This window comes from Bhargavaea massiliensis (assembly GCF_018390575.1).
Classification (GTDB): domain Bacteria; phylum Bacillota; class Bacilli; order Bacillales_A; family Planococcaceae; genus Bhargavaea; species Bhargavaea massiliensis.
The window spans coordinates 230,687-278,006 of sequence record NZ_JAHBCJ010000005.1 but is presented as its reverse complement, the minus strand read 5'-3'; the positions used below and the strand labels follow the sequence as shown (position 1 = coordinate 278,006).

Sequence of the window (47,320 nt, the reverse complement as noted above, 5' to 3'; positions counted from 1 at the left end):
ATGGACAACCCTTCGCGGGAAGGCAAAAATGTCCATGCAGGCGATGCTTACTTTTCCTGCTCTGAATCTGAAGAGATTGGCCTGCTGGACGTGGGAGTCACCGGAACCGGCCTGACGGCCGGTCGCTCTAGGTCGATTTAAAGTGCAAAGCACTTGCCAAATCCTATAAAGATAACAAATCGGACCCAGAAAGATTTCTTCTGGGTCCGATTTGTCTACAGTCTGAGATGCCGTCCGGGCATCTCCTTTTTACTTTACTTCGGTTTCATCATTCATTGTCCCGATTTGATCATTCGACCTCCGCCCGGATTTGAATGTCAGAACTTTCCTGACCAATGATGAAAATAGACGAATAACGAAATCAAACGGTCATAGGGACGATAATTCCAGAAAAAAACTGCAGACAAGGCACTGTCTGCAGTGAGAGGAGATACTACTGGCACATTTGATTTCAATCCCAGAGTAAGTCTACTCCAGGTCTTCCGGTGAACCCCCCATTTCATCTTCCGGTCCGCCTGCAAGGCCAGCAGCGAGGTCCGGGCGGTCCGTGATGATGCCCTGGGCTCCGGCTGCGATCAGCCGCTCCATGGCCGGACGGTCATTGATCGTCCAATAATGGACGGGGATATTGAGGCGCCCGAGAAAACGGATGAATGGAGGGAGGTCAAGAGGGAACATGCCGGACCGGACCGGAATCTGGAATACATCGGCCCTTGGCTGATATAGGTGACCGAAGCCGCTCGCAAACGCGAGATAAGCGCGCCTGACTTCCTGTTCGCCGGCACCGAGGGCAATCTGATTTCTGGCATATAGATTGAACCGGTCAATCTGGCTGTCATGGAAACTGGTTACGACCACCCTGTGGCGTGCGTCCGCTTCCTCGATGACCCGCCAGAGCTTTGAAGGCAGCAAGCCCCCTTCGTATGTATCAGGAGCATCTTTCATGTCAATATTGACCAGCATATGAGGGAAATCTTCAAGAAGTCTCCGGAGAGAAACGGCCCCGCCGGCCTTTCCCCTGAACGGGTATGAACCGTCTTGGCCCGCATGGCGAAAACCAAAATCCGCTTCCATCAGTTCGGCCAGCGTATAGTCACCCGGACGGCCGGTGAGATTGGTTGTCCGTTCAAGCGTCTCATCATGGAAAACAATCACTTCTTCATCTTTGGAGAGGTGGACATCGATTTCAAACCCGTGCACACCGAGGCCGGCTGCATGCTCAAAGGCGGCCATCGTATTTTCAGGTGCAAGCCCGGCTCCGCCGCGGTGAGCGAGAATGATCGGTACGTCATAATCCAGTGCAGGGACGAATGTCCGGCCTTCGGGCTTTGATAAGATTTTTGAACCGGCCCATGCGGCGGCACCGGCCGCTGCAACCGTAAGGGCAACTTTTCTTTTCTTTGTCATGCGGACCCCTCCCTGTATACGAGAAAACTAAGTTCAGTATAAAAGAAACCGGCTGCCGTGTCATTCTTCGTCCGGTTGCCGTGTTTTTCCGGCTTATGGTATTCTGTATGGTAGGAAAGTAGGGATGATCATGATTGAGCGGCGCGGAATCGTCGTCCACCTTCACCATCTGAAGCAGGTGAAGGCGCTCAGGAAATATGGGCATGTCCAATATATTTCCAAGCGGATGAAGTATGCCGTACTTTACTGCGATCTTGAGGATGCAGAAGAAACGGCAAAAAAACTTGAGAAACTCCAATACGTTCGTTCGGTCCAGCTCTCGATGAAGCCGTTCATCAAAACGGAATTCGAGAACGCAAAGCCTGATAAAGCCAAGGAGTATGACTACAAGGGCGGCCTCTGATTTATCGGAGCGGCGGAATCAGATGATTGAGCCGAAGGATGCCGGTGATGTGCCGGTAGTACTGATCGCGGTCGGAAAAGTCTTTGGAAGGGCGCACTTCCACTGTGACGGGAGTAGCGCCGGCTTCTGCTGCGGCTTCCCTGAAGCGGGCGACACGGGCGCTTTCTTGGCCGCCGCTCCGGATGCCTTCCCGGGAGATGTAGATCGGCATGAAGCTGCCCTCTCCGGCGGGGTCAAGAGCCACGGCCAAAGACAGGACACCGCTTTCCCCGGCCGTGAAGATGAACGCCCGGTGAATGCGGCCGGAATTTGTTCGGATCAGTTCGCACAGTTCAAAAACATCACCGAGTCCTTCGCCCAGTTCGATAAAGCGTTGTGTATTCATGCGGCTCCTCCTTTCTCTGCTCATCCTATCATACCGGCAGGGCGGGGAATAGCGCAAAACAGGAAGGTGAAAAGATGAGAATCATTTCCGGAGAACGCAGGGGCCTGCAGCTTAAATCGGCATCCGGGACGGATACGAGGCCGACATCGGATAAGGTCAAAGAATCCGTGTTTAATATGATCGGACCGTACTTTGATGGCGGCCGCGTGCTGGACCTGTTCGCGGGAAGCGGCGGGCTGGCACTTGAGGCGCTCAGCCGGGGGATGGAATATGCGGTCCTGGTCGAAAAGGACCGGCGGGCCCAGTCGGCAATCATTGAGAATATTGGCAAGTGCCGGTATGATGACAGGGTGGAACTGATCCGTGCGGACGCCCGGCAGGCTGTCCGCCGCATCATCTCCAAAGGTGAGCCATTTGATATGGTCTTCCTGGATCCGCCATATGCGCGGGATACATATTACAAGCTGGCCGGGGACCTGGCGGGGGCGGGCCTCATCAGCAGCGTGGGCATGATCGTCTGCGAACATGATCGGTCGGTGCCTCTGCCGGACAGCTTCGGGGAATTCAGGAAAGATAAAGAATCTGTATATGGCGGCACGGTAATTTCAATTTATCGGCAAGCTGCCGGCGAGGGGGAGACAAATGGGTAAAATGGGGGTAGTGCCGGGAAGCTTCGATCCGGTAACCAACGGCCACCTGGACATTATCAGGCGCGCGTCGCGTGTCTTTGGGGAAATCCGGGTGTGTGTGCTGAATAACTCATCCAAAAATCCTCTGTTTACGGTGGAAGAACGGATTGAGCTCATCCGCAGGGCGACCGCGGACATCGATAATGTAAAAGTCGAGTCGTATTCCGGCCTGCTGGTCGATTATGCGAAAGGGATCGGCGCCACCGCCATAGTCCGGGGCCTTCGTGCAATTTCTGACTTTGAATACGAAATGCAGATCACCTCGATGAACCGGGTGCTTGAAGAAGAGATCGAGACCTTTTTCATGATGACGAATAACCAGTATTCATTTCTCAGTTCCAGCATCGTCAAGGAAGTGGCCAAATACGGGGCGGATACCTCGGATCTTGTACCGCCCGTTGTCGAGCAGGCACTCAGGGAAAAATACAATATCAAAGAAATCCGGCAATGAGGGGATATTGCCAAAAAAGCGTCCGGGAAGCCCAATAGGCTTTCCGACGCTTTTTCGGTTAAGTCAAGAATGATAGAAGCAGCATGAATACCGGGGGGACGATGATCATGTGCGCCAGACGTGCTGCGGCATACCAACGCATCGGGATACCTGCTCCTCTGGCGATGACTGCGACCTGAAGATGGATGCTGAGCCCGTTCATGGACAGGATAAGTGCAGTCAGCGCTGCATGAAGTTCCATCCCGGAGAACAGATCATACGCCGTCTGAAGGCCCGCAGTCATTTCAAACAGCGGAAAGACCGCCATGCCTGCTGTTTGTGCATCCAGCGGGCTCAGTCTGGACAGCAGGTCTGCCGCCACGGTCCCGACGGCGGAAAAGAAGACGACGGTTGTCGCGACAAGGACAATGGTCTGGGAACTGTCCTTCAGGCTTTCGGTGAGCGGGGAGCCGGTTTTCCTTTTCGGTATGTCTGACGAAACCGGCGGACGTTCCGGATGAATGGACGAACGGACTGAAAGAATCAGGAGAAAAATAAGGTTGAGCCCGTGGATAACTGCCATTAGCAGCCAGCCTACCGAGGCGCGCCCGAACAGCTCATTGCCTACATAGCCGATCAGCAGCATGGAACTGGGGGCGTGGCAGATCGCTGTCAGCAAAGCGCCTTCCCGCTTTGTCAGGCGCCCGTCCCTAACTTGGTGGGATACGGAAACCGCCCCTACAGGAAAGCCGCCGAACGCTCCCAGCAAGTATGTTTTCCAGTAGGTGCCTGTCCGTCTTTTCGGCTCTTTTCCGGGCAGGCGGAGCAGCCATTGTGTCAGGATCAGGTAAGGAAGCAGATAGGGAAGCAGCGCTTCCGAAAACAGTTCAATGCCGAATACGGCCCCTTCCCGCGCAAGGCCCGGCTGGAGGAGAAACAGTGCGATGAGGCACCAGATGATGACGGTATACACGAAAATAATCGACTCCCTCGTTTTTGAATGCGCCCATCGCCGGTGCTACACTATGTATATGCCGGCATGAACGGGGCTATTTTGGAGGGATCGGTTTTGAACAATATAAAAAGGATTGCGCTTACGGCTGTGCTGCTGATTTTCGCGGCAGCAGCGCTCCTGCCGCTGGATATGTACATCCAGAAGCCGGGCGGCGCGTATGAACTGTCGCCTCTCGTGGAAGTGAAGGGCGGCGATTTGGATGATGAAGGTTCCTTGAGTCTGATGACAATTGCCCTCTCAAAGGCGACCCCGCTCACCTATGCGTTTTCCAGCTTGATGGACAGCCGTAAAATCATGAAAGCCGGACAGGTCCGAAGGGACGGAGAGACCGAGGAAGAATATAACCTCCGTCAAATGCAGTTGATGGAGGATTCACAGATTAATGCAATCTACGTGGCCTACAACCGGGCAGGCAAGCCCGTGTCGCTGGAGACCGCAGGAGTGCTCGTCCTGGACGTAGTGGAAGGAAGTTCGGCAGACGGCGTCCTGGAGGCGGGCGACCTGATCACCAGGATGGGGGAACAACCGGTTGATTCGGCGGAAGCCTTTGCAGAAACAGTTGCCTCACTGCCAGAAGGTGACACGGTCCGCCTCACAGTGGTCCGGGATGAAGAAGAGATCACCAAAGAAATCTCCCTCGGCACCATTCCGGGTGCCGGGGGAAGGAAAGGGCTCGGCGTGAGCTATGCCGCCAAGCGCACCATCGAAACCGATCCGGGAGTCGAGATCGAAACGGAGGATATCGGCGGCCCTTCCGCAGGGCTCATGTTCACGCTTGAGATTATGAATCAGCTGTTGGATGAGGATCTCACCAGAGGTTACCGGATCGCCGGTACAGGAGAGATCAATGAAGACGGCACGGTCGGCCGGATCGGCGGCATCGATTTCAAGGTGATGGCTGCCGACCGGGAAGGGATTGAAATCTTTTTCGCGCCGGATGATGAAATTACTGCAGAAATGAAAGAACGCATTCCCGGGATCCGGTCGAATTACGAAATCGCCGCAAAAACGGCAGAAAAAATCGGCACGGATATGAAAATCGTGCCGGTAAAGACGATTGATGATGCCCTTGATTATTTGGAGGAGGTGGACCCGAAGCCTGACTGACTCCTAATCGGCCATGATGGGCGGTGTTCGGAAGTCCTTTCCGGGCCTGTCCCCGGTGCCGACTGCATATAGGTCGGCTGCCCGGATATCCATTTTGAGCATTGGATCATCCAATGAAGCGGCCCGGGATACCAGCGGAATTCCGAATTCATCTCTGTATCGGTTCAGATACGTGCGGCCGGCTGCCGTCATCCCGAGAAGCCTGAGATAGCGGGGGTGGCGGAGCCGGCCGAAATCGTTTTTGTCCATCCCGCAAAGTACATGGGTAAGCGTTCTCTGGATCCGTGTCCATGTGTACCGTTTCGTCTTGACCGTCTCCATGAATTCCGTGAAAGCAGAAGCTTCAAGTGCAGCCCGGGCAATCCGGTGCTCAAGCCCTTCTGTCATCTCCGCGATCTCCTTTAGCCGTAAGGCACCGTCACGGAGGATGAGAGGGCGGAGAACTGGCCAGAAGCGGTCCCAGCCGCCGAACCCGCCATACGCCTCTCTGAACCGCTCAAGGGCGTCTGCAGTGTGGACCGGGATGGCGCGCCGAACTTCACCGGTGATTCCTTCCGTCCTGACCGCTTTCCTGATGGCCGTTGCGCTCATGATCCCGCTGTCCGGATCGGCCCCAAGATCATGATAGCCGGTTCCCGTCCTCCCGATGGTGAAAGCGGCCATTTCCGGATTGATCGAGCGGGCGGCTTTCATATAATGGAAGCCGAGAATGTTGTTCGGTTTCGTGAGGTCCGCAAGCGGGCCGGTGTCTGCCGAAGCATCTGCAACGGTCCGGTAAGCGCTGCTTAAAGCCGCCGGATAGCTGATCCCTGTCTTCATGAGCCTGCGGACTTCCCCCTCGTAGCCCGTCTCCCCGTCCTCCAGCAGGCGCAGTGTATTTAAAAAAGGTTCAATCCGCCCGTCTTCCGACCCGAAGCAAAACATGCGGCAGCGGGCAGCCGCCAAAATGCCGATTGCGCCTTCGGCAAACTCAGACGCCTGTGCCACGGCGAACCGGTACGGAAGCTCAAACACAATGTCGGCCCCTGAGCGGAGAGCCAGTTCCGCCCGGGACCACTTATCGATAAAAGCCGGCTCTCCCCGCTGGAGAAAGTTGCCGCTCATGACGGCGATGACGACATCGGCTCCTGTGAGCCTGCGGGTTTCCTTCAGGTGGTGGATATGCCCGTTATGAAGCGGGTTATATTCGACGACGACGCCTGCGGCTTTCATCCTGCTCACTCCTCTGATACAATCGGATTAACGACATTATAGCGTGGCCGGGATGAAAAATATAGGCGGCAAGGGCATCCGCGGGTGACAAGAAATAATCTTGACATCACGTTTTGGACATACTATAATCAATTCTGTTGTCTTGAGGTGATTCCTGATGAAATGGACCATCCGGCAATTAAATCAATTCCGGCAAGATTCCATGCCGGTGGACGGCACCACTGACCTTTCCGGTGTCCTGAAGCGCGACCCGGAAATCCGGGCAATCGGACCGGTCCGTGTGACGGGCACATGCTCCGTCGGCAACGGCCATATGACTTGCCGCTTCAAGCTGGAGGGAACGATGACGCTCCCCGAGGCAAGGACCTGGGATGATATCGAATACCCGTTTGAAATCGTGACAGATGAACAATTTGTCTGGGAAGGCTATGCCGACCCGGACGATGACGCCGTTCACGAGGTGACGGGAGAAGTGGTGGACCCGACGCCGGTCTTCGAAGAGCTGGTCCTGCTCGAAATCCCGATCCAAGTGATCGGGGAGGAAGCGGCACCTTCACGGGAAGGAAAAGGATGGGCCTTCTCATCCGAAGAGGAATTCGCCGCCAAGCGTGAAGAAGAAAAGCCGAAAGTGGATCCAAGACTTGCCGGGCTGGCCAAGCTTTTCGACCAGCAGGGCAAGGATTCAAAGGACGAATAGAACCGTAAGGAGGTGCCCCGCATGGCAGTACCTAAGAGAAGAACTTCCAAAGCTGTAAAGCGTCAGCGCCGCACGCACTTCAAGCTCCAAGTGCCAGGCATGGTCGCTTGCGATAACTGCGGCGAGATGAAACTCGCTCACCGTGTTTGCAAAAATTGCGGTGAATACAAAGGTAAACAAGTCATCTCCGAGTAATCAGAGACGAGCGCGACGGCCGGAACCCGATTCCGGTCTTTTTTTTATTGCAAAAATTGTTCCATGGCCGTTCGGAGCGGAAATCTGCTTGAGTGGAAAAAATACGCAATAGGGAACTACGGAGTGATAGGCTTAAGAAAGTATGCAATTTAAAGGAGGATTCGGGAATGGCTTACAGGTTTGAGAAAAGGGGAAGTGGAGCGGTCTTCACGATTGACCGCCCGGAAAAGAGAAACGCAATCAATGAAAAGGTGATGGACGGATTGTCGGCAGCGGTCGAGGCTGCCAGGGAGGATGAATCTCTCCGGTATTTCATCATCACGGGTGAGGGGCAATCGGCCTTCTGTTCGGGCGGTGACCTGTCGGAGTTCCACAAGCTCCGTACGGAAGAGGATGCTGCACCGATGCTCGGTAAGATGGCGGAGATCCTGCTCCGGATGGCTTTGTTGCCCGTCCCGGTCATCGCGCTGATCGACGGCCATGCCGTCGGAGGCGGCTGCGAAATCGCCACCGCCTGTGATTTCAGGCTTGTCCGTGAAGAAGTGAAGTGCGGATTTATTCAGGGGACACTTGCGATTACGACCGGGTGGGGCGGGGCGTCCCACCTGCTCCACAAGTCAGGGGGGCACGACAAGGCGCTCAGGATGCTGACGGAAGCCAGGCTGAAGGAAGCCCAAGAACTGCTTGAGTCCGGCTGGGCTACCGAACTGTTCACAGGGGATAAATTTGAGGCGGTGGACCGCTTCACGGATCCGATGGAACGCGTGCATCCATCGGTCCACCGCGCCTACAAACAAGCGGCTGTTCGGCGCCTCCTTGCAGCAGGGCTTCCGGAGCAGATCCGGGAAGAAGTCGCCTTATGCGCCAAGTTGTGGGCTGCGGATGTCCATCATGAAGCTGTCGACCGTTTCCTCAACAAGAAAAAATGAAGTCTATTTTTTCTCTCCACCGCATATAGTTTCCCAAACGGGGGTGGTAGAGGTGAAGGAAAATACAAGAAAAGACCGGTGGACACCGGAAGATGACCGCATCCTCGCCGATACGGTGATCGATGCAGTGAAAAATGGCGGAACACAGCTGGGGGCATTTGCCGATGCGGCCGAGAAGCTTGGCCGGACCAAGCAGGCTTGCGGATTCAGATGGAACAAGACACTCCGCAAAATCCATTCGGCTGAGCTTGAAGCCGCTCAAAAAAAGCCCGAGCATCATCTGAAGTCTCATCTGAAACAGGCGATGAGCGGGTTCGATGAATTATCCGAGTCCTACATGCGGTTGAAAAAAGAGCATGAAGCGCTTGCCCGCGAGCATCACAAGCTCCTGGCCTGGCTTTCCAAAGGAGTCACGTTCATTGAGAAACAGGAAAGATGACCGCAGGACCGCCAACCGGTTCTGCTTTTCTTTTTGCAAGTTTTTCTAATTAGACTTGAAAACGGTTTCAGCTTTCATATAGACTGATAATGAAGGGGTTTAAAATAGTTTGTCAATTCAATAGGGGGGATCCGCATGGAAAAGATTCTTATCGCGAACCGGGGGGAAATCGCGTCACGTATCATCAGGACCTGCCGGAAGCTCGGCATCCGCACCATTGCCGTCCATTCAGAGGCTGATTCCGGTCTGCCTTTTGTACAGGAAGCGGATGAGTCATTTGAAATCGGGCCTGGCCCTGTTCCCCAGTCTTACCTGAAGGGCGATGAAATCATCGCCCTTGCCAAGAGGGAAGGCGCGGATGCCGTCCATCCCGGTTACGGTCTGCTGTCGGAAAATGCATCGTTCGCAAGAAAAGTGCAGGCGGCAGGTCTGTCGTTTATCGGCCCTGCGGCTGGTGTGATCGAGAAAATGGGGGATAAGATCGAAGCCAGACGCGCCATGATTCATGCGGGCGTTCCGGTCGTGCCGGGAACCGAGGAAGGCGTTGCGACGCTGGAAGAAGCGCTGCAAGCGGCGGATCAAATTGGCTACCCGGTCATGATGAAAGCGAGTGCCGGCGGCGGCGGAATCGGTATGGTCCGCTGTGAAAATGAGCAAGCGCTCAGTCGAAATTTCGAAGGAGTAAAAAAACGCGCCATGTCCTACTTCGGGGATGACCGGGTATTTATCGAGAAGTTCATCGATGATGCCCGACATATCGAGGTGCAGATTTTCGGCGACAGCCACGGCAATGTCGTTCATCTGTTTGAACGCAACTGCTCTGTACAGCGCCGCAATCAGAAAGTCATTGAAGAGTCTCCGTCACCCGCATTCCCCGAACAGGCGAAAGCGCGGATGCTCAGTGCGGCGGTGGAAGCGGGGAAAGCAGTAGGCTATACGAATGCCGGCACAGTCGAGTTCATCGTCGGGCCGGATCATGAGTTTTATTTCCTTGAAATGAATACACGGCTTCAGGTGGAACATCCGGTGACGGAAGCGGTAACCGGATTTGACCTGGTCGAGTGGCAGATTGAGGTGGCTTCCGGCAGGGAACTGCCTGTGAAGGACCAGGAAAAGATTAAATCCGCCGGCCATGCGATTGAATACCGGATCTATGCGGAGGACCCGGAAAAGTTTCTTCCGTCACCGGGCAAGATCACACAGCTTGTCTTGCCGGAGGGAGAAGGAGTGCGGATCGACCGTGGATATACGGAGGGCGATACGGTCACGCCGTTCTATGACCCGATGATTGCAAAGGTGATCATCAGCGGCAGTTCGCGCGAAGAAGCGATCCGCCGGTCGGAGCAATTTTTCGGCGAGGCGCATGCCGCGGGTGTCCGGACGAACATTCCGCTTTTCGCATCTTTTGCCGGGTCCGAAGAATTTGCGGAAGGCAACTATACAACCCAGGTGCTTGCCGGTTGGCAAGCCAGGAAAAAGGAGGAAGTCTAATATGAATGAACTGAAATCAACAATGGCAGGTACGGTTTTTACCGTTGATGTAAATGCGGGGGATGAAGTGACGGCAGGACAGACGGTCGTCGTGCTCGAATCGATGAAGATGGAGATCCCGGTCGAAGCCGAAAAGGGCGGCAAGGTCAAGGAAGTTCGCGTCAGCATCGGTGATTTCATCAATGAAGGGGACACCATCCTCACATTTGAATAATCGGCTGTCTTGCAGCCAAGGGAGGGGGAAGTGGTATGACAGTGAAAACAAACGATCACGAACGTCTTGAAAAGTCACTGGAGCAGATTTTTGCAGGGGGACATCCGAAGTATCATGAGAAGCTGAAGGAGCAGGGCAAACTCTTTGTGAGGGACCGTCTCAAGCTGCTTTTTGACGAAGGGGAGTACACGGAAGATGCCCGGTTTGCGAACATTGAGGCCGGCGACCTGCCGGCGGACGGAGTCGTGACTGCCACAGGAAAGGTCGGGGGGAAGACCGTCTGTGTCATGGCCAACGACTCGACGGTGAAGGCCGGTTCGTGGGGGGCGCGTACGGTAGAAAAGATCATCCGCATCCAGGAAACGGCGGAACAGCTGAAGGTTCCGCTGCTTTATCTTGTCGACTCGGCAGGAGCGCGGATCACGGACCAGTTGGACATGTTCCCGAACCGCAGGGGGGCGGGGCGGATCTTCCACAACCAGGTTCGCCTATCCGGTGTCATTCCGCAGGTCTGCATTCTGTTCGGGCCGTCTGCAGCAGGCGGTGCCTATATTCCTGCTTTCTGTGATATCGTCATCATGGTGGATGGGAATGCCTCGATGTATCTCGGTTCCCCAAGGATGGCTGCGGAAGTGATCGGGGAAAAGGTGTCGCTGGAGGAGATGGGCGGGGCGCGCATGCACTGTACGGTAAGCGGATGCGGTGACTGGCTTGCGGCGGATGAACAGGAAGCGATCCAGGCCGCTAAAGCTTATCTGGACTTTTTCCCGTCCAACTACTCGGAAAAACCAGAAATCAAATCACCTGTGCCAGCCTCCGAAGGACGGCCGCTCGGGGAAATCATCCCTGAAAACCAGAACGCCCCGTTCGATATGTATGAGGCGATCGACAGACTGATCGATGAAGACAGCTTCTTCGAGATCAAGAAATTGTTCGCACCGGAGCTGATCACCGGGCTAGCGCGCATTGAAGGCCGGCCGGTCGGCATCATTGCCAACCAGCCGAAAGTAAAGGGCGGCGTGCTGTTTGTCGACTCGGCAGACAAAGGTGCGAAGTTCATCTCGCTCTGTGACGCATTCTCGATCCCGCTTTTGTTCCTGGCTGACGTACCGGGCTTCATGATCGGAACAAAAGTTGAGCGTGCGGGCATCATCCGGCACGGTGCCAAGCTCATCTCCGCGATGAGTTCCGCGACGGTGCCGAAGATTTCCGTCATCGTCCGAAAGGCGTACGGCGCCGGACTGTATGCAATGGCCGGCCCTGCTTTTGAGCCGGATGCCTGCATCGCGCTGCCGTCGGCACAAATTGCCGTCATGGGTCCTGAGGCCGCGGTCAATGCCGTCTACTCGAATAAGATCCAAGCCATCGAGGATCCGAAAGAGCGGATCCAGTTCATTCAGGAAAAACGCGAGGAGTACAAGGAACAGATCGATATCTATAAGCTGGCATCCGAGATGATCATCGATGATATTGTTTCTCCTGAAAGCCTCCGTTCGGAACTGGCATCCAGGTACAGCATTTATGCCACGAAAGAAGTCGTGCCGCCTCTTCGCAAGCACCCGGTCAATCCGGTATAATAGGACTGCAACAAGGCCTGCCCTATCGGCGGGCCTTTTCATTGGGGGAAGGAGATTGGCGATGAAGATCAATGTAGCTGGAGCCGGAGCGATCGGGATGCTGGTTGGCGCCCGTCTGGCTGAAGCCGGGTTTGACGTCCGGATGGTCACGAGGACTGCAGAGCAGGCGGATGCTATCCGGGATGGTGGCATCTTGCTGTCAGCGGCGTGTGAACAGAAAGTCTTCAGGGTAAGGGCTACGGCAAATTCCGATGCCGCCGCAGAGGGCGGCATGACCATATTGGCCATGAAGTCATATGACCTGGAGGCATTTCTGGAGGAACTCACCGGAAAACCTGGGGAAGCACCGCTGTTATTTCTCCAGAACGGCGTGTCGCATTTGTCTTTGTCCTCCCGCTTCAGGGATAGGCCGGTTGCATTCGGAACGGTCGAGCATGGTTCCAGGAAAACCGGTCTCCGTTCGGTTGAGCATACCGGGACGGGTCCACTCCGGATTTCGCCTGCTGCCGGTGACTTCACCCCTTTTCAGCCGCTTCTTGGCGCCCATTCTTCGACTTTCCCTATTATCCGTGCAGAAGAGGGGCCGGAGCATCTTCTCATGATAAAGGCATTGAAAAACTGTCTGATTAACCCGGTGACGGCTGTTGCCGGTGTCAGAAACGGGGTGTTAACGGAAGACCCCGACCTTCGCGCACTGCTTGGCCGGCTGCATGAGGAACTTGCTGGGGCATTTCCGGAGATTGCAGGCGAGGTCACGCTGGAGGAGGCGTTCGCTCTCTGCCGGAAAACAGCGGACAACACCTCTTCGATGCTGGCCGATCTTATGGCGGGCAGAAAGACGGAAGCCGATTCAATCATGGGCGGTGTGATTGCTCTTGCCCGAGAGCGCTGTGCGTCCCTTCCGATATTGGCCGCACTGAATGACCTCGTCCGTTCACTGGAAAGGAGGGGAGTCAGACATGGCTGACTTCTTCTTTGCTGCGGCGGGATTTCTGATTGCGTTCCCTGCTGCTGCATTCATAGTATTGTTCACAGTGTTCACCCGGCTGTATCGGGATCCGTCAAAAGGTTTCAGCAGGGCCGCAGATTGCACGACCTTTCTGCTCTTGCCCGCCGTGCCGGCAGTGGTGGCAGCTTTTACCGGTTATCAGACGGGATTCTACCTGGCCATGGCGGTGATCGTGTTTGCGCTTTACATGACCTATCGGGAACGTATGAGCGGGCGTGATTTCGAGATCGGCCCGCTGCTGCGGAAAATCTGGCGTCTGCTTTTTCTGATTCTCTCGGCAGCCTACCTGGCGGCATCGGTTATCGGGACCGGGGTCATGATTGCCGATTATATTGGAAGATGAGCTGAATTTTTCATTCGGCAGAAAGGGAATGCTATAATCGGATTCGATTATTGAATACAAATGGGGTTTTCGACATGGAATTTGAACGACTGGACATCCGGCCGGCGGGGAAAGTTATGGACGCCTATTTAAACGATCCGGATTTTATCCATACATATTTTGACTATCCGACGGATTACGCCGGTTATTTGAACAGGCTTCAGGAATTGCAAAACCGGCCTTTTGACCGGGCAGGGCTTACCCGGGTGATCCGAAAATTCATGGGAAACACCGCCGGGCTGTCAGAGAAAGCGGAAACTCATCTGCGCGAACTTGAAGAAGGGGCGCCCGCAGTTGTAGGGGGACAGCAGGCGGGGCTTCTGACCGGCCCGCTGTACTCGGTAAACAAGGCACTGTCCGTCGTCGTGGAGGCGCGCCGGCTCCGCGAGAAGCTAGGCACGCCTGTTGTTCCGGTTTTCTGGATTGCCGGTGAAGACCATGACTTGCTGGAGATCAACCATGTCTATGCAATATCGGACGAACGTCCGGTAAAACGGCAATTCCCGGTCCCGTTCGGAGCAAAGACAATGGCATCCGAGACAGTATTTAACACCGCTGACATGGAAATGTATATCCGCGGCGTGTTCCGTGATTATGGGGAGACAGCACATACAGAAAGCCTGCTTGGAACAGTCCTTGGCTGCCTTGAGGGCAACTCGACCTATACCTCTTTTTTTGCGGCGCTTATGTCCCGGTTGTTCAGTGATGAGGGGCTGTTGCTGCTCGACGCGGCCGATCCGGAGCTAAGACGGCTTGAGGCACCGCATTTCGAGACCATGGTCCGCCAATCTCCGGCCATTGCGGCCGGGGTGACAGAAACGGAAGAACGCTTCGGACGTGACGGTTTTAACCGTCCGCTCGGTGCGGAAGAGCAGGATGCCCATCTGTTTTACGTGGATTCCGGAGAACGGTTCCTCCTCAGGCGCGAAGACGGGCGATTTGTCAACGGGCCGGCGGGATTCTCATTTTCAGAAGATGAACTGGCAGCAATTGCCCTCACGCATCCTGAGCGGCTAAGCAATAATGTCGTGACCCGGCCGGTCATGCAAGACTTGGTCATTCCCGTGTTGGCATTTGTCGGAGGTCCCGGAGAAATCGCCTATTGGTCACTGTTGCGCCCGGCGTTCCGGGAAATGGGCATCTTGATGCCGGTCGTCGTTCCGCGGCAGTCGCTGACATTCATCAGCCGCCTGGCCGCAAGCTTCCTTGAGGAAACCGGCCTGAATGCCGGAGACGTACTGGCCGGCATGGCAGAGGTGGAAAAGCAGTCGTACATCGAGCGGGTGAGCGACAGGGAAGCGGCCGGTCAGATCGACCGAATGGAAGAACAGCTGAATGCCGGATACCGGGAACTTTCTTCTTCCTCGGTATCCGGGGGCCGGGACATCCAGGAACTGATCATAAAAAACATGGGGTTCCATGAGCGCCAGTTCAACTACCTGCGGGAGAAAATTCACGAATCGGTTCTTCTCAAACATGAAACGGCGATTCGCCGATACGACCGGCTTCAAGCGGAATTGTTGCCGGAAGGCGGGTTTCAGGAGCGGAAATACTCTCCTTTCCAGTACATGAACGAATACGGCCCTGATTTCATCTCCGACCTTGCAGCAAAAATGAGCGTACAACCGGGAGACCATTACCTGGTCCGCCTCTGACACTTTCCAGATGAACCACTTCGCACCGTTCTTAATGGCTGTGTGTAGATAAATCGGACCCGGAAGAAATTGAACCGAACCATACACTCTACAGTCTGGCACCGCCCTAAATGGGCGGTGTTTTTGTTTGTCCGGTATATAACAAAGACCGGAACGGACAAACTGCTTTTTAAAGGGAGTGGGAGAGAGGAAGAAGCACATTGGACAGGAGAGGCGAGTTGGGGAGGGCCAAAAGTTCGAAAGTGTGGTTTTTGTCCGGCATTACAGGCGTTGCCACCTGGAAATCGGGACAGGAAGACCCACAGTTTCCGTTACCAAATTGTAATATAAGAGATTTGCAAAAACGGGTGGAGGAAAGTGGGGGGATGTGGTACATTAAGTTTACGATGTGGGGTGAAGACACATGTTCATGGGCGAATATCAGCATACGGTTGATACAAAAGGCCGGCTGATCATTCCGGCGAAGTTCCGCGATGATCTGGACGGCGGATTCGTCGTCACCCGCGGATTGGATAAATGCCTGTTCGCTTACACCATGGACGAGTGGAAACGTCTTGAAGAAAAGCTTAAAGCGTTGCCGGTCACCAAAAAAGATGCCCGCGCATTCACCCGCTTCTTCTTCTCCGGGGCAACCGAGGTGGAACTTGATAAGCAGGGACGCGTCAATTTACCTGCGAACCTTTTGAGTTATGCCGGCCTCGAGAAGGATTGCGTCGTACTCGGGGTTTCCAGCCGGATTGAAATCTGGGCCAGGGAAGCCTGGGAAGGCTATTTCGAGGAATCGGAAGACTCCTTTAACGAAATTGCTGAAAACCTCATTGACTTTGATATTTAAACCAACCGATGAAAGAAGGGAACGGACATGTTCGATCATGTGACCGTGCTGCTGAAAGAGACAGTCGACGGACTGAATGTCCGGCCGGACGGCCTCTATGTCGACTGCACACTCGGCGGCGGCGGCCATAGTGAATATCTTGTGCAGCAACTTGGGGAGGGCGGTCGACTCATCTGTTTTGATCAGGATGAAACCGCCATCCGACATGCGCGTGAGCGCCTGGCGGATCACTTGGACAAGATTACATTCGTCAGATCGAACTTCCGGTACCTGGAGGAAGAACTCGGAAAGTTGGGCATCACCGGTGTTGACGGTGTGCTCTATGATCTGGGCGTTTCCTCACCCCAATTCGATACGCCGGAACGGGGCTTCAGCTACCGCTATGACGCACCGCTTGACATGAGAATGGACCAAAGCGCTTCGCTCAGTGCCTTTGAAATCGTCAACGAATGGGCATACGGGGACCTGGTCCGCATTTTCTATCGCTACGGCGAAGAGAAATTTTCCAAGCAGATTGCCAGGAAAATCGAAGAAGCAAGGAAGGAACGTCCGATCCGGACAACCTTCGAACTTGTGGAACTGATCAAGGCGGGCATCCCTGCTGCAGCAAGGAGAAAAGGCGGGCATCCCGCCAAGCGGATTTTCCAGGCCATCCGGATTGCCGTCAACGATGAACTTGGGGCGGCGGAAGAATCGCTGCAGGATGCAATCCGGCTTTTGAAAAAGGACGGCCGGATCAGTGTCATCACATTCCACTCGCTGGAGGACCGGCTCGTCAAGACAATGTTCAAGGAAGCCTCTTCACTTCCTGAACTGCCTCCAAACTTGCCGGTGATTCCCGAAGGCATGGAACCTGAACTGAAACTGATTACCAGAAAGCCGATCCTGCCTTCCGAAGAGGAGCTGGAGAACAATAATCGTTCCCACTCGGCAAAACTCAGAATCGCAGAAAAACAGAGATAATACTCGTATACAGAAAACGAGAAAAAACAATTCTAGGGGGACTAGTAAATGGCGCTTGAAGCACGCAAGTTTGACCATGCATACATACAGGAACCCGAGATCACCCGTGTACCGGCACCCGCGCAGGAGCCGGAGAAACAACCGAAACACAGAAAAAAATGGTTCACAAAAGGCGAGAAAACGCTATTCGTGGCGTTTGTTGCTGCTGTGGCCATGTTCGCGGTTATCCTTCTCCAGGCGCAGTCGTCCCTCAACGAGGTGAACAAGGAAATCCAGCTGATCCAGTCCGATATTACGGAAACGGCCAAGCAAAATCATGATTTGTCCATACAAGTGAGCGAAAAATCGACCTACGAGCGCATCTGGGGCAAAGCCCGCGAGCTCGGCCTGTCGCTCAATGAGAAAAACGTGAAGGTCGTGCCTGGGCAATGAAAAAGAAGTTTCGTTTCCAATGGGGAGCCTTCCTGATGTTTTGCGTCTATGGAGGGCTCTTTTTCCTTTTATTCTCAAGATTCCTTTACATTCAGGTGACCGGCGAAGCTGAAGGCCAGCCGCTCCGGGCAATGGCCCATGCAAAGTATGAACGGGAACAGGTTCTGAGTGCCGACCGCGGCAAGATTGTCGACCGCTCGGGAGATCCCATCGCAGAGGATACCGTGAGCTATAAGCTGATTGCGGTCCTCTCCGAGAAAGCCAGCAAAGACGTCAAGAATGATAAATGGCTCCATGTTGTCGACCGGGAAAAGACAGCACGAGCCCTTGCCGAACATATCGAGATGTCAGAGGAAGAAATCCTGGATCGGCTGAATCGCCAGGATGATCCCGATGTCTTCCAGGTGGAATTTGGTCCGGCGGGACGTGATTTAAGCCACGACAAGATGAAAAAGATTGAAGCACTCGAACTCCCGGGCATCCAGTTCGTAAAGGACAAAAAGCGTTTTTATCCGAATGGCCGGTTTGCGTCTCACCTGATCGGCTTCGCCCAGAAGATGGAGCAAAAAGACGGTACTGTGAAGACAGTCGGCCAAATGGGACTTGAGAAGACGTTTGATGACCTGCTCACAGGCAAGGACGGGAAGATGGCCTATGAAAGTGATACATGGGGGTACTTGCTGCCTGGTGCCGAAAAGCAGGTAACCCCTCCCGAAGACGGGGCCGACATCAAGCTGACCCTGGACAAGACAATTCAAAACTTTGTCGAAGATTCCATGAATCAGGTGGAGAAAGAGTACTCTCCCGAGCGGATGTCGGTCATTGTAGCCAATCCTGAGACAGGCGAGATCCTTGCGATGAGCCAGCGGCCGACATTCGATCCCGAGACGAGGGAAGGGCTGTCGTCCAACTGGCTGAACGAGGCGGTCCAGTACACGGTAGAACCGGGATCGACGATGAAAATATTCACTCTCGCTGCTGCAATCGAGGAAGGCGTCTGGAAGCCGGACGATTACTTTAAGTCAGGCAGCTACTCGATCTACGACACGACCATTTATGACCATAATAAAAACGGCTGGGGTTGGATCTCCTTCAGGGAGGGCTTCCAGCGTTCTTCAAACGTATCGATGGCTTATCTCCTTGAACGGATGGGCGGGGAAGCGATGATGAAACATTATCGGGACTTCGGTTTCGGCCAAAAGACCGGCATCGACCTTCCCGGTGAAGCCACCGGCAGCCTGAATGATGTCGGTCCGGTCGAGCGGCTTACGACATCATACGGGCAAGGAATGACCGTCACGCCGATTCAGATGGTGCAGGCCGCTTCAGCGATCGCGAACGGCGGAACGATGATGAAGCCCTATATGATCCAGGAAATCAAAGATCCGAACACAGGAAAAGTGCTTCGCGAAGGTCAGCCGGAGGAAAAGTCCAGTCCGATTTCCGCCGAAACAGCGGAAGCCGTACTGGAAATGATGGAGTCGACTGTCACATCAGAGAATGGCACAGGGAAAATCTTCCGGCTGAATGATTATTCGGTTGCCGGAAAGACGGCGACCGCCCAGATTCCGAGCGGCAAGGGCGGTTACCTGAAGGGGCCAAACAATCTGATGTACGGTTTCCTTGGCATGGCGCCTGCGGATGACCCTCAACTGATTGTATACGTGAATGTCCACAGGCCGAAGATTCCTGCTGGAGAGTACGGTGCGGTTCCGGTTTCAAAAATCTTTAAGCCGGTCATGGAAAATAGCCTGAAGCACCTGAACATCCGTCCGGACGTGGAGCAGGAGACGGGCAAAGCATACAGCCTTCCTGATTTTTCAGGTCAGACTGCCGAATCTGCCTCCAAAGAGCTTGAGGAAAATGGCATCCGGGCCGTGATAGCGGGGAGCGGCGGGGAAGTCACCGCCCAGTTCCCCGTTAAAGAGGCTCCAGTCCTTCCGGATAGCATCGTCCTGCTCCAGACAGGAGGCGAGCCGGTCATTCCGGACTTTACCGGCTGGCCGAAGCGGACGATACTGGCCTATGCATCCATGACCGGAGCCACTGTTGAGCTGAGCGGTGAAGGGTATGCCGTGTCACAGAGCGTCTCGCCGGATTCACCCGTTGATTCTGCGACTCCGGTGGTCATCCAGCTGGTGACCCCGGAACAAGAAGTCATCACGTCCGAAAAAGAAGAGATTCCGGAGGAAGAGCAACTGCCGCTGGACTAGGCAGCTGAATAGCGCCGGCAGGCCTGTCATACGTTGTAAGAAAAACGTAAGGTGGGGAAAATGTGCGACGCTTTATCGAAGCCCGGATGAGAAAACGGCTCCGGCTGGCCTTTCTTGTCCTCGCCGTCCTGTTTGCCGCATTACTCGCAAAACTCTTCCACGTCCAGATTGTCCGCAACGCCGAACTGACCGAGAAGGCGATGGAAAACTGGGACCGGGAGCTTCCGTTTGCCGGAAAGAGAGGAGAGATCCTTGACCGGAACGGCAAACGCATCATCGGCAACCGCATTGCGCCCACGCTTTACTTCATGCCATCCCAGAACCGGGATATCGCCGGCGCAGCAAAAGAACTTGCCCCTCTGATCGATGCGGACCCGAAGAAATTGGAAGAGCAAATGTCGAAAAGAGCGTCTATCATTAAACTCGCACCGGAAGGCAAAAACATCCCGTATGAAACAGCTGTCAAGATCGGGAAAATGGGGATCCCGGGCCTCTATACCGGCGTCGACTATGTGCGGGATTATCCATATGGCGATATGCTATCCCGGCTTGTCGGTTTCACCGGCTATGACAACCAGGGACTTGCGGGAATAGAGTATGCCTATGAAAGCACACTGACGGGTAAGGGTGAGAAAGTACGGCTGTTTACCGATGCCAAAGGCAATCCGTTGCCCCATGTCGGTGACGGATGGGTAGAAGGTGCTGGTGGTGCCGATGTAGAGCTGACGATCGATGTCCGCATCCAGGAAATCGTGGAGCGGGAACTTGAACAGGCCATGCTCAAGTATGATGCCGCACAGGCACTCTCGATCGTCATGGATCCGGACACGGGCGAGATTCTCGCCCTTGCGTCCACACCGAACTTTGATCCGTCAGATTACTCCTCGGTAGAACCATCCATCTTTAACCGGAATCTGCCGGTGTGGATGACGTTCGAGCCGGGTTCGACATTCAAGATCATCACCCTGGCAGCGGCGCTTGAAGAGGGGAAAGTGGACCTAGAGGAAGATCATTTCCATGATCCGGGCTACGCCCTCGTGGAAGGGGCCCGCCTCCGATGCTGGAAGCGCGAGGGACATGGTTCCCAGACATTCCTTGAAGTCGTTGAGAACTCCTGCAACCCGGGGTTCATCGAACTCGGCCAGCGGGTGGGGAAAGAAAAGCTCATGCAATACATCCGGGACTTCGGTTTTGGCGCCACCACCGGATCCGGCATTGCCGGCGAGGCTTCCGGGATCCTGTTTTCAGAAGAAGCATTTGGGCCGGTGGAACATGCGACGACCTCATTCGGCCAGGGAATCTCCGTCACGCCGATCCAGCAGGTACAGGCGGTAGCGGCAACCATCAACGGCGGGCGGATCATGAAACCCTACGTCGTCAGCCGTGTGCTGGATCCCGAAACGGGCAAGGCAATCAAAGAGATCGGACCGGAGGAAAAACGGCGGGTAATCAGCGAAGAAACGTCCAAGCAAGTGCGTGAATCACTGGAATCAGTCGTCGCCAACGGGTCCGGACGGAACGCGTTCGTCGACGGACTGCGGGTCGCAGGGAAAACAGGCACTGCACAAAAAGTGGAGGATGGCCGGTACAAGGAGGGCGATTACATCGTATCCTTTATCGGTTTTGCTCCGGCGGACGACCCGGATGTAATCGTCTATGTAGCAGTGGACAGCCCGAAAAACGAAGTCCAGTTCGGCGGCACGATATCGGCGCCGATCGTCGGCAGAATCATCGGCGATGTAGCGGCCGTACGTGGTATCGGGCCGAGAAAAGGGCAGCTGGAGCGGGAATACCGCTGGGGCGACCCTGTCCAGCTCCGTGTTCCTGATCTGACCGGAAAAACATATGACGAAATCAGGCAGATGCTGTACACTGTGAAACTGGAATGGCACGGAGCAGAAGGCGGAACCGTCGTCCGGCAGCTGCCGGAGCCGGGGACGCTCATGGAGGAATCGGGCACGCTACACCTTTATGCCGCGCCGGACGAAAAAGATTAACGATAAGAGGTGCCTGAACAGGTACCGCCGTTTTTAAAAGGAGAACGAGAATACATGACACTCGCCACGACCATCACGATCATTGCGATCGCCTTTATCATATCTGCGCTTCTAGCGCTGCCGCTGATCCCGATGCTCAGAAGGCTGAAGTTCGGCCAGAGCATCCGGGAGGAAGGCCCGCAGGCGCACCAGAAAAAAGCCGGAACTCCGACAATGGGGGGGATCATTTTTATCCTCTCCATCGTCACGACCGCAGTCGCTCTCGGCTGGATGAATGGCCTGCTGACCACTCAGACAGTCGTCCTGCTGCTCGTGCTTGCTGGGTTCGGACTGATCGGCTTCCTGGATGACTTTATTAAGGTCGTCCTGAAGCGCAACCTTGGGCTGACATCTCTGCAGAAGCTGATCGGCCAAATCGTCATCGCTGTTGTCTCTTACCTTTTGCTCCGTCTTGGGCCGTTTGAGACAACAGTCGGTCTGCCGTTTACTTCTCTCGAAATTGACCTGGGACCGTTTTATGTCCTGTTCCTCATCTTCTGGCTGGTCGGGTTTTCAAATGCGGTCAATCTGACGGACGGCCTCGACGGACTTGTGGCAGGCACCTCTTCGATCGCTTTTGCGGCATTCGGGGTGCTGGGGCTGGTTTATGGCCAGGAAGACTTGTCGCTGGTCGCATTTTCCGTGACAGGAGCGCTTCTCGGATTCCTTCTATTTAATGCCAATCCGGCAAAGATTTTCATGGGGGATACCGGCTCATTGGCCCTTGGCGGCATCTTGGCCATGCTGTCTGTCCTGATGAAACAGGAACTTCTTTTACTTCTTGTAGGAATCGTTTTTGTCATTGAGACGCTGTCCGTCATTTTGCAGGTGATTTCGTTCAAGACGACCGGAAAGCGAATCTTTAAGATGAGCCCGATCCATCACCACTTCGAATTGTCGGGATGGTCTGAATGGAAAGTCGTCATCGTGTTCTGGACTGCAGCACTTGCCGCTGCACTGATCGCGGTATTGCCGGAGGTGATCTGATATGAAACCGATACACCAATTTGAAGGCCGCCGCGTACTTGTGCTGGGGCTTGCCAAAAGTGGTTCGGCCGCTGCACGGCTCCTGAGCCGGCTTGGCGCCGATGTGACAGTGAATGATGCCAGAAGAGAAGATCCGGAGGCTGCCCCTCTCCGTGAGTTGGGCGTCGAGGTGATTCTCGGCGGTCACCCGGAGAACCTCCTTGACAGGGGATTTGACTATGTCGTCAAAAACCCGGGTATCCGATATGACCATCCGGTCGTCTCGCAGGCGGTGGAGGCAGGTATCCCGGTCTGGACCGAAGTGGAGCTGGCGTATCTGATCAGCGAAGCACCGCTGCTCGGCGTCACCGGATCCAATGGAAAGACGACCACCACCACGCTCCTTTATCACATGCTTAACATCGGCGGCAAGGATCCGCTGATCGCAGGGAACATCGGCACGCCGTCATGCCTGGTTGCTGCAGAGGCGGGGCCGGATCAGGCCATCGTCATCGAACTGTCTTCGTTCCAGCTGATGGGTACGGACCGGTTCCGGCCCAAAATCGCAATATGGACGAACCTCTACGAGGCACATATCGATTACCACGGGACTTTCGGAGAATATGGCGAAGCGAAATTCAATATTACCCGCAACCAGATGCCGGAAGACGTACTGATTTATAATGCTGACCAGAAGGCTGTGACGGACTACGCCAAAAGATCACACGCAAGGAAAATCCCGTTTACGCTTGCCGGCCGCACGGATGAGGGCATCAGCGCAGACGGGGAAGCGGTATACTGGTACGGCGAGAAGTTGCTTGAACGTTCCGCTATATTGCTGCCGGGGCGCCATAATCTGGAGAACATCCTGTCGGCGACGGCTGCAGCCCTTACATACGGCAGCCCGCTGGAAGCAGTGAAAGACGTTCTCTCCTCCTTCTCGGGGGTCCGGCACAGAACACAGTTTATCCGGGAATGGAAAAAACGCAGATTCTACAATGACTCAAAGGCGACCAACACCCTTGCGACAAAAAGCGCGCTTGAAGCATTTGGCGGTCCTGTCGTCCTTCTTGCCGGGGGACTGGACCGGGGTCACTCGTTCGAGGAGCTGCGCCCGTTCATGGATCGTGTCCGAGACATTGTCATTTTTGGGGAAACGGCCGGCCGGCTCCGTGAATTCGCCGAATCGTGTGGTGTCGCGGGCATCCATGATGCTACCGACATCGAGCAGGCGACTGAAATAGCAGCCCGCGCATCAAGGGAAGGGGATACGATCCTGCTGTCGCCGGCCTGCGCGAGCTGGGACCAATACGAAAGCTTTGAGGTCCGGGGTGACCGCTTCATCGAGGCTGTCCGGAAGCTTTAGCACCCGGCGAGGTTAGCCGATCCATAACAAGGAAGGATGCATGCACTGGAAAAGAAGCTCCTGATCCTGTTTGCCTCCGCTGCTGCAGCGCTCAGTCTTCTGGGAATCTTATTTGTCCACTCTGCGGGATCTTACTGGGGGGAAATCCACTATGAAGGTTCCCTCCCTTTCGCCCTTAAGCAGACGGTTTATCTTGCTGTGGCACTGGCCGCGGCTGCATTTATCCTGCGATTCAGAGGAATTGGGAACAAAAAGTTCTGGAATGCCGTCTACATTCTGTCTATTATTCTTCTGGTGGGCGTGCTGATACCGGGAATCGGAGCGGTGCGCAATGGTTCACAAAGCTGGATCGCGCTGGGGCCGATCAGCCTTCAGCCAGCAGAATTTACGAAGATTGCCGTGATCGGCAAGCTTGCCTCCATGCTGGGTGAGCAGCGGGGCCGTAAAGTGTTCAGGCTCTCCCATCTTGCGGTGATCCTGCTGCCGGCAGGGCTGATCATGCTTCAGCCGGACTTCGGCTCGATGATGATCATGACGGTCTCTGCATTCTGTGTGCTTCTGATTGCCGGCTATCCGCTGAAATTCTTTTTCGGGCTTGGAGCAGCCGGAGCGGCCGGCATCGCGGCGCTCATTGCGGCAGCCCCGTACCGGCTTGACCGGATCAAAGCTTTCCTTGATCCGTGGAGCGACCCGCTGGGAAGCGGATTCCAGGGCATCCAATCCCTTCTCGCGGTGGGGCCTGCCGGTTTGCTCGGTTACGGCTACGGCCAGAGCAGGCAAAAATACCTTTACCTGCCGGAGCCCCAGAACGATTTCATCTTTGCCATCATCGCAGAGGAAATAGGATTTATCGGTGCCTCTGCAGTGATTCTACTCTTCCTGTTGCTGACCGCCGCGGCATTCGGGCTCGCTGCCCGCCAGCGGGATCCGTTTTCGCTTCAGATGGTGTCCGGGATGGCGGCCATGCTCGGTTTCCAGTCTTTCCTCAATATCGGAGTCGTGACGGGACTTTTGCCCGTGACAGGCGTCACCCTGCCGTTCATCAGCTACGGCGGATCATCTTTGCTTGCCGCCTGGATTGCGGCTGCCCTCATTCTGAGATTCGGATCTGGTGGGGGAAAAGGCTGAAAGGAGGCCTTCCGTTTGGATAAAGTAATCGATATCGAAGACCGCATCCCATCCCTCAAAGAAAAGAGGAGACGAAGGACGAACAGGAACTTCCTGTTTCTGCTCGTCCTGTTCCTCCTGCTTCTGGCGGTTCTGCTTTATTTCCAGTCGCCGCTGAGCAAAGTCAGGGAAATCCGGGTGGAAGGTGCGGGCCTCCAAAGCGAAGAGGAATACATCCGGGCCTCCGGAATCCGGTCAGGGGACGCACTTTGGGGATTTAGCGCAGGAGAAGTTGAGCAGTCGGTAACAGGCCTGGAAGGCGTTGAACAAGCAGAAGTCATCAGAAAAGACTTTCGTGATGTGGTCATACGGGTGGACGAGTTTGAAACCGTGGCTATCATTCAGCGGGATTCTGGTTTCCAGCCCGTACTGGCAGATGGATCGGTCTTCGCCCAGTTGTCCGGTGCACCGCCGTCCGCCCCGATTCTTGCGGAATTCGACGAGGCCGGGCAGTTGAGGAAGATGGTGAAAGAGCTGGAAAAGCTTCCCGTGTCCATCACCTCCCTCATCTCGGAATTAAAATACTCCGGTGACGGTTCCATCACGGCTTTCATGACAGACGGTTATGAAGTCCGGGGCGTCATTTCCGGATTTGCTGAAAAAATGGAGTACTACCCGTCGATTGTCGCACAGCTTACAGAAGAGGGAAAAGGCGTCATCGACCTGGAGGCAGGGGTATTCTTTACAAGCTATGAAAAAATCTATGGAGATGGAGAAAAACAGAGTGATGACGAAGAGGGAGAAACTGCAGAAGGGGAACCGGATGAACAGGAAATCAATATTCCATGATTTTCCGGAAGCCGCCAACTGTTAGGGTCCATCACTTGCAATAAGTTGCTAGAACATCCCTTTTGCGTTTAAAGTATAGAGGGAGCGGGAATTGAAGGATTTTCAACATAATTCACGAATATACTTAACATTGACTTGAGAATGAAATAGAATGATTGTTAAGAGGATCAGAAGGAGGTGCCATCCGTGAGTCAGGCCGATATGTATGTTTCACTCGACATCGGTTCCTCCTCCGTTAAAGTGCTGATCGGGGAAATGACGGATCGTTCGCTGCACGTAATCGGAGTCGGAAATGTAAAATCGGAAGGCATCCGGAAGGGTGCCATTGTAGATATAGATGCAACTGTCCAGTCCATCCGGAAGGCAGTTGAACAGGCCGAGCGGATGATCGGGATGTCGATCCGGGAGGTTGTTCTGGGAATCCCGGCCAATCAGGTCATGCTTCAGCAGGTGAAGGGCGTCGTGGCGGTGAACAGCGAAAACCGCGAAATTACGGACGATGACCTCGACCGGGTCATGAGATCCGCGGAAGTGATGATTCCGGCGGAGCGGGAGCTCATCAACATCATCCCGCAGCAGTTCATCGTCGATGACCTCGATGAGATCAAGGATCCGCGCGGCATGATCGGTGTCCGTCTTGAGATGGACGCAACGCTCGTGACGACGTCACGAACGCTTCTCCACAATATTCTCCGCTGTGTTGAGCGGGCCGGCCTCCAGATCCGGGAGATTTATCTGCAGCCGCTCGCGGCCGGATACTTTGCCCTGTCAGAGGATGAAAAAAACCACGGGACCGCCTATGTCGATATCGGCGGCGGTTCGACAACGGTTGCTGTATTCGGTGACGGCCGCCTCGTTTCGGCGGGCGTCATCCCTGTGGGCGGCGACCATGTGACAAAAGACCTGTCGATCGTTCTGAAAACGACGACCGAGCAGGCGGAGCAGATCAAGCACCAGTACGGCCACGCCTATTATGATGATGCTTCCGAGGATGAATTGTTCGAAGTGCCTGTTGCAGGCATGGAGACAAAAGACCAATACAGCCAGAAGTATATTTCCGAAATCATCGGCGTCCGTCTCGAGGAGTTGTTCGAGATGGTGCTGGACGAGCTGTACCGGATGGACATCCGGGACTTGCCGGGCGGGATCGTCCTGACCGGCGGCACGGCAAAGCTTGAAGGTCTTCCGCAGCTTGCAAGGGAAGTTCTCCAGACCCGTGTCCGGACCTACGTGCCGGAGTTTATCGGTGTCCGTGAGCCAAGGTACTCCACTGCGGTCGGCCTCATCCGCTATGCCCGCATGGAAGACGAATTCTTCGGCCAGCGGGGGGAATCCCCGTTCGGCGAAGCGATGGAGACGGCAGCACCGGCTCCCGCAAAGAAGAAAGAGCCGCGCGGCAAAGACGGCCAGGAAAAAGTCGTCAGCCGGATGAAAAAAATATTTGATAAGTTCTTTGATTGACCGGAAGTCACCCGTACATCCATAGGAGGAGAAACCATGCTGGAATTTGATACTAATATTGATGCGCTCGCCGTCATCAAAGTCATCGGCGTAGGCGGCGGCGGCAATAACGCAGTTAACCGGATGATTGAACACGGCGTACAGGGCGTGGAATTCATCGCAGTCAACACGGACGCCCAGGCACTCAAGCTGTCCCAGGCGGAAGTGACGCTCCAGATCGGTGAAAAGCTGACACGCGGACTTGGTGCAGGCGCAAATCCCGAAGTGGGGAAAAAAGCCGCTGAAGAAAGTAAAGAACAGATCGAGGAAGCACTCCGCGGAGCAGATATGGTGTTCGTCACCGCAGGAATGGGAGGCGGCACCGGTACGGGGGCAGCACCTGTTATCGCCCAGGTGGCCAAAGACCTCGGCGCACTGACGGTGGGCGTTGTGACCCGTCCGTTCACATTCGAAGGCCGCAAACGTGCAACGCAGGCCATCGGCGGCATCGCGGCCATGAAGGAATCAGTTGATACACTGATCGTCATCCCGAACGATCGCCTGCTTGAAATCGTTGACAAAAACACACCGATGCTTGAGGCGTTCCGGGAGGCGGACAATGTCCTGAGGCAGGGTGTTTCGGGCATTTCCGACCTGATTGCAGTACCGGGCCTCATCAACCTCGACTTCGCTGACGTGAAGACAATCATGCAGAACAAAGGCTCTGCATTGATGGGGATCGGGGTTTCATCGGGTGAAAACCGGGCATCCGAGGCTGCCAAGAAGGCCATCTCCAGCCCGCTGCTTGAAACTTCGATTGATGGTGCCAAAGGTGTTCTGATGAATATCACAGGCGGCTCGAACCTTAGCCTGTTTGAAGTTCAGGAAGCAGCCGATATCGTTGCCAGCGCTTCCGATGAAGAAGTCAATATGATTTTCGGCTCCGTCATCAACGACAATCTGAAGGACGAGATTATCGTGACGGTCATCGCAACCGGATTTACAGAAGAGCAGCTGAACCAGCGCACCACTCGGGCGGGCGGCTTCAGTGCCGGCCGCGCCCAGCAGCCAGTCCGGCAAGACCGTCCTCAGCAGCCAGCGCCTTCCAGGAACGACTACCGTGACCGGGAAGAACAGGGCGGCCACTTCCAGCAGGAAGCTCCGCAGCGTCAGAGCCAGCAACACCAGGAAGAAACATTGGATGTCCCGACATTCCTGCGCAACCGCAGGAGAAGATAATACGGAAAACGACAATATCCTAAAGCCCTTTTCGCAGAGATGCGAAAAGGGCTTTTTTGCATGTCTTCGGTTGCAGATTCCCCAGCAGTGGAACTCCCCCTGATTCTGTCGGGTCCTGTCCGAATTTTCAGGTGTGACCCTCCGGATTCCGACAGTGCCTGCAGACGGGGCGTGATACGGTATGGACAAGGGAGGGGGAGCCATGTACGGAGAAGTGGCGATTGCGGTGAATTCGGCATTCAATTATCTCATACTTTCATTTGCGGACAAGGTATGCCGGCGGCCGGCCGGCAAGTGGCGGCTTCTGGGTGCCGCGGTTGCGGGAGCGTGTCCGGTCGTATTATTCGGCGGGGCTATCGTTCCGACGGCAGCGGCTTTTCTGGCGATGATCCTGATCGCTTTCGGCCTACATCGGAATGCAGCACTAAAAGGGGCGGGTGCGACACTGACGGCAGCCCTGTTCGCCGGAGGCCTTCTGACGGTCGTCAATCCGTCGGAGTTCGGACTCGGAGGGACTGCAGCTGTCTTTACGTCATGTCTGTTTGCCTCCGGAGGCCTCCATATGCTTGCCGTGAGATGGCGGGGCGCCGAAGAAGATTCTGCCGCGGCGGATTACCGGGTGGAAACTGAGCTTGAAGTGTTCGGCAGCAGAATCCCGATTTCGGCATTTGCGGATTCCGGCAACGCCTGCACGGAGCCCCTGTCCGGTGCTCCGGTCCATTTTATTGCTTACCGGTCTGTAAAAGAACACCTGCCGAAAGAAATCCGCACGGCAGTGGAAAACCTGCCGCGAGAAGGCGTCCCGGATTTGTCCGTTTTTCCGCCGGAAGTCCGGGGCCAAATCCGTCCGATCCGGCTCAGGACGGTCGGCGGAAGCACGTGGGCTATCGGATTCAGAGCCGGCAGTTGGACCATTGGCGGTACGGAAAATGCCCGGATCAGCGGATACTTCGTACTTACCGAGAACGATGCCGAGTATCCTCTTGGTGCCGATGCCATCCTCCACCGCTCCTCCCTCATACATCTTAAGGAAAGGGGATCGACAGATGCTGACAGGTCTTAAGAAATGGATTGCGGTACTTCTCCAGACCATCAAGAAAGATGGGACATACTATATCGGAGGCCATGAATCCCTTCCGGTTCCGCTCACTAAGGAAGAAGAACAAGAAACGCTGCGGAGGTTCATGGAAGGCGACCGGGAAGCCCGTGACCGGCTGATCGAAAAGAATCTGAGGCTCGTTGTGTACATCGCCCGCCGTTTCGAGAATACAAACACACATATAGAAGATCTGATCAGCATCGGCGCCATCGGCCTGATCAAAGCAATTGAAACCTTTGACACGGAGAAAAAAATCAAGCTCGCGACTTACGCGTCACGCTGCATCGAGAACGAAATACTCATGCACCTCAGGAAGACAAGCCGCATGAAGTCGGAAGTTTCGTTTGATGAGCCGCTGAATTCGGATGCGGACGGCAATGAACTGCTTTTATCCGATATTCTTGGGACAGATGAGGACATCATCACCGATGACGTCGAGCGGAAAATTGAACGCCAGCATGTTGTCGAGGCCATTTCCCGGCTAAATGACCGGGAGCGCTATATCATGGAATGCCGCTTTGCGCTGGGTGGCAAAGAAGAAATGACACAAAAGGAAGTCGCGGACCACCTGGGCATTTCCCAGTCTTATATTTCAAGGCTTGAAAAGAAGATTATCAGTGATCTGAGGGGACTCTTGAACCACCCGGTCAGCTGATGGATGAAATTGGCGAGGGTCCTCATGGAATAGGACACCGGCCTCCGGACAGACTGTAGGGAAACAGAGAAAAGTCAAATGTCCGGAGGATGATGAGATGTCCAACATGAAAGTGGAGATTTGCGGAATCGACACATCGAAGCTCCCTCTCCTGTCCCATGAAGACATGCGTGAAACATTCAAACGGATGCAGGCGGGTGACCAGTCTGCCAAAGATGAACTGGTGATCTGTAATCTACGGCTCGTCCTGAGCATCGTACAGCGATTCGCCTACAGAGGAGAGCAGGCGGATGATCTGTTCCAGGTAGGCTGCATCGGTCTCCTGAAATCCATTGATAATTTTGACCTTAAGCATAACGTACGCTTTTCCACCTATGCAGTTCCGATGATTATCGGAGAAATCCGGAGACATCTCCGGGACCACCATCCGGTGCGGGTGTCGCGTTCGCTCCGCGACATCGCCTACAAAGCAATGAAAGCGAAAGAGCAGTTTGTTCATGAACAGCTGAAAGAGCCGACCCTTGAGGATCTTGCTAAGATGACAGAGATTCCTTCAGAAGATATCCTGTTCGCTTTGGATGCCATTCAGGATCCGTTGTCTCTGCATGAGCCGATTCACCATGACGGCGGCGATCCGGTGACGATGATGGACCAGCTTCAGGACACACTCGTGAACGAAGACCGCTGGCTAAATTATGTCTCGGTCAAGGAGACAGTCCGGAAGATGGACGCACGACAGCAGAAAATACTTTCCAAGCGCTTCTACTATGGCGAGACCCAGACAGAGATCGCAAAGGAACTCGGAATTTCACAGGCACAAATCTCGCGTCTTGAGAAACATGCCATCGGAATCATCCGTGAAACCCTGGACCAGGAAAAGGACAAGGAAAAGAAGAAAAGGTAAGCGACGGGTAATACGGCATTCCAGGAAAATTCCGGTTTTGTTCAGTATGGACGGAACCGGGATTTTTTTACGTTTGTCTTTAACATTACTTATCGCCTGCCGTTCGTTCAAAAGCTGCTGTCTTTTCCCGGGAAATGGACAACCGGCCCTTCGCGAGCGGAGAGTGGGCTCATTTCACGGTTCACTTTGCATAAGATGTACGGGAGGGGTCTGCCTTGAAATTTTCCGATTTGCAGAAAAAAGAGTTTATTGAGGCCGGAAGGGGCCGTCAGCTCGGCTATGCGGTCGATGCAACAATCTCCACTGAAGATGGGACAATCGAGAATTTTCATGTGGGCGGGATGGAAAAGATGCGCCTTTTCGGAAACGGGGAGGCGCCAGTAAAAATACCGCTCCGACGGGTGATGGTGATTGGCAAGGATGTTGTCCTCGTCGATGACGCGGCCAAAGAATAGGAATGGGGAAGTCATTGAAAAAGCAACCCCGCCTTGATACAATGTAGAAAGCAACGTAGAGAAAAGTGGGAATTGAATTGTTGACTGTAGCAGAACGTTTAAACGATATACAACAACAAATCATGGAAGCATGCAGGCGTGCAGAGAGAAACCCGGAAGATGTCACAATCGTTGCCGTGACAAAGTCGGTCGGGCCGGAGCGTGCCCGCGAAGTGATCGAATCCGGAATCCGCCACCTGGGCGAAAACCGTGTGGAAGGCCTTGATTTGAAGCAGCCTGAAATCGGTTCCGATGGCTGCTGGCATTTTATCGGTTCTCTCCAGAGCCGGAAGGTCAGGGATGTCATCAACCGGATTGATTTTCTTCATTCGCTGGATCGCGCCAGCCTTGCAAAAGAGATCCAGAAGCGGGCAGAACATCCGGTCGACTGCTTTGTCCAGGTGAATGTATCTGGTGAAACTTCCAAATCGGGGATCACACCTGAGGAAGCGGCCGATTTCATCCGAATGCTCGGTGCCTACGATAAAATCCGCGTTATCGGCCTGATGACGATGGCACCGAATACGGAGGATGAATCAGTCATCCGCAGCACATTCCGCGACCTGCGGGAATTGCGTGATGAAGTTTCATCGCTCGGCCTCCCGCATGCGCCATGCACAGAACTGTCAATGGGCATGTCAAATGATTTCGGCATAGCGGTCGAGGAAGGGGCGACATTCGTCCGGATCGGCACCGCCATTGTCGGCTATGAAAGCGGGGAACGCTCATGAGCTTCAAGGACAAGTTCAAGAACTTCTTCTATCTTGAGGAGGAAGAGGAAATGCAGGAAAAAAGACAGCCGGCTCCCGCGCAGACGCCGCGACCGGAGCCGCCTCGGCAGGCTGAGCAGGACTGGAGGCAGAAAGACCGCCGCAAACCGGCACCGGAACGACCGCAGGAAGGCCCGAATGTAGTGAGCCTGCAGAGCATCAAGAAATCTTCCAAAATGATCCTCTCGGAGCCACGTGTGTACGCTGAGGCCCAGGATATCGCGGAGCACCTGAAAAACAAACGCACGGTTGTCGTCAATCTGCAGCGCATCGATCACGGATCGGGCACTCGGATCATCGATTTCCTGAGCGGCACAGTCTATGCGCTCGGCGGAGACATCACTCGCATTGGCCATGACATCTTCCTCTGCATTCCGGAAAATGTGGAACTGTCCGGGGAAATCTCCGAATATCTGTACGACGAATTTGAATGATGGGATGAGATAAAGTCTTATGTGGGCAATTATCAATCTGTTGGCCAACGCAGCACAGATCTATTCAATCCTGCTGGTCATCTACGTACTCATGTCCTGGGTGCCGAGCACGAGGGAAACTTCCATCGGCCGGCTCCTCGCCAAAATCTGTGAGCCTTACCTGGATATATTCCGGAAGATCATCCCGCCAATCGGTATGATCGACATTTCGCCGATTGTTGCACTGATTGCACTGAATCTGATTGTCCGGGGACTCTATACTGTTTTTGGTATGATCGCGTGACCGGTTCCCTGGTTTGGGTTCCGCTCTTCAGAAATAGGATACCGGGAGCCTTCCCGGATCCCCGGCCGCTATGCGGAGGGATTCGGTGAGGCTTTTTTTTATGAGCTTCAGTTTCAAGACGGTTGGCCATACTGGCTGCAGGACACTCGCTTTTTATTACTTTCCACTTCAATAGAAAGGATGGTACCGGACAATGAACGAGATCTTTCAGCACTTCAGAAAGGACGAACAGCCATTTATCGAGCAGGCAAGTGGTTGGGCGACCGAGGTAGAAGACCGGTATGCGCCGAAACTGACCGGGTTTCTGGACCCGAGGCAAAGACACATCGTCCGGGCGGTGGCCGGGTCGGATGATCTGGTCATCACAGAATTTGGCGGTCTTCCGGAGGCGGAGCGGCAACGCATGATGATCGCTCCATCTTATTTTGATGCCCAGCCGGTGGATTATGAGATATCGGTGATGGAAATCCGCTATCCGTCCAAGTTCATCGAAATCGGACACCGTGATGTGCTTGGATCGCTCACCGGCCTCGGCATTGACAGGGCCAGGTTCGGCGATATCCGGACCGGTGACGATATTGTCCAGTTTGCGGCCGACCGTTCACTCGCTGATTACCTTTCCGTTAATCTTCAGGCAGTCGGAAAGGCGAAGGTGCGTATTTCGGAAGTGGGCTCCTCAGAATCATTTTTGCCGCAGACCGAGCATTATGAGGAGGAGTCAATTACAGTCTCATCCCTCCGGCTGGATACCGTCCTTGCCGGCGCACTTAATCTGTCAAGACAAAAAGCCGCTTCGCTGATCCAATCCGGCCGGGTCAAGGTCAACCATGCAGTCCGTGAATCCGTTTCGTTTGAACTGTCTGACTCGGATCTTCTTTCGGTCCGCGGATATGGCCGGATCCGTATTGAAGAGATTGCAGGCCGCACGAAAAAAGAACGGATCCGCCTGATCATCGGCACTCTAAAATAATCGGCAGCGGATTTCGGCAGAAAGCGTGGTTTCCCGCCAAAATTTTCGGATTTGCCGTGTCACGGATGCCGGGTACATGTATAATAGGTCACAACGGAGTTTGAAAAAGGGGAGATGCAACACAATGGCATTGACACCGCTTGATATACATAACAAGGAATTCGGACGCTCATTCCGAGGGTACGATGAAGACGAGGTTAACGAATTCCTCGAACAGATCATGAAAGACTATGAGGCCGTTCTCCAAAAAAACAAACAGCTGGAAGAACAGCTCGACATGACGAACGAACGGGTCACACACTTTACGACGATTGAGAACACGCTTCAATCCTCCATCCTCATCGCGCAGGAGGCGGCAGAGGAAGTGCGCCGCAACTCCCAGAAGGAAGCGAAACTCATCGTCAAAGAAGCCGAGAAAAACGCAGACCGCATCGTAAATGATGCCCTGACCAAGGCACGCAGGATTGCGGGCGAGATCGAAGAGCTGAAAAAGCAGTCCAAAGTATTCCGGAACCGCTTCCGGATGCTCGCGGAGGCACAGCTGGAGATGATCAACACCGATGACTGGGACCTTCTGATGGACTACGAAGTCGACACGGCAGGACTGGAAAAGCTGGAGGCCGAGGAAGAGTAAGTTGTCTTGACCGGCGGAATCTGATTCTTTATAATGACGACAAGCAAACTGAACAATCCAATATAAAGGCGAAGATGGAGACAGTAGGGACAGCGGATGCAAAAGCGAGCCGGGGACAGTGGGAGCCCGGTGCGGAAGCTGCCAACGAATATCACTCCGGAGCCGGACCGCGGAAATGCAGTACGCGGTCCCGCCACACCCCGTTACGGTGTCCGAGAGGCGGTACGCATGCGTGCTGCAATGAGGGTGGTAACGCGGGCAGAGGCTCCGTCCCTTTTTGGGGACGGGGCTTTTTTATTTTTTTGGATGGATGCCGCTTGTGCAGGGTTCAATAAGAGGAGGAAACAGGATGGACTACAAAAGTACATTGCTCATGCCAAAGACAGATTTCCCGATGCGCGGAAACCTGCCGAAAAATGAGCCGAAGATGCAGGAAAAATGGGATGAGATGGACATCTATGAAAAGGTGCAGAAACGGACTGAAGGCCGTCCGTTTTTCGTTCTTCACGACGGCCCGCCGTACGCCAACGGTGACCTCCATATGGGGCATGCACTCAACAAGGTATTGAAAGACATTGTCGTCCGGCACCGTTCCATGGCCGGCTACCACGCTCCTTACGTGCCGGGATGGGATACACACGGCCTGCCGATCGAACAGGCGCTTGTCAACAAAGGGGTCAACCGGAAGGAAATGACGGTGGCCGAATTCCGTGAGCTCTGCAAGGAATACGCGCTTGAGCAGATCGACCGTCAACGCACACAGTTTAAGCGGATCGGTGTCCGCGGAAACTGGGAAAATCCGTACATCACATTGAACCCCGAGTTTGAGGCTCGCCAGATCGGTGTCTTCGGAGACATGGCCAAAAAGGGCTATATCTACAAGGGCAAAAAGCCGGTCTACTGGTCGCCGTCTAGCGAATCCGCACTTGCGGAAGCGGAGATTGAGTACAAGGACAAAAAGTCGCCTTCAATCTATGTCGCATTCCCGGTCAAGGACGGCAAGGGTGTTCTGGATACAGACGTGAACTTCCTGATCTGGACGACGACCCCTTGGACGATCCCGGCCAACCTCGGAATCTCGGTCCATCCGGACTTCGACTATTCCGTCGTCGAAGCGGACGGCAAAAAGTATATCCTGGCCAAGGACCTTCTTGAAGATGTTGCCTCCAATGTCGGTTGGGAAAATGTTGAGACGCTGGGAGAACTGAAGGGCAGGGAACTTGAACATCTTACTGCCGGACATCCGCTTTACGGCAGGGATTCACTGATCATACTTGGGGACCATGTCACGATCGATGCCGGTACCGGCTGTGTCCATACTGCGCCGGGTCACGGGGAAGACGACTTCCACGTCGGCAAGGCGAACGGCCTCGACGTGCTGTGCCCGGTGGATGACCGCGGCTACATGACTGACGAGGCACCGGGCTTCGAAGGCCTCTTCTATGACCAGGCAAACAAGCCGATCACGGATGCATTGAAAGAAAAGGGAGCCCTCGTGCATCTTGAATTCATGACTCACTCCTACCCGCACGATTGGCGCACCAAAAAGCCGGTCATCTTCCGCGCCACTGCCCAGTGGTTTGCTTCGATCGAGAAGTTCAGAGAGGAGCTGCTGCAGGCGATCCGTAACACATCGTTCACGCCGGCGTGGGGGGAAACCCGTCTCTATAACATGGTCCGCGACCGCGGAGACTGGTGCATCTCCCGCCAGAGGGCATGGGGCGTGCCGATTCCGGTCTTCTACGCGGAAAACGGGGAGCCCATCATCACCGACGAAACGATCACATATGTACAAAAACTGTTCCGCGAGCACGGATCGAATGTCTGGTTCGAGCGCGAAGCAAAGGACCTGCTGCCGGAAGGCTTCACACATCCGGGCAGCCCGAACGGCAAGTTCACGAAAGAGACGGATATCATGGATGTCTGGTTCGACTCCGGATCGACTCACCAGGGCGTCCTCGTCGAGCGTGATGACCTCGTCTATCCGGCCGATCTTTACCTTGAGGGATCTGACCAGTACCGCGGCTGGTTCAACTCGTCCTTGACGACCTCTGTGGCCATCAACGGCATCGCGCCATACAAAGGCATTCTGAGCCATGGTTTCACGCTGGACGGCGAGGGCCGCAAGATGAGCAAGTCGCTCGGCAACGTCATCGTACCTGCAAAAGTCATGGACCAGATGGGTGCGGACATCCTGCGCCTGTGGGTTTCGTCCACGGACTACACGGCGGATGTGCATGTGTCAGACGCCATTTTCAAGCAGGTGTCGGAAGTGTACCGGAAAATCCGCAACACGCTTCGCTTCCTGCACGGGAACTTGGCAGACTTTGATCCGGCAAAGGACCGTGTCGCACACGTTGACCTCCGTCCGGTCGATAAGTACATGGAGCTTAAGCTCCAGCGCCTGATCCGTACAGTCCGGGAGGCTTATGACCGCTACGAGTTCATGACGGTCTATACATCCGTCAACAATTTCGTGACGGTCGACCTCAGCTCGTTCTATCTCGATATTGCAAAAGACGTGGTTTACATCGAGGCGGCCGATCATCCGCATCGCCGTGCGATGCAGACAGTCATGTATGACACGCTGATCGCACTCCTCAAGCTCATGTCGCCGATCATCCCGCACACAACCGATGAAATGTGGGATTACCTCGTACATGAAGAAGAGGTGAGTGTTCAGCTGACCGATATGCCGGATGCCCGCGAAGAAACAGATGAAGACTTTGCCCTCATGGCCCGCTTCTCCGAGCTGATGGAGATCCGTGACGATGTTCTGAAGGCCCTGGAAGAAGCCCGGAACGGGAAAGTCATCGGCAAATCGCTCGAAGCGGCTGTAACCGTCTATGTTCCGGAAGATCTCAAAGTGCTCCTGACTTCGGAAGACATCGACTTCGCACAGTTCTTTATCGTTTCCGGCTTCCGCATTGGCGGCAATCTGGAAAATTCCCCTGCAGACGCGACGGGCTCCCGGGTCCGTGTTGTCGTTGAAAAGGCGGAAGGCGAGAAATGTGCGCGTTGCTGGTCCGTACCGGGCACAGTTGGAGAAAACCCGAAACATCCGGAACTCTGCGTACGCTGCGCCGACGTCGTCATCAGTCACTATGAAGCATAAGCAACAGCTGCTCCCTTCATGGGGGCATAGACAGAATCGGACCCAGAATAATCTTTCTGGGTTCGATTTGTCATGGATGGCCCTAATTTTGCGCTTTAGTGATCTATCGAGTATTGGTTAAAGATCCGGACAACAATTGTTTGCTTTTTGACTGCAGTCTGTTAGTCAATATGTCTTTAGGCATCTCCACATCCAGGCGCACGATTCCGGCAACGTATGGTAAAATAAACAGGATTCAACCGGATGGAGGAAAAGACGTGTTATTCTACTACGCCATCGCGGCGGCCCTTGTCATCATCGACCAGTGGACAAAGTGGCTCGTCGTGAAATATATGGAAGTCGGAGAGCGGGTTACCGTGCTGGATCCGTATTTCGCCATTTTGTCACACCGCAACCGCGGAGCGGCATGGGGAATGCTGCAAGGCCAGATGTGGCTGTTCTACATTGTGACAGTGGTGGTCGTCGCGGGAATCCTGTATTATTTCCACAAGCACGGAAAAGAAGGCGGGAAAGGCTTCCGGGTGAGCCTCATGATGCTTCTCGGCGGTGCGCTCGGCAATTTCATCGACCGGCTCCGGATGGGCGAAGTCGTCGACTTTGCCGATGTCCTGATCCCGGTCATCAACTATGACTTCCCGATCTTCAACGTCGCTGATGCCGCTCTGACCATCGGGGTCATCCTGCTCATCGTGCACATGCTTCTTGAAGAATTGAAAGAAAAGCGGAACAAAAAGGAGCCATGATGGAAAAACAAACGATTGACATCACTTCGGAACACAGCGGCAACCGCATCGACAAAGGCCTGTCCGCATTCGACCCTGAATGGACGCGCTCGAAAGTTCAATCATGGGTTAAGGAAGGCATGATTCTCGTCAACGGCAAAACCGTGAAGCCGAATTACCAGTTGAAAGAAGGCGACCGGGTCGAGGTGTCCGAACCGGAACCAGAGCCGCTTGAAATCATCCCTGAGGATTTAAACTTGGACATCGTCCATGAAGACGCCGATGTCCTCGTCGTCAACAAACCGCGCGGTATGGTCGTCCATCCGGCAGCAGGACATGCAGCCGGCACGCTCGTCAATGGGCTGATGCATCATTGCACCGACCTGTCGGGCATCAACGGCGTCATGCGCCCGGGAATCGTGCACCGGATCGACAAGGATACGACAGGACTGCTGGCTGTTGCCAAAAATGATCTGGCCCATGCGTCACTGGCCAAGCAGCTTTCCGAAAAAACGGTGACGCGGAAATACACCGCACTCGTCCATGGAAATATCGCACATGATGAGGGTACAGTGGACGCGCCGATCGGGCGGGATCCGAAAGACCGCCAGCGGATGACCGTCATTGACGGAGGACGGGATGCGGTCACCCATTTCACCGTCACCGAACGTTTCGGGGACTTCACGCTCGTGGAGTGCCGGCTTGAGACCGGACGGACCCACCAGATTCGTGTCCACATGCGTTACATCGGCCACCCGCTCGCAGGAGACCCGAAGTACGGTCCGAAAAAGACACTTTCTTTCGATGGGCAGGTTCTGCATGCGGGCGTGCTGGGATTCACCCATCCCTCCACAGGGGAGTACATGGAATTCGAGGCACCACTTCCCGAAGACTTCAATGCTCTTCTCGGGAAATTGCGGGAACGGGATTGACACCCTCCCGCCGCAGGTGTATAGTGAGTCAGACGAATCAAATAGCGAACCTTTAAGTCGGTCCAGAGAGGCCGGGAAGGTTGTACGGGAATCCGCGGACCCATGCCGAGCGCATGGCTTCACGGATAAATTCTGCACATCTGCCCTCCTGCCTGCCGGCTGGAGGGTATTTTATTTGGAATAAAAGGAGGAAACCCGGATGGGAGAAACAGTGAATCTTCTGGATGACAAGGCGATCGGACGGGCCGTAACCAGGATCGCCCACGAAATCATCGAGCGGAACAAAGGGATCGACAACTGTATCCTCGTCGGCATCAAGACCCGGGGAGTCGACCTTGCCAAGAGGCTTGCAGACAAGATCGAAACGATCGAGGGTGCTTCGATCGACATGGGAGAACTGGACATCACGCTTTACCGGGATGACATCGGCAAGAAAGAGAGGATGGATGCACCGCTTGTGCAACAAATCGACATCGAGCAGGACCTGACAGGCAGGAAAGTCATCCTGATCGACGATGTGCTGTATACGGGAAGGACAGTGCGAGCAGCAATGGACGCCCTGATGGACACGGGCCGCCCGGCAAGCATCCAGCTTGCCGTACTGGTCGACAGAGGCCACCGGGAACTCCCGATCCGCCCCGATTATGTCGGAAAAAACATCCCGACTTCCAAAGACGAGCGGGTCACTGTCCTTCTGAAGGAAACGGACGGCACGGACAGCGTGACCCTCGAAAAACGGTAATGGCAATTTCTTTCTTAGAATGGAGAGCTTGAAGCATGGCAAACGCAGTACTCGACATCCAGGATAAGCCGTCAAATGGCAGGCTTCTGACACTCAGCCTACAGCATATGTTCGCGATGTTCGGGGCGACGATCCTCGTTCCACAGCTTGTCGGACTCAGTCCGGCAATCGCGCTTTTGACAAGCGGGATCGCAACCATCGTATTTATCCTGGTGACCGGATTCAAAGTCCCGGCATATCTCGGCTCTTCGTTCGCGTTCATCATTCCGATCCAGGTGGCGACACAGGCGGGAGGCATCGGCAGCGCCATGATCGGCAGTTTGTTTGTCTCCCTGGTCTACGCGCTCGTTTCGCTCCTGATCTGGAAAACGGGGCACCGGTGGATCATGCGGCTCCTGCCGCCGATCGTCGTCGGGCCGGTCATCATGGTCATCGGCCTGGCGCTTGCTCCGACTGCGGTCGGCATGGCAAGCACCATCGAGGTGAACGGGGAAAGCACATACAGCTTTCTTCATTTCTCGGCCGCGATCGTGACGCTTGCAACAGCCGTCATCTGCATCATCTTCTTTAAGGGGCTGGTGAGCCTCATGCCGGTCCTGATCGGGATCGTCACCGGATACGTCTATTCGGCCGCTATCGGAATCATTGATTTTTCACCGGTCAGAGAAGCAGACTGGTTTGCGCTTCCGGACTTTATCGTGCCTGGTGTGCATTACGAATTCCAAGTGACGGGAACGCTTCTCGCAGTCATGGTGCCGATCGCGATCGTGACGATTTCCGAGCATATCGGCCATCAGCTGGTACTCGGCCGGATTGTGGACAGGAACTTCATCAGGGAGCCGGGCCTCCACCGCTCGCTTCTCGGCGACGGGCTCGGAACATTCTTTAGCGGGCTGGTCGGCGGCCCGCCAAAGACGACCTACGGAGAGAACATCGGCGTCCTCGCGCTGACAAGGGTGTTCAGCATCCACGTTATTTTCGGGGCGGCGGTACTGGCAATCCTGTTCTCTTTCCTTGGCAAACTGATGGCACTGATTGCCACCATCCCGCAGGCGGTGCTCGGGGGCATCTCCATCCTGCTGTTCGGGATCATCGCTTCCTCCGGTCTCCGCATGCTGGTCGAGCACGGCATCGACTTCGACAAGCAGCGCAACTTGGTGATCGCCTCTGTCATTCTCGTGACGGGAATCGGAGGAGCGGCTATCGAAATCAGCGAAACGTTCAAAATCGAGGGCATGGCGCTCGCCGCCATCCTTGGGGTAGTGCTCAACCTGCTCTTGCCGGGCAAGCCGGAAGGAAGCGAAGCGGGCGAAATCGAATAACCGCCTTTTAACTGTATCCGGGAGATACGGAAAGGCCCTTTTGCCGCAGACGGGATACGTGTATCCACCGAAGCGAAAAGAGCCTTTCCAAAACCCGGAAAGGCTCTTTTTACATAAGGAGGACTGTCATCATGGACCACCTGCTATCAATCACACGGCTTGGGATGGATGGGATCAGCCGCATTCTCGACAGAGCGGCGGAACTGAGGTGCGGGGCCGTGCCGGAAATCGGCCGGACCCATTACATCAGCAATCTGTTTTTCGAACCGAGCACACGCACCAAGATAAGTTTCGAAATGGCGGAGAGGAGGCTCGGTCTTGAAGTCATCCCCTTTGAAGCGGGGTTCTCGAGCACGCTGAAGGGAGAGACCCTCTACGACACGGTTCGTACACTGGAAGCAATCGGCCTTGATGCGCTTGTGATCCGGCATCCGGAGGACCGCTTCTATAAAGAATTGGAGGGCCGGACTTCTGTGGCGATCATCAATGCGGGAGACGGTTCCGCCCAGCACCCGACACAGACGCTGCTCGACCTGTTCACACTGCGTGAGGAGTTCGGCACTTTGGAAGGACTGAAGGTGACCATTGCCGGTGACGTCTCGCACAGCAGGGTGGCCAAGTCCGGCAGGGACGCGCTCAAAATGTTCGGAGCAGACGTCCGGATTCTCTGTCCGCCTGAATGGCAAGGCGATTTCAACTCGGTTGAAGATTGGGAAGACGTTCTTCCGGACAGCGACGCAGTGATGCTGCTCCGCGTCCAGCACGAACGGCACAGCGGAGACGGGTCGTTTTCTGCCGAAGATTACCACAACCGTTACGGGCTGACGGTAGAGCGTGTGGAACGGATGAAGAAAGACGCGATCATTATGCATCCGGCACCCGTCAACCGGGGCGTGGAAATTGCCGATGAACTGGTTGAACATAGCCGCTCCAGAATTTTCCGGCAAGTGGAGAACGGGGTCTATGTGAGGATGGCAGTACTCGAATCGATATTGAAGGGGAGAGATTAAGATGGGCACATTGATCAGTAACATCCGGATGCTGGATGAAAACGGGACACTCAAGAATGGGGAAATCCTGATTGAAGACGGCCTGTTCAAGGAAATCGGGCACGAACTGCCTAAGGAAGGCCATGAGATCGTCGACGGAGGCGGACGGTTTGCCGCGCCGGGACTGATCGATGTGCACGTCCATCTGCGTGAACCGGGGGGCGAGAATAAAGAGACGATCCGCACGGGCACGGAAGCGGCGGCGCGCGGCGGATTCACGACCATCTGTGCAATGCCGAACACGAGGCCTGTCCCGGACTCGGCGGAAAACATCGGCAAGGTCAACGAGCTCATCGAAGAAAACGCTCGGGTCCGGGTGCTGCCTTATGCGTCGATCACCATCCGCGAAGCAGGCAAGGAACGGACAGACATGGCGGAGTTGGAGCAAAACGGCGCATTCGCCTTTACAGACGACGGCGTCGGCGTCCAGTCGGCGGGCATGATGTACGAGGCGATGCGGGATGCGGCGGGGCTCGGCATGCCGGTCGTGGCGCACTGCGAAGATAACACGCTCATCTATGGCGGCGCCATGCATGACGGCAAGCGGAGCAGGGAGCTCGGCATCCCGGGCATCCCGTCGATTGCTGAATCCGTCCATATCTCAAGGGATGTCCTTCTGGCAGAGGCGGCCGGCGCGCACTATCACGTTTGCCATGTGAGCACGAAGGAGTCTGTGAGGACAATCCGGGACGCGAAGGCGGCAGGCATCCGGGTGACGGCGGAAGTCACGCCCCACCATCTGTTGCTGACGGAAGACGACATTCCGGGCGATGATGCAAACTGGAAGATGAATCCGCCGCTCCGCGCACAGGAAGATCTGGAAGCCCTTCACGAAGGGCTGCTCGACGGCACGATCGATGTGATCGCCACGGACCACGCCCCGCATACCGCTGAAGAAAAGGCGGCCGGGATGGAAAAGGCACCGTTCGGCATCACGGGCCTCGAGACGGCTTTCCCGCTGCTCTACACGAACTTCGTCGAGACAGGCAAGTGGACGCTCAAGCAGCTGACGGACTGGCTGTCTGAAAAGCCGGCGGATGTGTTCGGCCTCGGATACGGCCGAATCGCGGAAGGGCTGCCAGCTGACCTTGTCCTGATCGACCTTGAAAAGGAAAAAACAATTGAACCTGAAACATTTGCATCAAAAGGAAAGAACACTCCGTTCGGAGGCCGCTCATGCAAAGGCTGGCCGGTCATGACGATCTTCGGCGGCAACATCGTTTGGCAGGAGGGTCAACAATGACAAAAAAGCGATATCTGATTCTTGAAGACGGTACGGTATTTGAGGGAGAGGCGTTCGGAGCGGACCGCGGCATGGTCGGCGAAGTCGTCTTCACGACCAGCATGAGCGGCTACCAGGAAGCACTGACGAACCCGTCCAATACGGGCGTGATTCTTGTCATGACCTACCCGCTCATCGGCAACTACGGGGTGAACCGCGATGACTCCGAATCGGTCGACCTGAACCTCGGCGCACTCGCGGTCCGCGAAATCGAGGAGCAGCCGTCGAATTTCCGCTGTGACGAAACGCTCTCCTCCTTCATGCAAAAGCGTAGCATTCCCGGGATATCCGAGATCGATACCCGTAAACTGACCCGCATCATCCGCAAAAAAGGCACGATGAAGGGAATGCTCACCGAAGCCGGAAAGGATGTTGATCTGAATACAGCACTTCAGGTGCTGGCGGCCTCCGAAATGGCACCGGGCCTCGTCGAAGCCGTCTCGACCAAACGTCCTTACCCGAGTCCGGGCCGCGGCAAGCGAGTGGCCGTCGTAGACTACGGAATGAAGCACGGCATTCTCCGCGAGCTGAATAAGCGCGGCTGCGATGTCCTGGTCGTTCCTTACGATACTTCTGCCGAGGACGTGCTCGCCTGGCATCCGGATGGAATCCTTCTTTCGAACGGGCCTGGCAATCCGGAAGATGTTCAAGAAGCGCCTGCCTTTATCCGCGAAGTGCTCGGAAAAGTTCCAGTCTTCGGCATCAACCTCGGCCACGAGCTGCTTGCCATCAGCTGCGGGGCGAAGACATTCAAGATGCGCTTCGGCCATCACGGCGGCAACCATCCCGTGAAAGACCTGCAAACGGGCCGTACGGAAATCACTTCCCAAAACCACCAGTACGCGGTGGACCGGGACTCTCTCGAAGGGACAGGCCTGACCGTGACCCATGTCGCTCTTAATGACGGCACGGTCGAGGGACTTGCCCATGAGACACATGCGGCATTCTCCGTCCAATTCGATCCCGAAGCTTCTCCGGGACCGGAGGATTCCAACCATCTGTTCGACCGGTTTATCGACATCATGGAGCGCCACAACGGAAAGGAGATCATCGCCAATGCCTAAACGCACAGATATTGAAACGATCCTCGTCATCGGTTCCGGGCCAATCGTCATCGGCCAGGCCGCAGAGTTCGACTATGCCGGAACACAGGCCTGCCTCTCCCTGAAAGAAGAAGGGTACCGGGTGATCCTCATCAACTCCAACCCGGCAACGATTATGACCGACACGGAGATTGCGGATAAGGTATACATTGAACCGATTTCCCTGGAATTTGTCTCCCGGATCATCCGCAAGGAGCGTCCTGACGCGATCCTGCCGACACTCGGCGGCCAGACCGGCCTCAATATGGCCATCGATCTGGACAAGTCGGGAATTCTGGATGAACTCGGCATCGAAGTGCTCGGCACGAAGCTGGACGCCATCAACAAAGCCGAGGACCGCGAGCTGTTCCGCTCCCTCATGAACGAACTGGACGTACCGGTACCGGAAAGCGACATCATCCATAATCTTGAGGAAGCAAAGGCGTTCGTTGCGGAAATCGGCTATCCGGTCATCGTGCGCCCGGCATTTACGCTCGGCGGCACGGGCGGCGGCATCTGCCACGACGACAAGGAACTTGAAGAGATTGTCGCGAGCGGCCTGAAGTACAGCCCGGTCAGCCAGTGTCTCCTCGAAAAGTCGATCGCAGGCTTTAAAGAGATCGAATTCGAAGTGATGCGCGACTCCGCGGACAATGCCATTGTTGTCTGCAGCATGGAAAACTTCGACCCGGTCGGGATCCACACCGGCGACTCGATCGTCGTGGCACCTGTCCAGACACTGTCCGACCGTGAAGTCCAGATGCTCCGGAACGTGTCGCTCAACATCATCCGTGCGCTTGGAATCGAGGGCGGCTGCAACGTCCAGCTGGCGCTCGACCCGGACAGCTTCAACTTCTACGCGATCGAAGTCAACCCGCGTGTCAGCCGATCGTCCGCTCTTGCCTCTAAAGCGACGGGCTATCCGATTGCAAAGCTCGCATCCAAAATTGCAGTCGGTCTGACACTGGATGAGATGATGAACCCGGTGACGGGACAGACCTATGCCTGCTTCGAACCGACGATCGACTACATCGTCGCGAAGATCCCTCGCTGGCCGTTCGACAAGTTTGAAAGCGCAAAGCGAAACCTGGGCACGCAGATGAAGGCGACCGGGGAAGTCATGTCCATCGGCAGAACATTCGAGGAAGCCATTCTGAAAGCCGTGCGTTCCCTTGAGACAGGCCTTTACCACCTGAATCTGAAGCACGGGGAAGACCTCTCGATGGAATGGATCGAAAAGCGCATCCGCCGCGCGGGCGATGAGCGCCTGTTCTTCATCGGCGAGGCGCTTCGCCGCGGAGTCACGGTGGAAGAGATCCATGAGTGGAGCAAGATCGACTTCTTCTTCCTGAACAAGCTCGAAAAGATCGTGGCCTACGAAAACTCGCTCAGGGAAAACCCGTTTGACCGCACGGTCGCCCGCAAAGCGAAACGCATGGGCTTCGCAGACCGCACCATCGCCGAACTCTGGGAGACGAAGGAGCGGGATGTGTACGAGTGGCGTACCGAACAAGGACTCGTGCCGGTCTACAAGATGGTCGATACATGTGCCGGAGAATTCGAATCCGAGACGCCTTATTTCTACGGCACTTATGAAGAAGAAAATGAGTCGCTGAAATCAGGCAAGGAAAGCGTCATCGTTCTCGGTTCGGGCCCGATCCGGATCGGACAGGGCGTCGAGTTCGACTATGCCACAGTCCACTCGGTCTGGGCCATCCAGGAAGCCGGCTACGAGGCGATCATCATCAACAACAACCCGGAGACGGTTTCTACCGACTTCTCCATCTCCGACAAGCTCTACTTCGAGCCGCTCACGATCGAGGACGTCATGGCGATCATCGACCTCGAGCAGCCAAAAGGCGTCATCGTCCAATTTGGCGGCCAGACGGCGATCAACCTGGCAGATGCCCTGGAGGCCCGCGGAGTGAAGATCCTCGGTACGACACTGGAAGACCTCGACCGCGCGGAAAGCCGAGACAAGTTCGAAGAGACGCTCCGCGGACTCGGCATCCCGCAGCCGCTCGGAAAAACGGCGGTTTCCACGCCTGGAGCAGTGGAAATCGCCCGCGGCATCGGCTATCCCGTGCTTGTCCGCCCGTCGTATGTCCTTGGGGGCCGCGCGATGGAAATCGTCTACAACGAGCAGGAA

At 55.1% G+C, this 47,320-nt stretch carries 47 protein-coding genes and 1 other annotated feature (1 of these 48 only partly in view); of the genes, 43 read left to right on the top strand and 4 right to left on the bottom strand.

The genetic code is table 11. The annotated features are described in order from the left end of the window. Positions 1 to 468 precede the first annotated feature (468 nt). Positions 469 to 1,407: a glycerophosphodiester phosphodiesterase family protein gene (locus KHA84_RS09965; RefSeq protein WP_213423368.1), complete on the bottom strand. Its 939-nt coding sequence runs from the start codon at positions 1,405 to 1,407 to the stop codon at positions 469 to 471. Between the two features lie 130 nt (positions 1,408 to 1,537). Here KHA84_RS09965 and KHA84_RS09960 point away from each other — a divergent pair, with 130 nt between their 5' ends. Further along, positions 1,538 to 1,810, top strand: coding sequence for a YlbG family protein (locus KHA84_RS09960; protein ID WP_213423384.1), 273 nt, complete (start codon positions 1,538 to 1,540; stop codon positions 1,808 to 1,810). Position 1,811: 1 nt separating this feature from the next. Here KHA84_RS09960 and KHA84_RS09955 read toward each other — a convergent pair whose 3' ends face one another. Beyond that, the gene (locus KHA84_RS09955; protein ID WP_213423367.1) at positions 1,812 to 2,195 is read right to left on the bottom strand and encodes a DUF7147 family protein; all 384 of its coding nucleotides are present in this window, start codon (positions 2,193 to 2,195) and stop codon (positions 1,812 to 1,814) included. Here KHA84_RS09955 and rsmD point away from each other — a divergent pair. Both rsmD and coaD read left to right on the top strand, forming a co-directional pair. Beyond that, positions 2,186 to 2,845: a 16S rRNA (guanine(966)-N(2))-methyltransferase RsmD gene (gene rsmD / locus KHA84_RS09950; protein WP_336511130.1), complete on the top strand. Its 660-nt coding sequence runs from the start codon at positions 2,186 to 2,188 to the stop codon at positions 2,843 to 2,845. The genes KHA84_RS09955 and rsmD overlap by 10 nt on opposite strands. Continuing rightward, on the top strand, positions 2,838 to 3,335 hold the full coding sequence (gene coaD, locus KHA84_RS09945) for a pantetheine-phosphate adenylyltransferase (protein ID WP_213423365.1): 498 nt from the start codon (positions 2,838 to 2,840) through the stop codon (positions 3,333 to 3,335). Before rsmD ends, coaD begins: the two co-directional genes overlap by 8 nt. 58 nt (positions 3,336 to 3,393) lie before the next feature. Here the strand turns inward: coaD and KHA84_RS09940 are convergent, their stop codons facing one another. Further along, positions 3,394 to 4,287, bottom strand: coding sequence for a hypothetical protein (locus KHA84_RS09940; RefSeq protein ID WP_213423364.1), 894 nt, complete (start codon positions 4,285 to 4,287; stop codon positions 3,394 to 3,396). A gap of 96 nt (positions 4,288 to 4,383) precedes the next feature. Between KHA84_RS09940 and KHA84_RS09935 the strand changes: the two genes are divergently transcribed. Then, positions 4,384 to 5,436: a SepM family pheromone-processing serine protease gene (locus KHA84_RS09935; RefSeq protein ID WP_236823224.1), complete on the top strand. Its 1,053-nt coding sequence runs from the start codon at positions 4,384 to 4,386 to the stop codon at positions 5,434 to 5,436. A gap of 3 nt (positions 5,437 to 5,439) precedes the next feature. Here KHA84_RS09935 and KHA84_RS09930 read toward each other — a convergent pair whose 3' ends face one another. Further along, on the bottom strand, positions 5,440 to 6,648 hold the full coding sequence (locus KHA84_RS09930) for a nucleotidyltransferase (protein ID WP_236823223.1): 1,209 nt from the start codon (positions 6,646 to 6,648) through the stop codon (positions 5,440 to 5,442). A 157-nt stretch (positions 6,649 to 6,805) separates the two neighbouring features. On the opposite strand from KHA84_RS09930, the gene KHA84_RS09925 reads away from it, so the two are divergent. The 39 genes from KHA84_RS09925 to carB form a co-directional block, all read left to right on the top strand. Beyond that, positions 6,806 to 7,345, top strand: a complete 540-nt coding sequence (locus KHA84_RS09925; protein ID WP_213423362.1) for a YceD family protein — start codon at positions 6,806 to 6,808, stop codon at positions 7,343 to 7,345. Positions 7,346 to 7,366: 21 nt separating this feature from the next. Then, positions 7,367 to 7,540, top strand: a complete 174-nt coding sequence (gene rpmF / locus KHA84_RS09920) for a 50S ribosomal protein L32 (RefSeq protein ID WP_213423361.1) — start codon at positions 7,367 to 7,369, stop codon at positions 7,538 to 7,540. 167 nt (positions 7,541 to 7,707) lie between these two features. Next, entirely contained in the window at positions 7,708 to 8,469 is a 762-nt protein-coding gene (locus tag KHA84_RS09915; RefSeq protein WP_213423360.1) for an enoyl-CoA hydratase/isomerase family protein, read from the top strand. A gap of 52 nt (positions 8,470 to 8,521) precedes the next feature. Continuing rightward, positions 8,522 to 8,908 (top strand): transcriptional regulator, encoded by a 387-nt coding sequence (locus tag KHA84_RS09910; RefSeq protein WP_213423359.1) that lies wholly within the window; start codon positions 8,522 to 8,524, stop codon positions 8,906 to 8,908. 135 nt (positions 8,909 to 9,043) lie between these two features. Beyond that, the gene (locus KHA84_RS09905) at positions 9,044 to 10,399 is read left to right on the top strand and encodes an acetyl-CoA carboxylase biotin carboxylase subunit (RefSeq protein ID WP_213423358.1); all 1,356 of its coding nucleotides are present in this window, start codon (positions 9,044 to 9,046) and stop codon (positions 10,397 to 10,399) included. A 1-nt stretch (position 10,400) separates the two neighbouring features. Further along, positions 10,401 to 10,613, top strand: a complete 213-nt coding sequence (locus KHA84_RS09900) for a biotin/lipoyl-binding carrier protein (protein ID WP_213423357.1) — start codon at positions 10,401 to 10,403, stop codon at positions 10,611 to 10,613. A 35-nt stretch (positions 10,614 to 10,648) separates the two neighbouring features. Continuing rightward, entirely contained in the window at positions 10,649 to 12,190 is a 1,542-nt protein-coding gene (locus KHA84_RS09895) for an acyl-CoA carboxylase subunit beta (RefSeq protein ID WP_213423356.1), read from the top strand. A 61-nt stretch (positions 12,191 to 12,251) separates the two neighbouring features. Further along, positions 12,252 to 13,157, top strand: a complete 906-nt coding sequence (locus KHA84_RS09890; RefSeq protein WP_213423355.1) for a ketopantoate reductase family protein — start codon at positions 12,252 to 12,254, stop codon at positions 13,155 to 13,157. Then, the gene (locus KHA84_RS09885) at positions 13,150 to 13,542 is read left to right on the top strand and encodes a DUF3397 family protein (RefSeq protein WP_213423354.1); all 393 of its coding nucleotides are present in this window, start codon (positions 13,150 to 13,152) and stop codon (positions 13,540 to 13,542) included. Before KHA84_RS09890 ends, KHA84_RS09885 begins: the two co-directional genes overlap by 8 nt. 74 nt (positions 13,543 to 13,616) lie before the next feature. Continuing rightward, positions 13,617 to 15,236 (top strand): bacillithiol biosynthesis cysteine-adding enzyme BshC, encoded by a 1,620-nt coding sequence (gene bshC, locus KHA84_RS09880; protein WP_213423353.1) that lies wholly within the window; start codon positions 13,617 to 13,619, stop codon positions 15,234 to 15,236. Between the two features lie 403 nt (positions 15,237 to 15,639). Next, on the top strand, positions 15,640 to 16,071 hold the full coding sequence (mraZ, locus tag KHA84_RS09875) for a division/cell wall cluster transcriptional repressor MraZ (protein ID WP_213423352.1): 432 nt from the start codon (positions 15,640 to 15,642) through the stop codon (positions 16,069 to 16,071). Positions 16,072 to 16,098: 27 nt separating this feature from the next. Next, positions 16,099 to 17,034, top strand: coding sequence for a 16S rRNA (cytosine(1402)-N(4))-methyltransferase RsmH (rsmH, locus tag KHA84_RS09870; protein WP_213423351.1), 936 nt, complete (start codon positions 16,099 to 16,101; stop codon positions 17,032 to 17,034). 48 nt (positions 17,035 to 17,082) lie between these two features. Next, the gene (gene ftsL, locus KHA84_RS09865; protein WP_213423350.1) at positions 17,083 to 17,466 is read left to right on the top strand and encodes a cell division protein FtsL; all 384 of its coding nucleotides are present in this window, start codon (positions 17,083 to 17,085) and stop codon (positions 17,464 to 17,466) included. 35 nt (positions 17,467 to 17,501) lie between these two features. Next, positions 17,502 to 19,679 (top strand): penicillin-binding protein, encoded by a 2,178-nt coding sequence (locus KHA84_RS09860; protein ID WP_236823221.1) that lies wholly within the window; start codon positions 17,502 to 17,504, stop codon positions 19,677 to 19,679. A 62-nt stretch (positions 19,680 to 19,741) separates the two neighbouring features. Further along, on the top strand, positions 19,742 to 21,676 hold the full coding sequence (locus KHA84_RS09855) for a penicillin-binding transpeptidase domain-containing protein (RefSeq protein WP_473663079.1): 1,935 nt from the start codon (positions 19,742 to 19,744) through the stop codon (positions 21,674 to 21,676). A 54-nt stretch (positions 21,677 to 21,730) separates the two neighbouring features. Further along, positions 21,731 to 22,702: a phospho-N-acetylmuramoyl-pentapeptide-transferase gene (gene mraY / locus KHA84_RS09850; protein ID WP_213423348.1), complete on the top strand. Its 972-nt coding sequence runs from the start codon at positions 21,731 to 21,733 to the stop codon at positions 22,700 to 22,702. Between the two features lies 1 nt (position 22,703). Continuing rightward, positions 22,704 to 24,047, top strand: a complete 1,344-nt coding sequence (gene murD / locus KHA84_RS09845) for a UDP-N-acetylmuramoyl-L-alanine--D-glutamate ligase (protein WP_213423347.1) — start codon at positions 22,704 to 22,706, stop codon at positions 24,045 to 24,047. Between the two features lie 36 nt (positions 24,048 to 24,083). Continuing rightward, positions 24,084 to 25,175, top strand: a complete 1,092-nt coding sequence (locus KHA84_RS09840) for an FtsW/RodA/SpoVE family cell cycle protein (RefSeq protein ID WP_213423346.1) — start codon at positions 24,084 to 24,086, stop codon at positions 25,173 to 25,175. 15 nt (positions 25,176 to 25,190) lie between these two features. Next, positions 25,191 to 26,003 carry a cell division protein FtsQ/DivIB gene (locus KHA84_RS09835; protein ID WP_213423345.1) on the top strand — a complete coding sequence of 271 codons (813 nt, stop codon included), beginning with the start codon at positions 25,191 to 25,193 and terminating at the stop codon, positions 26,001 to 26,003. Between the two features lie 186 nt (positions 26,004 to 26,189). Beyond that, a complete protein-coding gene (ftsA, locus tag KHA84_RS09830; protein ID WP_213423344.1) occupies positions 26,190 to 27,464 on the top strand; it encodes a cell division protein FtsA in 1,275 nt (424 codons plus the stop codon). A gap of 36 nt (positions 27,465 to 27,500) precedes the next feature. Then, on the top strand, positions 27,501 to 28,682 hold the full coding sequence (gene ftsZ / locus KHA84_RS09825; RefSeq protein WP_213423343.1) for a cell division protein FtsZ: 1,182 nt from the start codon (positions 27,501 to 27,503) through the stop codon (positions 28,680 to 28,682). Positions 28,683 to 28,884: 202 nt separating this feature from the next. Next, positions 28,885 to 29,745 carry a sigma-E processing peptidase SpoIIGA gene (locus tag KHA84_RS09820; protein WP_213423342.1) on the top strand — a complete coding sequence of 287 codons (861 nt, stop codon included), beginning with the start codon at positions 28,885 to 28,887 and terminating at the stop codon, positions 29,743 to 29,745. After that, positions 29,729 to 30,436, top strand: coding sequence for an RNA polymerase sporulation sigma factor SigE (sigE, locus tag KHA84_RS09815; RefSeq protein WP_213423341.1), 708 nt, complete (start codon positions 29,729 to 29,731; stop codon positions 30,434 to 30,436). Before KHA84_RS09820 ends, sigE begins: the two co-directional genes overlap by 17 nt. Positions 30,437 to 30,533: 97 nt before the next feature. After that, positions 30,534 to 31,340, top strand: a complete 807-nt coding sequence (sigG, locus tag KHA84_RS09810) for an RNA polymerase sporulation sigma factor SigG (protein ID WP_213423340.1) — start codon at positions 30,534 to 30,536, stop codon at positions 31,338 to 31,340. Between the two features lie 215 nt (positions 31,341 to 31,555). Continuing rightward, positions 31,556 to 31,795: a PRC-barrel domain-containing protein gene (locus KHA84_RS09805; protein ID WP_213423339.1), complete on the top strand. Its 240-nt coding sequence runs from the start codon at positions 31,556 to 31,558 to the stop codon at positions 31,793 to 31,795. 80 nt (positions 31,796 to 31,875) lie between these two features. Further along, positions 31,876 to 32,565, top strand: a complete 690-nt coding sequence (locus KHA84_RS09800; protein WP_213423338.1) for a YggS family pyridoxal phosphate-dependent enzyme — start codon at positions 31,876 to 31,878, stop codon at positions 32,563 to 32,565. After that, complete coding sequence (locus KHA84_RS09795; RefSeq protein WP_213423337.1) at positions 32,562 to 33,038, top strand: cell division protein SepF; 477 nt, start codon at positions 32,562 to 32,564, stop codon at positions 33,036 to 33,038. The genes KHA84_RS09800 and KHA84_RS09795 overlap by 4 nt, the downstream gene beginning before the upstream one ends. A gap of 19 nt (positions 33,039 to 33,057) precedes the next feature. Next, positions 33,058 to 33,321: a YggT family protein gene (locus KHA84_RS09790; RefSeq protein WP_213423336.1), complete on the top strand. Its 264-nt coding sequence runs from the start codon at positions 33,058 to 33,060 to the stop codon at positions 33,319 to 33,321. A 193-nt stretch (positions 33,322 to 33,514) separates the two neighbouring features. Continuing rightward, positions 33,515 to 34,291 carry a YlmH family RNA-binding protein gene (locus tag KHA84_RS09785; RefSeq protein ID WP_213423335.1) on the top strand — a complete coding sequence of 259 codons (777 nt, stop codon included), beginning with the start codon at positions 33,515 to 33,517 and terminating at the stop codon, positions 34,289 to 34,291. A 124-nt stretch (positions 34,292 to 34,415) separates the two neighbouring features. Next, the gene (locus KHA84_RS09780; protein WP_213423334.1) at positions 34,416 to 34,925 is read left to right on the top strand and encodes a DivIVA domain-containing protein; all 510 of its coding nucleotides are present in this window, start codon (positions 34,416 to 34,418) and stop codon (positions 34,923 to 34,925) included. Positions 34,926 to 34,987: 62 nt separating this feature from the next. Next, positions 34,988 to 35,203 (top strand) — a binding site (T-box leader). A 71-nt stretch (positions 35,204 to 35,274) separates the two neighbouring features. Next, positions 35,275 to 38,040: an isoleucine--tRNA ligase gene (gene ileS / locus KHA84_RS09775; protein WP_213423333.1), complete on the top strand. Its 2,766-nt coding sequence runs from the start codon at positions 35,275 to 35,277 to the stop codon at positions 38,038 to 38,040. 257 nt (positions 38,041 to 38,297) lie between these two features. Beyond that, on the top strand, positions 38,298 to 38,783 hold the full coding sequence (gene lspA / locus KHA84_RS09770) for a signal peptidase II (protein ID WP_213423332.1): 486 nt from the start codon (positions 38,298 to 38,300) through the stop codon (positions 38,781 to 38,783). Beyond that, on the top strand, positions 38,780 to 39,694 hold the full coding sequence (locus tag KHA84_RS09765) for an RluA family pseudouridine synthase (protein WP_419465592.1): 915 nt from the start codon (positions 38,780 to 38,782) through the stop codon (positions 39,692 to 39,694). The genes lspA and KHA84_RS09765 overlap by 4 nt, the downstream gene beginning before the upstream one ends. Positions 39,695 to 39,893: 199 nt before the next feature. Beyond that, positions 39,894 to 40,436, top strand: coding sequence for a bifunctional pyr operon transcriptional regulator/uracil phosphoribosyltransferase PyrR (gene pyrR / locus KHA84_RS09760; protein ID WP_157296509.1), 543 nt, complete (start codon positions 39,894 to 39,896; stop codon positions 40,434 to 40,436). Positions 40,437 to 40,471: 35 nt separating this feature from the next. Beyond that, positions 40,472 to 41,758 (top strand): uracil-xanthine permease family protein, encoded by a 1,287-nt coding sequence (locus tag KHA84_RS09755; RefSeq protein WP_213423330.1) that lies wholly within the window; start codon positions 40,472 to 40,474, stop codon positions 41,756 to 41,758. Between the two features lie 131 nt (positions 41,759 to 41,889). Then, entirely contained in the window at positions 41,890 to 42,768 is an 879-nt protein-coding gene (locus KHA84_RS09750) for an aspartate carbamoyltransferase catalytic subunit (protein WP_213423329.1), read from the top strand. A 1-nt stretch (position 42,769) separates the two neighbouring features. Beyond that, positions 42,770 to 44,050: a dihydroorotase gene (locus KHA84_RS09745; RefSeq protein ID WP_213423328.1), complete on the top strand. Its 1,281-nt coding sequence runs from the start codon at positions 42,770 to 42,772 to the stop codon at positions 44,048 to 44,050. Then, complete coding sequence (locus KHA84_RS09740) at positions 44,047 to 45,153, top strand: carbamoyl phosphate synthase small subunit (protein ID WP_157296501.1); 1,107 nt, start codon at positions 44,047 to 44,049, stop codon at positions 45,151 to 45,153. The genes KHA84_RS09745 and KHA84_RS09740 overlap by 4 nt, the downstream gene beginning before the upstream one ends. Beyond that, positions 45,146 to 47,320 carry the 5' portion of a carbamoyl-phosphate synthase large subunit gene (gene carB, locus KHA84_RS09735; protein ID WP_213423327.1) on the top strand. It continues 1,041 nt past the right edge of the window, so 2,175 of the gene's 3,216 nt are visible here — the first part of the coding sequence; it begins with the start codon at positions 45,146 to 45,148; its stop codon lies off the right edge, out of view. Before KHA84_RS09740 ends, carB begins: the two co-directional genes overlap by 8 nt.

Bases quoted from the DNA above. Each gene is read 5' to 3' on its own strand.
- KHA84_RS09965 (WP_213423368.1), bottom strand. From the start codon at position 1,407: ATGACAAAGAAAAGAAAAGTTGCCCTTACGGTTGCAGCGGCCGGTGCC.
- KHA84_RS09960 (WP_213423384.1), top strand. From the start codon at position 1,538: ATGATTGAGCGGCGCGGAATCGTCGTCCACCTTCACCATCTGAAGCAG.
- KHA84_RS09955 (WP_213423367.1), bottom strand. From the start codon at position 2,195: ATGAATACACAACGCTTTATCGAACTGGGCGAAGGACTCGGTGATGTT.
- coaD (WP_213423365.1), top strand. From the start codon at position 2,838: ATGGGTAAAATGGGGGTAGTGCCGGGAAGCTTCGATCCGGTAACCAAC.
- KHA84_RS09930 (WP_236823223.1), bottom strand. From the start codon at position 6,648: ATGAAAGCCGCAGGCGTCGTCGTCGAATATAACCCGCTTCATAACGGG.
- KHA84_RS09925 (WP_213423362.1), top strand. From the start codon at position 6,806: ATGAAATGGACCATCCGGCAATTAAATCAATTCCGGCAAGATTCCATG.
- rpmF (WP_213423361.1), top strand. From the start codon at position 7,367: ATGGCAGTACCTAAGAGAAGAACTTCCAAAGCTGTAAAGCGTCAGCGC.
- KHA84_RS09915 (WP_213423360.1), top strand. From the start codon at position 7,708: ATGGCTTACAGGTTTGAGAAAAGGGGAAGTGGAGCGGTCTTCACGATT.
- KHA84_RS09905 (WP_213423358.1), top strand. From the start codon at position 9,044: ATGGAAAAGATTCTTATCGCGAACCGGGGGGAAATCGCGTCACGTATC.
- KHA84_RS09900 (WP_213423357.1), top strand. From the start codon at position 10,401: ATGAATGAACTGAAATCAACAATGGCAGGTACGGTTTTTACCGTTGAT.
- KHA84_RS09895 (WP_213423356.1), top strand. From the start codon at position 10,649: ATGACAGTGAAAACAAACGATCACGAACGTCTTGAAAAGTCACTGGAG.
- KHA84_RS09890 (WP_213423355.1), top strand. From the start codon at position 12,252: ATGAAGATCAATGTAGCTGGAGCCGGAGCGATCGGGATGCTGGTTGGC.
- KHA84_RS09885 (WP_213423354.1), top strand. From the start codon at position 13,150: ATGGCTGACTTCTTCTTTGCTGCGGCGGGATTTCTGATTGCGTTCCCT.
- bshC (WP_213423353.1), top strand. From the start codon at position 13,617: ATGGAATTTGAACGACTGGACATCCGGCCGGCGGGGAAAGTTATGGAC.
- mraZ (WP_213423352.1), top strand. From the start codon at position 15,640: ATGTTCATGGGCGAATATCAGCATACGGTTGATACAAAAGGCCGGCTG.
- rsmH (WP_213423351.1), top strand. From the start codon at position 16,099: ATGTTCGATCATGTGACCGTGCTGCTGAAAGAGACAGTCGACGGACTG.
- ftsL (WP_213423350.1), top strand. From the start codon at position 17,083: ATGGCGCTTGAAGCACGCAAGTTTGACCATGCATACATACAGGAACCC.
- KHA84_RS09860 (WP_236823221.1), top strand. From the start codon at position 17,502: ATGTTTTGCGTCTATGGAGGGCTCTTTTTCCTTTTATTCTCAAGATTC.
- mraY (WP_213423348.1), top strand. From the start codon at position 21,731: ATGACACTCGCCACGACCATCACGATCATTGCGATCGCCTTTATCATA.
- murD (WP_213423347.1), top strand. From the start codon at position 22,704: ATGAAACCGATACACCAATTTGAAGGCCGCCGCGTACTTGTGCTGGGG.
- KHA84_RS09840 (WP_213423346.1), top strand. From the start codon at position 24,084: ATGCATGCACTGGAAAAGAAGCTCCTGATCCTGTTTGCCTCCGCTGCT.
- ftsZ (WP_213423343.1), top strand. From the start codon at position 27,501: ATGCTGGAATTTGATACTAATATTGATGCGCTCGCCGTCATCAAAGTC.
- KHA84_RS09820 (WP_213423342.1), top strand. From the start codon at position 28,885: ATGTACGGAGAAGTGGCGATTGCGGTGAATTCGGCATTCAATTATCTC.
- sigE (WP_213423341.1), top strand. From the start codon at position 29,729: ATGCTGACAGGTCTTAAGAAATGGATTGCGGTACTTCTCCAGACCATC.
- sigG (WP_213423340.1), top strand. From the start codon at position 30,534: ATGTCCAACATGAAAGTGGAGATTTGCGGAATCGACACATCGAAGCTC.
- KHA84_RS09795 (WP_213423337.1), top strand. From the start codon at position 32,562: ATGAGCTTCAAGGACAAGTTCAAGAACTTCTTCTATCTTGAGGAGGAA.
- KHA84_RS09790 (WP_213423336.1), top strand. From the start codon at position 33,058: ATGTGGGCAATTATCAATCTGTTGGCCAACGCAGCACAGATCTATTCA.
- KHA84_RS09785 (WP_213423335.1), top strand. From the start codon at position 33,515: ATGAACGAGATCTTTCAGCACTTCAGAAAGGACGAACAGCCATTTATC.
- KHA84_RS09780 (WP_213423334.1), top strand. From the start codon at position 34,416: ATGGCATTGACACCGCTTGATATACATAACAAGGAATTCGGACGCTCA.
- ileS (WP_213423333.1), top strand. From the start codon at position 35,275: ATGGACTACAAAAGTACATTGCTCATGCCAAAGACAGATTTCCCGATG.
- KHA84_RS09765 (WP_419465592.1), top strand. From the start codon at position 38,780: ATGATGGAAAAACAAACGATTGACATCACTTCGGAACACAGCGGCAAC.
- pyrR (WP_157296509.1), top strand. From the start codon at position 39,894: ATGGGAGAAACAGTGAATCTTCTGGATGACAAGGCGATCGGACGGGCC.
- KHA84_RS09755 (WP_213423330.1), top strand. From the start codon at position 40,472: ATGGCAAACGCAGTACTCGACATCCAGGATAAGCCGTCAAATGGCAGG.
- KHA84_RS09750 (WP_213423329.1), top strand. From the start codon at position 41,890: ATGGACCACCTGCTATCAATCACACGGCTTGGGATGGATGGGATCAGC.
- KHA84_RS09745 (WP_213423328.1), top strand. From the start codon at position 42,770: ATGGGCACATTGATCAGTAACATCCGGATGCTGGATGAAAACGGGACA.
- KHA84_RS09740 (WP_157296501.1), top strand. From the start codon at position 44,047: ATGACAAAAAAGCGATATCTGATTCTTGAAGACGGTACGGTATTTGAG.